This is a genomic window from Streptococcus orisratti DSM 15617 (assembly GCF_000380105.1).
GTDB lineage: Bacteria > Bacillota > Bacilli > Lactobacillales > Streptococcaceae > Streptococcus > Streptococcus orisratti.
On sequence record NZ_KB904526.1, the window covers coordinates 1 to 57671 of the forward strand.

Consider the following 57671-nt stretch of genomic DNA (forward strand, 5'->3'; position numbering starts at 1 on the left):
GATAGTTCTTTAATTTTTCTCTATCAATTTTTCTTGGTTTGGTTCCCTTAACTTGGTGATGAAGGTCGCCAGTAGTCTCCATTAATTTTAGCCATTGATAGATGGTGTTGCGTGAAATATCGAAAACAACAGATGCTTCAGTAATACTGCCGGTTTTCTCACAGTATGCGAGAACTTTTTTACGAAAATCTAATGAATATGCCATAAATACATTATATCACAAAATGTACTGTTTTTGTTTCATTTTACTATACTAAGAAGAGTGAAAACATACAGAGATTGCTAGTCAATTTATGCATGTTTCCACTCTTTTTGTAACTATTCAGTTTATATAATACAAACTGAAAGACTACAATTCTGTTCGGTTTTCAATGGCACGCAACAACGTGACCTCATCAGCGTATTCAATGTCAGAACCAACAGCTAAACCGCGCGCTAGGCGGGTAACCTTAATACCTGCTGGTTTAAGAACACGAGAAATGTACATGGAGGTCGCTTCCCCATCAGCGGTTGCATTAGTCGCTACAATGACTTCACTCACTTCGCTATCCATAAGTCTGGTAATCAAAGTTTTAAGATTGATGTCATCTGGGCTAACACCATTCATCGGTGAAATAAGTCCATGAAGAACATGGTAAAGTCCATGATATTCTTGAATTTTTTCCATAGCGGAGACATCCTTAGAGTCTTCTACTACTAAGATGACGCTTCGATCACGACTCTCATCAGTACAGATATTGCAGGGGTCATCATCCGTAAGGTTACCGCAAATAGAACAGTAAGTTAATTCACGTTTGGCAGCTAAGAGATTTTTAGCAAAGTCATTAACATCTTCATCAGACATGCCAATAGTATAGAAAGCAAGGCGAGTCGCCGTTTTGATGCCAATACCTGGCAACTTTGTAAAGCTTTCAATCAACTTAGCAATCGGAGTAGGATACAGCAAATAATTCTCCTTTCAAGAAACTAGGTAAAAAGTCCGAACTCACGTTTTATTTTTGAAGTTCGTTTCATTTTCAAACTCAAACTATCGCCCAGACAGTTGAGCCCTACAGGTTGGGAGTAGATAAATCAGCACGCTAAAGCATTTTAGCTCATACTCATAAACACAAAAACGATAAGAACCCTTGTTGTTTGTTGTGTTTGTTGTGCTCTCTCCCGTTCTAAACTGTTTTATTGATTAACATAAGATTGCATATAGAGGTCAATAATATCTTTAGCAATCAATTGGTTTGAGTAGTTTTCATAACTTGTTAAATGTGGAATGATGACCGCTACCGCAATCTTAGAATCGCTACTAGTAGAGTAATCATAGGCCAGCACACTTGAATTGACCGTCGTAACAATGTCTCCATTGCTAGCTTTAGCATAGGTTTCCGCCGTACCAGTTTTACCTGCAATGGTAACTGATGAACCACGCATTTTGGTTCCGGTCGCATAACCACTTGAGCTATTGACTACTTGATAAAAACCTTGTTGGAGCACTGCCATGTCGTCCGAAGAGATATTGATTTGATTTAAAACCTTAGTATCTATGGATTTTGACAAGGTTCCCACTCCACCTGAATCATCTGCATCATAAATTCCTTCAACAAGGTGGGGCGCCACTCGATTTCCGCCATTAGCAACTGTTGCAGCATATTGAGCCAACTGTAGAACGGTGTAAGAATCGTACTGACCAAAGGCTTCAGTCAAGACATTGGACGCAGTATAATCTGATGAAGTCAAACCAATAGACTCACCACTAACATCTAATCCAGTATCTACACCTAGACCATATTCTGCAAAAGTAGCTCTAAGTTTTTCCATAGCTTCCTGCATACCACTTGTCATTAGTGCCATGCCTGAGTAGTATTCCTGTCCCATCATTTTAAGAGCAATTTGAACCATATAAGTATTTGATGAATATTCTAAGGCTTGTGCTGCTGTGATATTGGTTGAATTGCTTCCCGTAAACCAAGATTTAATTGGGGCAGAACCTGCTAGATTAATTGACTGGTCAGCCAGAACTTGATTTCCTGAGATAACTCCTGACTCCCATCCAGCCGATATGGTCGCAGCCTTAACAACAGATCCTGGAACAAAGACATCCGTTATCGTCCCTAGAGCATCTGGACTAGCCGTTGTCTCTCCTGTTTCATGGGATAGCCCCGCCATAGCCAAAACACCACCAGTTTGAGGATTAAGGGCAACAACATAAGCACCTTCAGAGTAAGTAGCAAAACCAGCATCAAGGTCAGCCTGATAATATTTACTTAAAATATCTTCAACTGCTGTTTGAAAATTAGAATTAATCGTCAACTTGAGATTCTTACCGGATTTTCCTTCAGTTGTCACCTGATCTGAGACAATCTTTCCTTTTTTATCAGTTGTAATTTTACGTATCGTATGAGTTCCTTGAAGATATTCCTCATAGGACTTTTCCAAATAAGAGGTCCCAACACGATCATTCAAGGCGTAGCCCTTTTTAAGATAATCTTCTGCTTCTTCTTTTGGCAAACCTGCTTCCTCGGATGACACAGTTCCGATAATGGAAGCAATGGAGGTATTGACCTTTTCGCGTTCCCAATTTGTGGATACTGAAATTCCAGATAGCTTGGATTGATTAGCCACGATGTAAGCAATTTGGTCTTCAGTTAAATCTGCTGTTTTTAAATTAACCGAATTAAAAACAGATACCGAATTCATTTGATTAAAGAGATAGACCTGCTTTAATTCTTCATCTGAGTAAGCAATTTGATCATCTGTAACTGCCTCAACCGCGTTGGCATAAATGGTGGCTTCTGTCAGTTTATTGCCGTAATTATCATATTTTTTCTTATCTGGTAAATTTTTAACCACTTGTGCATAGACAGATTGGTCAGCTAAATAATAATCTTTCTTAGCCCTAGTTGTCACTTTTGTTTCGGTTAAAGTGACAAGTGTGGATAACTTTTGTGCCAAATCTTTCATGTCTTCAGCTGTTGTCGTATTGCTGCGCGTGAAAACCAACACTTGCTTTATCTCATTAGCTACCAGCACATTACCTGCAGAATCATAGATTTGACCTCGAGGTTGAGACTGTTTCACCGTATAGGTATTGGTAGCAGATAATTTTTTATCATAGAAACTCTTGTCCGCAAGCTGCATCTGTGCCAAACGTAAAACGAGAAAGGTAAAGAGACAGACAATCACAAAAAAGAGAAGGTTAATTCGGCGAGGAATACTGGCCTCCTTCTTGATAATTTTAAATGATTTTTTTGGTTTTTTTGTCACTTTGCTGTCTCCCGTTTTTGAAAAGCTATGCTTTCTATTTTATCACAAAATAAAAAAAAAGAGCGTGACTGACTAAGAAAAGTTTCACCTTTTTTTCTACGTCATCACGTTCAATCTCAAAATCATTTTTTATGCCCGTAAGCCAAATAGTAGAATAAACTTACAAAACCTGCACCACCAATAATATTTCCAAGATAGACTAGGACAAAATTTTGAATAAAGTCCAACCAAGTTGCCTGTCCTTCAAAAATGGCTGCTGGAATGATGAAAGCATTTGCCACACTATGCTGAAATCCCAAAGCAACAAAAGTCATAACAGGAAACCAAGTCCCAAGTAATTTCCCAGTCGCATCTTCAGCCCCATAGCAAAGCCACAAAGCTAGTCCAACAAACCAGTTACAGCCAATACCGGATACAAAGCTTTGTAAAGGACTCGCTGCTAGTTTGGCATGAGCTACTTCAACTGTTTCATCCAAATAAATCCCTGAACTAGTCAAGCCTAAAAAATGACCAAACACAAAGGCAACAAATAAAGCACCCAAAATGTTAAAAAGGGTAATAACTGCCCAGTTAGCTAACAAGTCTTTACCAGATACTTTTTTTCCAAAAAAGGCTGCTGACACTGCCATCATATTACCAGTGATCAACTCACCACCAGCCATCAAAATGACAATCAACCCAATAGGAAAAACACAAGCACCAATAAAGCTAGAAAGTGGTCCCAAAACCTCCATGCCACTTGCAGCTACACGAACATAAAGCAAATAGCCTAGACTAATCATTGCCCCTCCGATAAAGCCCAAAATGGCTCTTGCGAGAAAGGTTTTTTCAATTTTATGCTCTCCAATATGGATTGTTGTCTCTAAAATAGCTTCAGGTGATTTCATGCTTTCCTCCTATTGTTACATTTGTCACAAACATAACCATTATATCAAGAAATAGCAAAATTACAAGCGTTTTCACAGAAATAATTTAAAACCCACCAAAATCTTTTCAAATATGACATTGAGAGTTTTTATGATTAAGACGGAATACCAAGAATTTCTTTAATATCTTGGATAGTCATGCTGGCCCTGCTTTCATTACCATCAAGAACTGTAGTCACAAGGTTTTTCTTACTTTCCTGAAGATCTAAAATTTTCTCTTCAATAGTCCCTCTTGTAATCAAGCGATAGACTTCAACATTTTCTTTTTGACCAATTCGATGTGCGCGGCTGATAGCTTGCATTTCCACCGCTGGATTCCACCAGAGATCAATCAAAACAACGGTATCCGCTCCCGTCAGGTTGAGCCCCACACCACCTGCCTTCAGTGAAATGAGAAAAGTATCCTTAGAGCCATTGTTGAAGGCTCGAGTCATCTCTTGACGTTCACTGGCTGGTGTTGACCCTGTAATTTTATAAGAAGTCAATCCCAAATCCGCCAATTCCCGCTCTGCGATGTCCAACATACCACGAAATTGTGAGAAGATTAGAGCTCTGTGGCCATTTTCCTTTATCTGAGTTAAAAGATTACGCAGACTGGCAACCTTGCCACTTTCTCCATCATAATCCATAAATAAGCTTGGGGTATCACAAATCTGGCGTAGACGAGTAATGCCCGATAAGATTTCAATCTTATGACGATTAATATCGTCATCCGAAGACTCACGAATACGATCTTGCATTTGACGAAGTTGAGCTAGGTAGATAGCCTTCTGACTATCTGCCAATTCATTAGAGTAAGTCACTTCAATCAAGTCTGGTAATTCAGGCAGGACATCCTCTTTCTTACGCCTCATAATGAAAGGTTTGATGTAGCGAGCAACTTGCTTGGCATCTAGCTTGAGAAAAGCTTTTTTGGCTGGTAAAAGCCCAGGTAGGACGATCTGGAAGATAGACCAAATTTCCAAAAGTTTATTTTCAATAGGGGTACCTGACAAAGCAAAGCAATTTTTAACCTCAAAAGCACGCAGATATTGTGCAATCTTGGTCTGAGTATTTTTCATGACTTGAGCTTCATCCAAAATGAGATAATCAAATTGAGATTGCTGATAGGTTTCAAAGTCTTGTCGGAAGGAAGCATAACTGGTAATAGTAATTTGATGTTTTTGCGCAATAATCTCATCTCTAACAGGCTTAAGGCCATAGGCCACTACCACATCTAATTGAGGTGCAAACTTCTTAAACTCGTCTTGCCAATTGTAAATAAGGCTGGATGGGGACAAAATCAGAATGCGACTGTCGACCTCAATTTTACTAGATAGAAAAGCAATGGTTTGCAATGTCTTACCAAGTCCCATGTCATCGGCTAAAATACCACCAAAACCATAATTATCAAGCATAGACAACCAACGAACACCAGTGTATTGATAATCGCGAAGTTCAGCCTTGATAGTCATCTCTTCCAATGGAAAGGACTCTGGATGTCGTAAATCGTAGGCTAGCGCTTCAAATTCTTTTGAAAACTGAACCGATGGACTATCTTTAAAAAGTTCTGACAATTGGAAGGCCGCTAAACCATCCAATTGAAGATGGCCTTTGGTCGTTTTTTTAGCTCTGAGACTTTGTAAAACTGAGCTAACTTTTAGGGTTTCCTCATCAAATAAAACGAGCTTTCCACTACGACTGACAAAATAAGGATTGTTTTTAAAAAGCGCTGTTAAAGCTTCATCAACGTCAACTTCAAAAATTTCAGAGAAGTCAAAAGAAATGTCTAAAAGCCCTGCATTAGAGGAAACCCGAACTTGTGGTCGCTCTGATAAACGTAATTCCTCTAGCTCATCTGACAGATAAACTTGTCCCAAACGTCCAAAACGTTCCAAAGTCTGAGTAAAGAAAGAATAAAGTTCCTGAGGTTCAAGCGGTGGACGTGTACTTGAAAAACTAGCTGCAAAACCCAGTTGAGTAATAAATTTAAAAATACGTTCTTCATGCTTGAAATGACTTGCAAAAGGCAGGTTATCCAACTCCGTTTTATTTCTGACAAGAATACCATTGCCATAATCAAAGGTTATATTGAGAAGAATACCTTGATTAAAAGCCAAATCAAAATTAAAACGCACCGTAAAATCACGAATATCAAAACTTTTTGGTGCTTTGACCTGACCAATTTCCTTAAAATCCAAAAGACTGGCTGCTAGTTTGCCCTGATCATCCAAATCAAATTTGACATGTTTCTTCAAATCTGCCTCAATCGGCAAGGTTTTAATGGCAGAGACAATCTTATTTTGCTTGGCATTCAGATGATAAAAAGTATCTTGATGAAGTAAATAGGCATCATTATAAAAGCGATGGACAGATTTTTCGCTAATAATTAATTCAATGAACTGGCGGTGAACCATAACTTCAAAGTCAAAAAGTGCATCGTCACCCTCTAATTCCTTAAAATAAAGATGATGGTAGTCTTGAATATGACCTTCAAAGGTAAACTCATATAATTCCTCAAACAGACGAACTCCTTCCTCAAAAAATCCTACTGGCAAGGAAAGATGACGACCTCTATTTGGTAATAGATAATCTAAATCTAGACGATCGTTGTCCGGGATAAGACGCCAGAGAAAATGAATTACTTCTTGGCTGGCTTGATCAAATTGGAGCAGAGATAAGGGTTCGAAGTAATTTTTTCCGATTTGATAACAAGTTTCCTTCCTCACCGTTGATAAAAAAGCTGAAATATCTCGCACAATGTAACTACGATCATCAGGTAAACGATTAATTTTCAGAGTCCATAAATAATCTGACGAGTACGGATTTCTTTCACCAACAACAGATAGACGGTATTTAGTTGTATCATCTTCATTGACCACCAAACCATCCAAAAAGACACTCCCAAAATAATATTGTAACTTCACACTCTTCTGAGAATCTGTTTGGGGCCGTAGATCTCCCACTAACTCACGCCCTTGTTCGTCGTTTTTCAAAAAGCACTCCAATGCTGCAATGTGTTCACAGTAAGGCTTTTTCTTGAAAAAGTCACAGCTACAAAAGACATTATTATCATCATCTAGTGAGTAATCCACTTCATAAGTGCCTACACGCGCATGAAGCAGACCTGCATCATCGTTTTCAATCTTTACTTGCCCTTGTTCATAAAGAGCGACACCTTGACTTCGAATACGTCCGGGAATCATTCTTGTCATTGTATTACCACCTTTATCTTATCCCACTATTATAACAAAAATAGCAAAGCTTGGCTGAATAAAATCGTTGAATCACTTACTTCTTGTCAAAATTGTTAAACTTGACATCGTCAAGAAAAATTGAAACACACTATCAATTTCCATGAATAAAGTATTTTTATCTAGCAATATGCCCGGTAACAAAAAGGGTCCTAGCAATATCAATGCTGAACCCTTTTTTATTATTTACAAGCAACTGCATTCGGTACGCCAATGTTTAAGCTTTACTTTTAACCAGCTACTTAGAACTTGTCCACGCAGAATTAGTAAGAAAGTAGCTAGCTGTAACATGTCTTAAACGAATCATCAGATCCATAATAAGTAAAAGTAATACATTTTACCCACAGTACTAAAACCTTTAGAAGCTACTGTACTTAAAAGGCTTAATTTGAACATTTCAAAAGTTTAAGGGTGATTTGCCGTTTTTCCGGGCTAATGAGATTTTCTAAATGTTTAAAAAGCGCCATGAGCCAGCTAAAAGCGAGAAGAAAGGCAGACATTTCAAAAGCTGTTAAGGAAAGATAGTGAATCCCCTGAAAAGCGAACTCCAATATCACAAGTACCCCACCAATAACGTAAGATGTTAAGATAAAATCCCTACTAACTTTTGGTAATAGCCATCTAATCCCTATAATCAGAGCTAACAAAATGTAGACTAGATAGCCTGCCAGACGTGTATGAATAAGGTGAGAAGCGGCATCATTTGAAAAATAACCAACAGCCCCCAAATCTAACCCCAATAATGTTAAAAGAACTCTCAAAATCATCAACCTCTTATTATGACCAAACTTTTGGCTGAGAGCCACAAAAAGATAATCAACCAAAGCAATCAAGATAAGCGCAGATAACATCAAAGTTAGATTAAACTGCCAACTATTCTGAGCCTCTTTAGTTCCCAGAAAACTCAGATTTACTTGCCACCATTGCTTTGAACTATTGGTCGCCATAGATAAGAGTACTCCTGACAACATAATCAGAGTAAAAAGACTGGTCAGCCAGCTTGCTCTTAGCAGCTCTGCTATTCTACTCCAAAAACTACTTACCGTGTAAATCATGATAGCAAATAGCAAAGCAGAAGTATTCAGGTCAAAAGAAGCGCCACGGAAGAGCTGATTCACCAACCAAGAAAATCCTAATAATAAGACCGCTAGAATAATGCTAAAGGCCATGGTGATAACGGGAAACATGCGCCAAAAAAGCCGTGATTTGAGGCCATCTAGAAAAATTCGCCGATTAAGGATAAAGTTGATTGTGAAAAATCCCATACCGAAGAGGACGCCGAAAAGAACTAAAAAGCCCGTAATCGAATAATCTCCCGCTAATAAGACTTGTCTAGTTTGCTGCCAAAGATGAAAACCATAAAAAAAGGCAGTTGCTATCAAAGTTCCCACTAAATAACCCCGGTTAGGAATAGCTCGTACTTGTCGTTCTTCCTCCTTGAGTAAAGTTAATCTTTCTGCATCTAGGGTAACTGTCACACTATCCTTTCCATCCAAATCAAGCTGCTCAATAATTTCAGGACTAAGTTCTAGAGATAACATTTTATTTGTCATTCTTCCTCCTTTTCCAGTTCTTTAATTATAATATGGCAAGACAAAAATGTAAAATCAAGTCATCATCATAGCAACTCCATAAACACGTATTGGTAATCTGGACAAATTGATAATATTTTAGCATTTTCCAACTCTCTTTTACAATTCCAATTTTTCCTTTTTCTACAACCGATGACACCTTCGACTAGTAATCCAAAAAACGAAGCTAGATTTCCTAACTTCGTTTTGTCAACCAACCGTTTTTCTGGGCAATATTGACAGCATCCAGACGATTTTTAGCATTGAGTTTGGTCAGAATAGCAGACATATAGTTGCGGATGGTCCCGTTAGACAAGAAAAGCTGGTTTGCAATTTCTTGATTGGTGAGACCTTGTGACACATGTTCCAGCACCGCCATTTCCTGCTTGCTCAGTGGATTGCTTTGCCCAACCAAGGTCTCCATGAGTTCAGGTGAGTATTCTTTTTTGCCCGAAAGCACTGCATGGATGGTGACCATTAACTCGTCTATTGAGCGATCCTTAAGCACATAGGCATCCACTCCAGCCTTGACAGCCCTTTGAAAATAGCCTGCACGCTTAAAAGTAGTCACAATGATAACTTTGATGTCCTGATGTGCACGAATCCACTCCAACACATCAAGACCTGACTGCTTAGGCATTTCCACATCCAAGATAGCCACGTCCACTTTCTCTATCTGCAAAATGCCGATAGCTTCGGCTCCATCCTTGGCCTGTAAAATCTCGTCAACGTCATCTTCCATGAGTAAGAGCTGGCAGAGCGCATCACGCAGCATAGACTGGTCTTCTGCAATCAATAATTTCATGCTTTCCCTCCTTCTTCCAAGGTCACTTCAATGACTGTAGGGTGCTGACTGGATAGGATAACTACCTCTCCCTTGACCAGATGTAACCTTTCTCTAACAGAATGCAGCTCATGCCCAGTCAGCTTGGCAAAACCGATACCATCATCCTCTACCCTAACCTTAAGCCCTTCCGAATGCGTTAAACTAATCTGACAGTGATTGGCTTGGGCATGTTTGACGATGTTGGTGGTTAATTCCTGTAAAATCATGGTCAGGCTAGATTGGATGACTGGCGATAGGGCATTCAATTCCAGCTGATTGTCCACAGTTAGTTCAATATCCGACAAAGCAAACATATCGGTGATATTATCCAGCTCCTCAGTAACTGTACGGAATTTGAGGTTATTGATAAGCTCACGGACTTCTTTCATGGAATCCTTACTAATCTGATTGAGTTCTTCTAGCTGCTGCTGCACAGCCTCATACTGGCCTTTTTTCATTTGTTTGAGTGCCAACTCTGTCTTCAAACTCATCATAGCAAAGGTATGCCCTAACGTATCGTGCAAATCACGGCCAATCCGATTGCGTTCATTTTCTGCAGTGAGGAGGTTAATCTCCTTATTCTTCTGATAAATTTCCTTTTGAATTTTATCTTCCATGTAATTTTGCCGCTGAAAATAATGCATAGCCACGACAAAAATTGGAATTAGAATAGACATAATCCGACTAGCTAGGTTATCTGCAAATAGCAATCCCATGAACGTTACCGATAATAAGCCAATCATGTAAGATAGCATACGGTAAGACCATAGGTCATCCCCAAATCGCCAGACCAAAAGGTTGCTGAGAAAGAAGAAAAACCACACCATGCCTCCTTCAAGAAAACACATGCTGACAATGTAAGCTAGCATATAGAACCACAAACAAGCAATCGTTTTGGAATACTGGTTGCGAATATGAATAATTAAAATATAAGCTATCATAAAGCAGATAGATGGTCCCAATGTCCACATGGGATAACCAAACCAAATTGTACCCGCTAAGGGAAACACCATGAAGACCAATCCTACATAATAGAGCCCATCCGTTCGTTGAAAAGGTCGAAACATCATTTTACCTCAAGTTTTTTTCCAATGACTACAGCAATTACTAGAACTATAATAGCATATCCCATTAAAATTAGCAGGGACTTGATGGAAAAATCACCCTTGAAGTAAGAAATTAAGAGATTGTTGAGATGATAAGTTGGTGTAAGCTTGGCTAGCTTTTGCATAAAGTCAGGGAAGCTTGACACTGGCATCCAAAGTCCGCCCAAAACTGCCAAGCCCATGTAGAAGATATTGGCAACAAGGGAGAGACTTTGGGCTGACTTGATATGAGCAAAAAGAGCGCCAAAAGGCATAAAACAGATTGCTCCTACAAATAAAAGACTTGCGCTGGTAAGCCATTCTCCGGCAGACATATCAACTCCTTTGACAAAGTATCCTACCGCAAAAACAACCAAAATCGCCAATATAAAATGAACAAGAATAGCCAAAATTTTACTAAGGTAGTACTGCCAAATAGGGATAGGACTGTGTTGGATATTTCTAAGACGGTTGCCATTTCGGTCTTCTTGAAAAGCATAGGGTAAGGAAAAGAAGGCAAAGCTAAGACTAGAAAAAGCTGTCATTTGTATCATATACTGACGTATCCAATAACTCACTTGCTCCTTGGGCATGCTGTCTTCATTAGCCCAAATGCTAGTAAATAACAGAAAAAACGCAAGAGGCATCCCTATTCCCATAATTAAGTTAGATAGGGAACGTTTATTGATGAGGTATTCTTGATGTAAAATAGCTTTAAACGTTTTCATGGTCTTCCTCCTTTGCCATATCAAAGATAGTATTTAGCAGTGTGCGGTTGGTCATTTCAATGTCTTCAATAGGACATTGAGCTGCGGCAAGTGCATTCCAAACTACTTGAGGCTGTTTGGTCGTAAAGGTGAGCGTATCTGTCTTAACAACCAAGTCACCTATTACCTGTTCTTTAACCACTGACAAATAGTCCGCAGGCAAAGTGAAGACCTTTTCCTTTTCTTCAGAACGTAGGAGATAAGGTGTCGTGTCGCGCAGCAATTTTCCTTCATGCAAGACTAAAATTCTGTCCGCTGTATGTTCTACTTCTTCAATATAATGACTAGAATAAATAATGGTCTTGCCTGCTTTTTTCAGCTCAGCAATAATTTCCCAAAAACGCTTTCGTGTACTGGTATCCATACCCGCCGTTGGCTCGTCCAAGATAAGAATATCAGGTTGACCCACCAAGACTTGAACAAAAGCCAAAAGCCGTCTTTGACCGCCAGATAATTTTTCAGCAAATTGATTTTTCTGCTGTTCTGTAAATTGTAGCAAATCATCAATTTCCTTATCAGACAGAGGAGTGGGATAGATTGCCTTTTGAAAGTCTAAAAGCTCTGAAACTTTCATCTTCTGCTCGGTCTGATTTTCCTGAAAAAGAATGCCAACCTTTTCTTTCAGACTTGGATGAGACGCTAACTTCTCGAACACTTCTACTGTCCCTGAAGTTGGGACATAATCCCCCAACAAGCAGTTCATTAAGGTTGTCTTACCAGCACCATTTGGACCAATTAGAGCGAGGCAGTCACCCTCCTTAACCTCAAATGAAATGTCTTGCAAGATTTGTTTCGATTTAAACTGCTTTGAGAGATTCACAACCTTGATAACTGTGTGTGTCATTTGTCTTTCTCCTTTCTGCCTTGAAAATAGGGAAATGTAACATAAAATACCATCATGTCAATGCCCATAAGTGTGTACACATGCCAAAGCGATACGCCTGCAAAATAATCTGTAGTCAGTGCTAATACTCCAATAAAAAAGGAGATACAGATAAAAGTAACCAATAATGTCAATGATTTCATCTTGTCCTCCTAATCCAACAACTCTTTTAGAAGAGATTTTACCATTCCAATAAGGACAGATAGAGAAATCAATCCCCCTATCAAATAGCCCATCCATGAAAAGAGAACTTCCGCATTGAATGTTTCAAAAATATCTGTAAAGAGACTCAGACCAGCAAAGACAGAGGCGATAATTCCGTATATCATCACAGAGGTTTTATGTTTCATCGGCTAGCACTCCTTTTCTTTATATTGTTATTCTACTGAAAAAGAGCTGTACTTTTTAGCCCAAAATGTCATGACATGATATGACTTTTGTCATGGATTCAAAACCGATAGGTTTTTACGCTCACTTTTTCGTGTTTTAGTATTACCTACAGATCTCTTCCCTACACTAATACTCTTCGAAAATCAAAATTATCCGTTGTCAACTTGCCTTGATGAACTCAAGTTCTATCGTCGGCTTCGTTTCCTAGGCTACTTTTGATTTTCATAAAATATAAAATGAAAACACACTTTAAGAATTAAACTTGGCGTTTAATCTTAAAGTGTGTCTTTTTTATTATCAGAGTTTAAGATAAACCTTGCTAATTCTCCATCATGCCCGCTTGGAGTTGGTACATCTTGTAGTATGTACCCTGTTTGGCAAGTAAGTCCTCGTGACACCCTGACTCGATAATCTTGCCCTTGTCCAGGACATAGATACAGTTGGCATCTTGGATGGTTGACAGGCGGTGGGCAATGGCAATGGTCGTTCGCCCTTGACGCATTTTGGCTAGAGAGTTTTGCACGATTTGCTCGGTTTCGGAGTCAATATTAGCTGTCGCTTCATCTAAAATCAGGATCTTAGGCTGAGTAGCAATGGTTCTAGCAAAAGCCAAAAGTTGCCGTTGACCAGTTGAAAAACTTGATCCACGCTCTGATACGGGTGTCTGATATTTCTCAGGCAATTTCTGGATAAACTGATCAGCATCAACAAATTCAGCCGCTGCCTGGACCTCCTCATCTGAGAGTTTTTGATACATGCGAATATTTGAAGCAATAGTCCCGTGATAGAGGAATGGATCTTGCAAAACAAGTCCGATGTTTTGACGCAATTCGTCTTGAGCATACTGTCGAATATCCCGACCGTCTAAAAGCACTTGACCAGACTGAAATTCATAGAAGCGCATCAACACATTGATAATGGAAGATTTCCCAGAACCCGTCGCCCCAACAAATGCAATGGTTTCTCCCTTTTTAACCTTGAAAGAAATCTTATCCAAAATCTGCTTTTTGCCATCGTAAGAAAAACTAACGTCTCTAAACTCAATGGTTCCCTCTTGAACTTTCGCACTGCTATTTCCTTGAGAAGGCTCATAGGTCAGCTCATCAATCAGGTCAAAGACACGACCTGCAGAAACCATAGAAGTTTGCAAGGTTGAGAAATTTTGGGTGACCTCAATCAGTGGGTCAAAAAGTCGATTCACATACTGAATAAAGGCATACATAAGACCGGCCGAAATACCAAGCTTCATCCCACGAAAACCAAAGTAAGCCATCAAAATAGCGTAAGCCAATAGCTTCAGCAAGGACATGGCTGGACGCAAGAACAGAGAATCAAGCGCCATAGAACGATTAGCATACTGGTAGTGCTCTTGATTGATGATCTCAAATTCATTTTTTAGCCTTTCTTCCTGCCTAAATGCCTGAACAATACGAATGCCTTCAATACTCTCAGCCAGCTTGGCATTGATATCTGATAATAAAGAGCGTGTTTTGGCAATGACCTGAACAGACTTTTTACGATAGATATTCACCAAAATAAAAATGAAAGGCAGAAAAAGAGCAATCCATCCGGTCAATCCAGCATTTAGGCGCAGCATGGTTAACAGGGTCACTGTAAAAATGAAAATCGCTGAAATAAAGCTAGATAAAATACCTGAAAACATTTCACTGATAGCTTCAGTATCATTAGTGATGCGGGAAACAATAGAGCCCGCAGGCGTCTTATCAAAATAAGACATACCAAGTTTTTCCATATTAGCAAAGGCATCGCGGCGAATATCTCGAACGATACTGTAGGAAACGCGAGCAAAAAAGAGATTTCCCAGATATTGAATAATTGTTTGAAGGACATACATAAGGTAATAACCTACCAAAATCAGCATAGCTGTCTGATTCATCTGTGTTAAAAAGTGGTCAATAAAATAAGAAGCTACCAGCGGAATCAGGCTCTTGACAATAGTGGTCAGCAGTAAAAGCCCCAGAGCCAGCGCTGTCAGCCATTTATAGGATTTTAGGTAGGACATGAGCCGTTTGAAGACACGCCATTGATTACTGTTATTCTTCATTCTCGTCCTCCATTTCTAACTGCTGTGATTCATAAGTCTCTGCATACCAGCCATTCTGAGTCAGTAAGTCTTCGTGGCGCCCACGTTCAATAATCTGTCCATCCTGCAAAACCAAAATGAGATCTGCATGCACCACTGCCGACAACCGATGTGCCGTGATGATGGTGGTCTTGTCTTGACGCGTTTTCTTGAGATTTTCAATTATGGCATACTCGGTCTTGGCATCCACCGCTGACAGACTATCATCTAAAATCAAAATTTCAGGATCAAGGATCATAGCACGACTCATGGCAAGACGTTGCTTTTGGCCTCCAGATAAACTAACCCCTTTTTCACCAATCAAGGTGTCAAAACCCTCTGGCATAGCCATGATATCATCATAAACTTGTGATAGTTTTGTTGCCTCTACTACTTCGTCCAAGGGCAGTTCGGGATTGCCAAAACGGACATTTTCTAAAATACTAGTGGCAAAGAGAAATTGATCCTGCGGTACATAGCCAATTAGGCTGCGCAGATCAGATAGTTTATAATCCTTAATATCATGACCATTAATCTTAATGGAACCATGATTTAAATCATACTCACGCAACAAGAGTTTCAGCAAAGTTGTTTTTCCAGATCCTGTCTGACCGACCACCCCCAGAGTTTGTCCCTTTTCGAGTCCAAAATGAATTTGAGATAAAGTTGGTTCGTTTTCATACTGAAATGACTTGATGTCATAATCCAAACGACCATTTGTAATACTAGACAGGGGATTTTGAGCTTCCTGTACATCTGATTCCTGCTCCAAAAGCGCATTGATTCGCTCGTAAGATACCGTACCACGCTGCATCATGTTGACAAGAAAACCAACAGCCATCAATGGCCAGACTAGCATATCCAAATAAGTAATGAAGGTAACCAAACTCCCCACAGTAACACTTTCAATCGAAACCATGAAAGCCCCCACCAAAAGAGTTAATAGATAGGAAGCACCAACAAAAAGCAAGACTAAGGGATCCCACAAGGTGTCGTATTTCATGGTGACCATGTTTTTTGAAAATGTCATATCATTGGTTTCTTGGAAAGAGTGAAGCTCATCAGCCTGATAGCCAAAAGACTTGGTAACTTTAATCCCTGACACCGATTCCTGAACCTTATTATTCAATTCTGAAAAGGCTGCTTGAGAATCATTAAAAGCCTTGTGCGTCTTTCTACCTAAACGGCTAGTCGCAAGAGCCATAAAGGGCAGAGGTATGATGGCAATCAAAGTCATTTGCCAAGAGATAGTAAAAAACATGGTTGCTAAGGTAACTAAGGCTGTGATAGAAGCATCAACAGCTGACATTACCCCTCCTCCAGCCAGTCGTGTCAAGGCATTGATATCATTGGTAGCATGTGCCATAAGGTCACCTGTCCGATATTTTTGATAAAATGAAGGAGACATTTTTGTAAAATGCTCAAAGAGGCGATAACGAATCAGTTGTCCTAAATGATAAGAAGTTCCCAGAATATACATGCGCCAAATGTAGCGCAGGAGATACATCCCAATAGCTGACAGAACCAACCAGAGTAGGCTCCACAACAAATCAACTTGGCTGAGAGTGCCGCTCGTGATGCCATCGATTACATTTCCCATGATTTTTGGTGGAATAAGATTGAGCACAGCAACCAAACTCAGTGCTATAATCCCAATCAAGTAACGACGTTTTTCCAGTTTGAAAAACCACCATAAATTTTTGATAATGGACATAACTATCCCTTTCTGTGATAACATGAGAAAAACCACTCTTGAAAAGAAAGAGGGGTTTCCATTCTACTACCATTATACTCCTTGAAGCAGACTCCAAGTCAAGCCATCAGCTCACATATTGACAAGTAAAATTTACTCAACTTTAAGAACCTGTATTCACAAGTGAAGTGCTTTTATATAAGAGATCGTTTTTTGCTAATCAAGGCAGTTTTTTGAAAGAATACTGACTATATATTGAAAAAAACTAAGAATGAGTAGCTCAAAAACTCGCCTTAGATAGAAGTACTGAACTGTAAATACAGGTTCTAACTATTTTGACACTTACTTCTGCAAGTATTTTGTCAATACTTTTTTCAGCCAATTGTAACAAAGGAAAGCCACAGCTCCACCCAATGTATTGGTCCAGAGATCGTCAATTTCAAAGACGCGGTTAGCATTAAAGAGAAGATCAAGGACAACCTGTGTGCACTCAATGAAGAGACTAAGACAAAAAGCTAGGTTTAAAATGCTTTTCCAAGAACGCAGTTTAGGTAAAAGCGCCAACATTCCCAAAAGTAAAGGAAAAAGGAGGAAGATATTCACCAAATTTTGTCCGATAACGACAATCAATTCCAGAGGGGTCCTCAATTCACTCAGACTAACTAGACTATTAAAAGGTACTAGCAAGACAACCACTCGTCCGAAATATTGGATATTTGGGGTATCAACACCATCTATAGTATGCTGGGGACCAAAGCACATGTAGCAAATGGCTAACACATAAAGCCCTACCAGAGTCCAAGTAACCTTACGCCCAAGTTCAGTTAATTCTGCTTTTTCATTCAGAAAAAGTTGCATTATTTGTTCTCTCCACTGAGCGTTTTTTGTCGGTCACGTTTCATGGTATTTGAACGCAATTGTCCACAAGCCGCATCAATGTCTGTTCCGTGTTCTTGGCGCACTACACAGTTAACACCATTTTTCTTTAGCACATCGTAAAAAGCTGCTACACGCTCTTTCGTGGAACGACTATACTGGTCATGCTCAGACACAGGGTTGTAAGGAATAAGATTGATGTAAGACAATTTGCGGATATTTTTGGTCAAATCGGCAAGCTCTTGAGCATTCTCAGGATTGTCATTGACACCGTTAAGCATAATATACTCAAAAGTCACACGACGGTTGGTCGTTTCAATGTAGTACTCAATAGCCGCAAAGAGTTTTTCTAACGGGAAGGATCTGTTAATTTTCATGATACTTGAACGCAGTTCGTTGTTTGGTGCATGGAGGGAAACTGCCAAGTTAACTTGAACCCCTTCATTAGCGAAGTCACGGATTTTGTGAGCCAAACCTGAGGTTGACACGGTAATATGACGGGCACCGATAGCAAGGCCGTTGTCATCGTTGATAGTACGTAGGAATTTGAGCACATTCGTGTAGTTGTCAAAAGGCTCACCAATACCCATCACGACCACATGGCTGACGCGTTCACTATCACCACGATCATCAAGGTATTTTTGTACCAACATAATTTGGGCAGTGATTTCCCCATTATTAAGGTCACGTTGTTTTTTTATCAAGCCGCTAGCGCAGAAGGTACAACCAATGTTACAACCTACCTGAGTTGTCACACAGACAGACAGTCCATAGTGCTGGCGCATGAGAACAGTCTCAATCAGCATACCATCTGGTAATTCAAATAAATATTTGATAGTCCCATCCTTAGACTCCTGCACAATGCGCTGTTTTAAGGGATTGACACAAAAATTCTCATTCAGAACATCAATGAAATCCTTTGAAATGTTAGTCATTTCTTCAAAAGATTGAACACGTTTGCGGTAAAGCCAGTCCCAGATTTGTGTCGCGCGGAATTTTTTTTGGCCATGTGCTATAGCCCAATCAATCAATTCATCACGAGTCAAGCTATAAATAGATGGCTTATAGTTTGGCGTATCTTCAACTTTTTGACGGCTTTCCTTTTTTACTTCTGTACTAGTTTTTGTCATGATTTTTCCTTACTTTTTTTCTTTTTTACGAATGACGAAATGCTGTTTAGCAGCTTGAATTTCTCTTTGTTGCTGACGTCTCATCTCGCGTTCATCTCGCGCTTTGTTATCTTTTCGCTTCTGGGTACTGAAATGCTTCTTCGTTTTGCTCGTACTCGTCTTTGTTTCTTCTTTGGCTGGCTTAGCAGAATGTTTGCGTGACGACTTCCGACGTTTCGGCAAACGCTCCTCATCAAAGCTAATTTCCCTGGGCTCTGGATTTTCCAAAATAAAATAAGCACAACCAAAATTACAATACTCTTTGATGTAATCATCAAGGCGAGAAATACGGTTGGATTTTTTAACATCTCTGTTATCTTTGTAAAAACCTTTCAACCTCAATTGTTCATTGCCCCAATCCCCGACGATATAATCATATTTGAGTAGAATTTCAGAATAACGCTGACTAAAGACAGTTGCATTGAAGGCATCTTTGACATTTTCTAAAATCATAAACTCAATTCCATCACTCTTGACATAATTATCAAAAGAAATGAATTGTGGACCTGGAAACTTATTGTAATTATACATTTCAGGAGAGATTTCTTTTCTCATCTGGCTCCTCACTTTAGGTTAATTTTCATCTGTAATATCACCTCATTGGCGAAATCTACAATTTCTTCTGTAACCTTTTTATTGTACACTATTTTTTGATTTTTGTAAGCAAGAAAACCACATCAACCTCGCTGTACGCATGTAGCCAACACTAAACGTAAACTGAAAGATATAAGATCTGAGTCTATTTTCAAAGAGAAAGACTAAGAATGGTAAAATTTCCACTTTCAGCATCATTATAATATCATTTTTTCTTCATACATTTGTGACTCTATGACAAAAGATAAGAAAAAGTGAGTCAAGAATATATAAAAAGAAAGGGCGGAGATTATAACCCTTTCTTATCGCTTACTATCTTAAATTTTTTGTCCCTCTTATGTAACAAGTTGACGTTAAGCTCTCCTCGCCTTTGTTGACGAAAATTTCAATAGAATTTTTATCTATAAATACATCTATTAAGCTAGCTTTCACTGAAGCAGAACGATGTTTGGTTGACCACTCTTCTTCCCCACTAAATTGTATGATTAAGTGACTCCTGTCGAGGAAAACCTCTTCTCTCTCTGCATCATAGCCAAATTCAAGATAGTCTTCATTATTTCCAAGACGATAGGTACTTGTTCCAGTAATCGGTAACGATATTTTTCCGACAGATACTTCCTGTCCAATCGCCACAGTGGTGAATGCTTCCTCTACAGCTTGCGGTAAAGTTTGAAGAAGTTTGTCACCTGAATTTTTCAAAACTCGTGGCAAGGTCATAATTCCATACCACTTATGACCTAAGTCATTGGTTACAAGTGGACGTCCCCAGGTATGCATCCAGGCAATCATGACGCGTTCTCCTTCTGGACCTTGGGTTGTTTGAGCAGCATAGAAATCATGACCGTGGTCAATTTCCTTAAAGGAATCTGCCACAAAGACTTTCTTATCCCAGTCCACATGACCCGTCACAAAGATATTGGAATTGATATTAACAAAATCGTTGCCATCTTTTTGGTAACGCATAGGAGAGACAATCAGGTATTCTTGTCCGTCTACTTCAAAGTAATCAGGGCATTCCCAAACATGACCTTGGTGGACCTCACCTTTTAAGAAGATGGACTCAAATTGCCAATCCAACAAATCATCTGAACCCAATAGAACGATACAACCAACACCATCTTTGTGCTTTGTCGCTACTACGGAATAGTAACGACCATCTTTCTCGAAAATCTTTGGATCACGGAAATCATTAGCAATGACTTCATCTGGCAAGAGGTCTGCAGTTGCAACAGGATTTTGTTCAACTTTTTCAAAATGAATACCGTCTGTCGAATAGGCCATATTCTGTACCTGTCTGACAGAACCATCTTCATTGACGATATGCCCTGTGTACATGAGCCAGAGGGTATCGTCTTTAACAATAGCAGAACCCGAGAAACAGCCATCCTTATCATAGTCCTTATCTGGAGCAAGAGCAACTGGAAGGTGTTCCCAGTTGACCAAGTCCTTACTTTTGGCGTGTCCCCAATGAAGTGAGCCCCACACGCTATCATAGGGATTGTATTGATAGAAGAGATGGTATTCTCCTTTGAAATAAACAAATCCATTCGGGTCATTGATCCAACCAATTGGAGCTGAAAAATGCTTTTCTGGTTTGTATTCTAAATTGACCTCTGTGTGATGATTGTTAATGTAGGCATTTGCGCGTTCAACACTATGAGTATTTTTTTCCATATTATCTCCTATTCTTGTGATTTTTTATAATCATCATAGTAAGTCTGTTTGATTTTAACATAGTCATCTAGACCATATTTTTTCAACTCTGCCTTATAACTGTCCCATTCTTTGTCAATATTTCCCTTAGTTATCCATTCAGAACGTTTGCGAGATACATAATCCTTCATGTCAGCCTCAATTTGTGCTAGTTTATCCAAATCTTTTTCCTCCATAAAGACTTTTGGATAAATTTCCTCGTTATCCATATAAGGGACATAGTTTTCTTTCAAGATATCTAAACGCCATTTTGCATCATCAGGCATTGTTGTCACCTTTCCATAATAACTGTCTAGAATAGCGAGTGGACCCCCAACTTCCGTTTTTTGACGGATTTCAGTAGGTGCCTTTCCTTCTAAAGGAAGGTGCTTCAACATTTGATTAGTCTTATCAAATTCAAAAATATTCTGCTGTTTTTTATCCCCATATGTTCCCCAATTATTTTGCACCGATTGAAGAGGTGCGTATTGAGCGTCAATCCACTTGGCCGTTAGTTCAAGATTTTTATTGGCGCTTGTGATAACCATACGATCCCTTGAAAAGCCAATATTATTAGTCCTTGTAACATGTTTTCTCCCATCAGGACCTGCTAGGACAGGAAGGACATCATAGGTATCATTCGCACCGGTGATATTTGCTTTGTCCCAAGTAAAGTAAACACCGTAGAGTTGATCTCCCCCTTTTGAAACATAATTATTAAAATCTTGCTCAAAAGCCTCAGTGTCAATCAAACCTTTCTCATACAGACTACGCATAAATTTGACTCCTTCTTTGTAGGAATCATCATCTGCTGTAAAGTTTACGGTTCCATCATTTTCAACAACAATATGGTCATCGTTATCTCCCTCTCCATAAGCTCCGAAAAGAAGTTTAAAATCTTCATTCCCACCATCATTTATGAAAGAAATTGGAATTTCATCTGCTTTGCCATTACCGTTTGGATCTTGAGTCTTAAAAGCTTCTAGAACTTTAACCAAGTCGTCCATTGTTTGAGGCATTTCTAGGCCAAGTTTGTCAAGCCACTCTTTATTAATCCATGCCATGTCATTAACACTGTGAATTGATTCCTTGCCTTCCCCTAATTCTTCGATCCAAGGGAAGGAATAGATGTGTCCATCAGGTGCCGTAATCAAGGAACGATATTCTGGATTTTCATCTAAAATTTTCTTGAGATTTGGCATATATTTATCAATTAAATCTTCAACTGGAACAATAACCCCTTGTTTAGCCCAAGACATTAATTCGACATCCGAGGCGCCATCATTGTGAATAGCATCTGGTAAATCACCACTGGAGATATCCAGATTTCGTTTTTCTGCAAAATCTGATTGATAATTAGTCCAGTCAATGTGAACACCTGTTTCTTTTTCCAAACGCTTCAAAATCAATTTCTCATTAGGATTCTTAGGAGCCATCGTTGAAGTATTAGTCATAAACTTTAGAGTAACTTCTTTTTTTAGTGGAAATGTGATATTTTTCAACTCATAGTCTGGACTAGCAGTACTACTTTTAGAACTACAAGCAGTGAGCAAGAGGGCACTAGCCAAAACCAACATACTCTTCGTGATAGTATTTTTTTTCATAATAAACTCCTTTATCATATTATGATATTTTTATTGTTAAGATATTTTAGCTTAGAAGGGACAATCCATCTGCACTAGCTTCAACAGTCTAGAAAGAAAGCGAACCTAACAACGTCCGAATTTGATTGTCGAAAAGCCTTAACCTTTAAGAGAACCTGCCATAATCCCTTTATCAAAATATTTTTGAAAGAAGGGATACATTACAATAAGTGGTAAACTTGAAATGATGATGGTAGCATATTTTATCATTTCAGCCAATTTCTTCATTTCATTTATAGCTGCCTGAGCCCCAATCATATTTTGACCAACCTCATTTTGAATAAGAATATTTCTAAGCACTAATTGCAATGGTGCTAAATTAGGATCTTTAATGTAAATCATGGCATCAAAGTAAGAATTCCACTGTCCAACAAAGGCATATAAGAATAAAACAAACATGATTGGTTTAGCCAAAGGAAGCATAATTTTGATAAATATCTGAAAATCATTAGCACCATCAATGACTGCTGCTTCTACTAATTCATTGGGAATATTTTGAAAATAAGTCCTAGCTAATATGATATTCCAGACATTAACAGCTCCTGGTACAATGATAGCCCAGACAGTATTCAACATTCCCATCTGTTTTACTAAAAGGTAAGTAGGAACTAGGCCACCGCCAAAAAACATGGTAAAAATCAAGAAGTAATTAATCCAGCGACGTCCCACTAAATCTTTTTTGGACAAGGGATAAGCGGTCATTACTGAAATGGCAACTGTCAAAATAGCATAAGCCGTTGAATAGAACAGTGAATTTAAGAATCCCCTAAGGATAGAATCATCACTAAAAACTCTTTGGTAACCTTGAACTGTCCAATCATTCGGATTTAAGCTAATTCCTTTTGTTGCCAATACCTGAGGATCCATGAAAGATGCAATTAGAATGTATCCCATTGGGACGACTGTGATTAAAACAAGCAAAGCAATTAAAATTCGATTGACAATTAGGACACGTCTATCAAAGCTTGTAAACATTTTCGTATTCATTATAACCTCCTAAAGTCCTTCGCCATTATTCATACGTTCAACGATTTTATTTACTGAAAGGAGTAAAATCATATTGATAATAGAATTAAATAGGCCAACTGCCGTTGAATAAGAATAATCGCCCGATACCAAACCTACTTTATAGACATAAGTCGAAATAATTTCAGAAGCCGTTAGGTTAAGAGAGGTTTGCATCAAAAATGCCTTTTCATAACCAACATTCATAATACTTCCAGCCGCAAGAATGAATTGAATGACCATGATTGGTTTCAATGCTGGTAAGTCAATATGGCGGATGCGTTGAAAAATATTAGCACCATCTAGTTGGGCTGCTTCAATCAAAGAAGTATCTACATTAACTAAAGTTGCAGTATATAGAGTTGAAGCCCAACCCATACCTTGCCAAATACCACTGAAAATATAGAGTGGCCTAAAAAATTTTGGATCCGTCATAAAGCTAGCCTTGATTCCAAAAACTGATAATAGGCTATTAACAGGCCCTTCTACAGAGAAGAATAGGAAGAGCATCCCGACAATAACAATTACTGAAATAAAATTTGGAGCATATAAAATCAGCTGTACACGTTTTTTAACTTTATCACTCATCAGCTGATTAAGCATTATAGCCAATATAATAGGTGGAAAAAATCCAAGTAAAAGACCATAAACACTCAATTTCAAGGTGTTAGAAAGCAACAATCTAAAATTAGGTGATGAAAGGAATTGTTGAAATTCCTGAAAACCTACCCATGGACTCTTAAGAATCCCTAGAAGGGGATTGTAATCTTTAAAAGCGATGAGTACACCATACATAGGAATGTACTTGAAAATAAATGTTAAAAGTAGACCTGGAACCAACAACAGCAAGAGTAACTTCTGTCGTTTGATTCTAACCCATAAACTTGGCTCCGTGACAATTTTTTTCATGTCTCCTCCTTTTTGAAACGTTTCATTTTTAAAGTTATTATTTAGGGTAAAGTAGCATTCACTAGGAGAATAGCTCATTACCCTTTATTTTTTGAAACGTTTCATTTTTTGCTTTTAAAAAAAAGTAAAATCACTTACCTACACAAGTATAATAACATTGATAGCGTTTTCTGTCAATATAAATTTTTACTTTTTTCATTTTTTGTTGTCGGACCTTCAATATAAGTTATTGGTAAAGTTACCTGTAACTTGTATGGCTGATTAGCAATGATACTCATTAAAATTCGAACAGCCTCTTTTGCCATCTCTTTTAATGGTTGTTTCATAGTGGTAACTGGGTACTCTCTCTCCTCTGCCTGACGAATTCCATCGTAACCAATAACTTGTACATCTTCTGGCGTTCTTTTCCCCAGTTTTTCTAGTATGCGAATAACATCTAAAGCTGTGAAATCATTGATTGCAAAAACACCATCTATCGTTGGATATTTTTCCAAAAACTCCCTAAGCTGAATCTGAAAATCACCCGAGTTCTCTTCAAAATCAAAGATATGATAAGTTTGTTTTTGTGATTTTAGATATGCCTCAAAATAGTAACGACGATTTTTCGTTTCATTAACAGTATCATTGTGTCCACCAACAAAAGCAAATTCTTTACATCCCTTCTCAATTAATTTCTTCGCCGCTAATTCTGCACCTGACTTATTATCAGATGTTACACAAGGAATATTTTTATCAGTATAGGTTCGATCAATACTAACAAAAGGGATATTAGTTGCCAGATAATCTTCAATCGGGCTATAGGTAATTGCTATAATCCCATCAACTTTATTTTCTTGAAGCATCTTGATATATTCAATCTCTCCCTTACCACCTGCAATGTTACATAATAACAATTTATAATTAAGGCGACTCAGTTCCCTTTCAACGTAGAAAGCAAACTCTGAAAAAAAAGGATGCCAGATAGTAGGAACGATTATAGCAACTGTTTCTGTTTTATTTTTTTTCATCCCTCGAGCATAAGCATCTGGAATATAATTTAATTCCTCAATAGCTTGATTAACTTTTTTCAAAGTCACTTCTTTAATTCCATGTTCATGATTTATCACACGAGAAACCGTACCAACACTTACTCCAGCTAAAGTGGCAACATCTTTCATCGTTACCGATGTCCTATTGTTTTTCATTTCATTCCTCCATTATTTGTTCTATTCTATCATGATTTGAAATCGTTTTCTAGTATCTTGAAAATTTTTTTGGAAAAATTATCTCATGCTATTCTCTTCACCTCAAGTCCTCTCCTCGCTTATAGGTTCTCATTTTCAAAATAAAACTGATAATTTCCTGTACTAACCAAAGCAAAATACAACAGAGTGACCAGAGCAATAATGATAACCATTTCATTTTTGCAGTCTGATAGATACCATTGCCATCAACCGATCGAATGTAGATTAAAAAAGCACCATCTAAATAAATCATGAGCAAGGCGAGTCGCAATCCTATAAGTAAACGTTTTTTCCAAGTCATTCTAACCACCTTTTAGATTACTTCATTTTCACTATATAGATTAACAAGGAAAGCTTAAGAAAAAATTAACCAGAAAGTTATAAAACTTGCCAAAGAAGTTTCTCTGGCAAGTTTTCTTAATTTCCTGTTTTCTTTAAGTAGTCAATAGCCTCTTGAGCAGTCGTGACAGGAACAATTTTCATTTTTGTCCCAATTTTTTTAGCAGCAGCCAGTGCTTCTTGATAGTTTGTTTGAGCATCAGGATTTGCTTTTAGTGTTGCTTCATCCACTGGATTATTTGGAACAAAGAAAATTTCCGCACCAGATTCTGCTGCCGAAACCACTTTGAGTCCTGCACCACCGATATCTCCAACAGAACCATCTGCCTCAATCGTCCCTGTCCCAGCAATAATGCGACCCTTACGCAAATCAGTACCTACCAACTGGTCATAAATATCAAGGGTAAACATCAATCCTGCACTTGGACCACCCACGCCTTCTGTTGAAAAATCAATATTGACATCCGAATCAACCTCAGTATGATCTACTAGACCAATTCCGATACCATTCTTACCATTTTCTAGCTTGATAATTTTACCTTTAGCTTCTTTTTTCTTATCATCAGAGGTATATTGAACAGTCACTTTAGAGCCTAATTTCAAACTAGACACATATGCTATCAGTTCTTTTGAACTGCTGAAAGTCTTATCATTAACTCCAGTTACCGTATCAGCAATGTGTAAACTATCCTTAAAAGTAGAATCCTCGCTGATACTTAGGACATACACACCCTTGTAATCTAATTTTGCTTTTTCTCCAGCCAATTGCAAAGCTTGATAGGTTGCCGTATTTTGAGAACTTTGCATATAATAATCATTAATGCGTAGATAGTCTTCGTCACTAGTTCCACCGGTCATCTCTTCAGCACTAATAATTTCAGTAAAAGGCGTAGCCCAAGCATAAATAATCTGAGCAAGGGTAGCACGACTGACAGTCACTGCTACAAAATTATAAGAACCTTTTTCCTTATCCTCATCTTTGCCAACGGTTAACACACTGCGAATATCATAAGCTCCCCCAGGCGATTCCATATAATATGGTAAAGGGACAAAAAGGCTAAAAATGATAAAAACAACCAAGAGCGACAAGAGCCACCATTTAAAGCGATTTAAAAAGTGACCGATTTTTTTTAAAGGATGTTTTTTAATTGTCTTTGTTTCCAAATGTTTCCTCCACTTCTTTGACGACACTTTCAGGAACATACTTACTGATATCAGTCTTAAAATAAATAAGTTCGCGAACATGTGTTGAACTAACATACTTCCATTCTAACATGGTCATTAGGTAAACCGTCTCTAACTCGGGTGCTAATTCATGATTGTAAAAATCAAGACGAGCTTCCAAGTCAATATCCTCTGAACCGCGTAAGCCTCGAACCAGATGCGTCGCCCCAACTTGCTTAGCGACAGTAACCGCTAAAACATCATGCGCTGTTATAATCTGGACATTTTCCAAATCTGCCAAAGCCTCAGTCAACATCCGCTGACGCTGCTCAATGCTAAAAAGACCTTTTTTATCCTTATTGTAAAAAATTCCAACATATAGCATATCGAAAAGGCAACTAGCACGCTTGATGATATCCACATGCCCATTGGTCACCGGATCAAAGGATCCCGCAAAAAGTCCAATTGTCATACTTCGACCTTCTCTCTAGCCAGTCCAAGATAAACTAGCGCAGCAAATAGCGGAACCAGAGGTGTTCCAGAACTCCCCTTACCAAGCCAATTGAGCACAGCCAATATTGCGAAAAGACCCGATACCACCAAATAACCCTTGTTCCAAGTTACTGTCATAGCTGGTACATCTTCACCAGACTCCACTTTGAGACGACGCTTGCTAGCAACAACGCGAGCCGCACCTAGTTTAACGATGGCCGTTAGTAACACTAAAATCAACAAAAACCAATCACTATTACTTAACATAAACTGTCACCTTGCTAATTCCATAGACCTTCTGTTTCCAGATTCCAACGCTGGCAATCTCTTCAGGTAAGCCCACCGACTTATCTGTTTCACAGACAATCATCACATGATCCGAGAGGAGCCCACGCGCATCTAGCATCTCAATAGTTTTAACGATTTCTTCCTTGGCATAGGGTGGGTCTAACAGCACCAAGTCAAACTGACTCAAAAGCTGATCTAGCGCACGGTTGGCCTCCATCTTAAGAAGCTTAAACTGTCTCTCGCTTTTGGTCATCTTGATATTTTCTTGGATAATAGCTTGCGCACGCCGGTCACGCTCGACCAATACAGCTTCATCCATACCTCGTGAAATAGCCTCAATAGCTAGGCTACCGCTGCCAGAATACAAATCTAACACACGTCCCCCATCAAAGAATGGACCAATCATATTATAAATGGCCCCCTTAACCTTATCAGTTGTCGGACGCGTCGTCCTTCCCTCTAGCGTCTTCAGAGGACGCCCACCAAATTTACCTGCTACAACTCTCATAAAGACTATTATAGCAGAAATTGGAGAAGCTGAAAATGAAACATCATTTTTTCCGAAACAATAGCATGCAAAAAAGTACCCCCAATCATAAACGTCATTGAGAAAGCATTAGGAAAACGTTTACAAATTCATTGCAAATTGATATAATAATTTTATATTATTTCACTATTTAAAGTTTTTTAGAGGAGGATTATTATGAAAAAGGTGAAATGGTTTACTGGGTTAGTGCTAATATTAATGTCACTTCAATCCCCAACAATTAATTCAGTTATTCAGTCTACTTCTGTAACTAACCAACAAATTAGTGTTGTTTCCGCAACGACTCACTCCAACAAAAAGAGTGCTGTCAATAAAGCTAAAAAAGCAGTCAAAAATCTCGAAAACAATCCTACAAGAGACAATCTAAAAAATGCTAAGAAAAGCGTTAAGAAAGTCAAAGTTAAAAAGACTAAAACGCTCTTAAAAAAACGGATTGCCAAAGTTGAGCAAACCATCCTTATCACCGAAGCAAAGACAGCAGTTGACTACCTCGAAAAGAATCAAGTCCGTAGTAATATAAAAGAAGCTCATGATAAAGTAGCTGCTCTCAAGTCTAAGACTTTACAAAGCGAACTCAACAAGCGAATTGAGACTGTTTCCAGAGCTATTACTGCTGAGGAAGAGGCTATTGCTGCAGCAGAGACTGCCATCAAAAATCTTGAAAATAGCCAGATTCGTGATAACATAGCTGATGCTCAAACCAAGACTGATGCAGTCACTTCAACCACTGTTAAAGATGGATTTACCAAACGAATCAATGCTGTTGTTCAGGCTATTGAAACTAGGGAAGCAGAGAATGCGGCAGAAGCAGCCGTAAAAAATCTCGAAAATAATCAGGTTCGTGAAAATATCGCTGATGCACAAAATAAAGTTAATGCCGTAACAGACACAACCAAGAAGGATGCCTTCAATACACGTATTACCGCTGTCACCAACGCCATTGACACTCGTGAAGCTCAAGCACAGCAAGCAGCAGAACAACAGGCAGCAGCGGCGGCACAGCAACAAAATACTGGTGGGTATAAAAGAGACTCTCGGGGAAGATGGCATAGATCAAATGGTCAATATGCATCAAAAGCTGAAATTGCAGCCGCTGGTCTACCTTGGTAAAATATTAGCCCGACATAAATATCCAAAAAATCCCCGCGTTAATACGCGAGGACTTTTTTGAACTCTAGAAAACTATAAAAATAGTCCAGAAATCTCTGATTTCTTCTATTGTGCTACCATCACTCGTAGCTCTTGATCAATTTTCTCAGCTGTCTTACGCCCCTCACGGATCCCCCAAATAACAAGACTTGGTCCACGGCGTGCATCTCCAGCTACAAAGACTTGATTATTATTAGTTGAGTAATCATCATAAACACTTTGAACTCCAAATTGTTCAAATAATGATGTTTCAGCTCCAGTGAAGCCCATAGCAAGAAGAACAAGATCAGCCTTGATAACTTCTTCTGTTCCTTCAATCGGCTTAAACCCTGGACCAACTTTAACAGTTTTAGCAGCAATAACTTGCCCTCGATCAGCACCAATAAACTCAGTTGTTGAGGTTGCATAAACTGTCAGTTCTGTATCTTGAACATAGTCGGCTTCTTCTTGACCATAACCTGTACGCTTAACCATAGGATATTGTGGCCAAGGGTTAGTTGGCAATCGTTTTACTGGTGGTTCTGGAGTGATTTCCAATTGCTTGACACTAGCCGCTCCCAAACGGACAGCAGTTCCGATACAGTCATTACCAGTATCTCCGCCACCGATAACAAGAACGTGCTTACCTTCCAAGGTGCGACCAAGTTTTTTATTGCCTGAAGCAAGAACATTTTTTGTTGTCTCTGTTAAGAAATCAACAGCGAAACGAACACCACTAAGGTGACGGCCCGGAACTTCCAAATCACGAGGCACACTAGCACCAGTTGCTAAAATCACACGATCATATTGCTCCAAAAGTTCGTCAGCAGTAATATCGCGACCAATTTCAGTATTTGCGACAAAGTTAACTCCCAACTTAGACATGACATCAATACGACGTTGAACAATCTCCTTATCCAATTTCATATTTGGGATACCGTACATGAGAAGACCACCAAATCGGTCACTACGCTCATAAACAGTCACACTATGACCAAGTTTATTAAGTCTCCATGCTGCCGATAAGCCAGCCGGACCTGAACCAACCACAGCAATTTTAAAGCCTGTACGCTGAGAAGGACGACCCGATTCTTCGACCCAACCATTTTCAAAAGCAGTATCAATGATAAAACGTTCATTGTCATGAATGGTAACACCTGAGCCATTTAATCCTTCTGTACACCCTTTTTCACATGGTGCAGGACAGACACGACCTGTCATCTCAGGAAGTGGGTTGGTACGGCTCAATCGCTCAAAGGCACGCTTGAAGTCTCCTTTGTAAACCAAATCATTCCACTCAGGAATCAGGTTGTCGTTAGGGCATCCTGATACGGCTCGGCCTCCACCATAAAAGGCACCTGAATGGCAGAAAGGAATTCCACAAGCCATACAACGTGCAGCTTGCTTTTGACGTTCCTCTTCTGATAGTGGTGTTTGTAATTCTTCAAAGTCCAAAATGCGCTCGGCAACAGGACGGTAAGGATTGTCCTTACGTTCATATTTCAAAAATCCAAATGGGTCTGCCATCTTATTTTCCTCCTGTTACTGTTGCGAGAAGCTCTTCTTTCTCGGCAGCTGTTTCCGCACCACCTGTAGCAATCTCAAAGGTACGTAGTTCAAGTTCATCACCTTCAAGACCACGATTGGCGAGAGCATGTTCAATATTGTTGATTTCATGGAATTCAGTTGGGTAAACCTTGATAAACTTACCAACTTCATTAGCCCAATTATCCAAAAGACGCTTAGCCTTGGCACTGCCTGTATATTCGTAATGTTTTTGAATCATATCAACAAGAACATCATCACCACGTGTTTCACCGACTTTGTAAAGGTCAACCATTTCAGTGTTAACTTTTTCAGCAAAATCACCATTAACATCATAGACGTAGGCAACACCACCAGACATACCAGCCGCAAAGTTTCGTCCTGTTGTTCCAAGGATAACCGCAACACCACCAGTCATGTATTCACAACCATGTGCACCAACACCTTCAACCACAACCTTGGCACCAGAGTTACGTACACAGAAACGCTCTCCCGCACGGCCAGCGAAGTAAGCTTCTCCATTGACTGCACCAAATAGTGATACGTTTCCAACAATAGGAGAATTTTCAATATCATAACCAGCATCATGTGGTGGTTTTACGATGAGACGGCCACCAGACATGGACTTGGCAATATAGTCATTAGCTTCTCCAATGAGAGTTAATTCCATCCCTTGTGTAATAAAGCTTGCAAATGATTGACCAGCAATACCAGTGTATTCATACTTGATGAGTCCTGGTTCAACAGTGTCATTACCATAACGTTCTGCCATCCATCCAGCCATACGGGCACCAACAGCACGTTGCACATTATTGATACTTTCCTTGATAGTCACGCTAGTTTCACTGTCAATAGCTGCCGCTGCAAAACCATCTAATTCCCTCCACTGACGTGGGTCAGCAAATGGGTCCTCTGTCTTGCGTTCAATTGGATAGGCTGTACCCAAAATACGAGAGAAATCTAGTGACTTCGCCTTTCCTTTTGGAATGAATTTAGCCTTGAGGATTTCAGAATGTCCAACCATTTCATCTACAGAGCGGAAACCAAGTTCTGCCATATATTCGCGCAGTTCTTCTGCCATAAAGAACATCATATTGATGACATGTTCAGGCTTACCAGCAAAATGCTTCCGCAAGTCAGGATTTTGAGTCGCAACACCAACTGGACAAGTGTTGAGCGAGCAAACTCGCATCATAACACAACCTACTGATACAAGAGCCAAACTAGCAAACGAATATTCTTCAGCTCCAAGAAGTGCCGCTACCGCTACATCACGGCCTGTCATAAGTTTACCATCTGTTTCAAGTGTCATACGTTGACGAAGACGGTTGAGTGACAGCGTTTGATGTGCTTCAGCCAGCCCCATTTCCCAAGGGAGACCAGCATCGCGAACAGAGTTACGAGGCGAAGCCCCTGTACCACCATCATATCCAGAGATAACAACCTTGTCAGCGCCAGCTTTCACACAACCCGTTGCAATGGTACCAACACCCGTGCTTGATACCAGTTTAACATTAATTTTAGCATAAGGATTGATAGCTTTGAGGTCATAAATCAGCTGTGCCAAATCTTCAATTGAATAAATATCATGGTGCGGTGGTGGGGAAATCAAGCGAACACCAGGCGTTGCACCACGGATTTCAGCAACCCAAGGGAATACTTTTTGTCCAGGAAGTTGACCACCTTCACCAGGTTTCGCACCCTGAGCCAACTTAATTTGTAGTTCTTCAGCAGACATGAGGTATTCAGCATTGACACCAAAACGACCAGATGCCACTTGTTTGATTTTAGAATTGAGATTACGACCATCAGGTTGAACTTTGAAACGATTTCGGTTTTCGCCACCTTCACCAGAGTTGGATTTAGCACCAATACGGTTCATGGCTTCTGCAATAGTTTCATGTGCCTCTTTTGATAGAGAACCAAAACTCATGGCACCAACCTTAAAGCGTTTGACTATACTTTCAGCTGGTTCAACTTCTGAAAGGTCAACTCTAGGACGGTTAGAATGAAATTCCCAAATAGAACGAAGCGTCGTTGGATGCTCAAGTGCTTCTTTATCCAGCTCAGTAGTATAAGTCTTGAAGAGGTTATAATCCCCTCTACGAACTGCTTGTTGGAAATTATAAATAGTCTGTGGATTGAAGAGATGATATTCACCATCCGCTTTAAATTGGTAACTGCCACCGCTCTGAAGATAGTCATCACGTCTTGCACCAAAGGCGTCCTCAATACGCTGCAGGTATTCTGCTTCGATTTGGTCAAGTGATAAACCGCCAATGCGAGTCACCGTTCCTGTAAAGTATTGGTTCACAACAGCATCAGACAGACCAACGGCTTCAAATAATTGGGCTCCCTTATAACCAAGAATGGTTGAGATTCCCATACGACTCATGACTTTTACGATACCTTTTTCTGCTGCTTTCCGATATTTTTCATATGCTGTTTCATCCTTGCCATAGTCTGCAAGTGTCGCATACGCACCATAAGGATGGATAGCCGCTGCGCCATAGCCAACCAAGGTCGCAAAGTGGTGAACTTCAGTCGCTTCAGCTGTATCAACAACAATTGAGAACTGGCTAGCTTTTCCTTTGACAACCATATAGTTATTCAAGCCAGATACAGCTAACAGGATTGGAATAGCAGACTGCCCCTCCTTGACACCACGGTCTGATAAAATGATGATTTTGCTACCGTTATCTACTGCTTTTTCTGCTGCTTTGAAAAGATTTTCCAGAGCACGTTGCAAACGATTTCGGCTAGGTTCAACTAAATCATAAACTGTTGATAATGTTGTCGAACTATAACGGACATCAGTCAACTGAGCCAGTTTGGCAAAATCCTGATTAGAGAGTACTGGGCTATCAATTTTGACCTTAACACAATTATCCGCACCATCTACAGTAAAATTCCCATCTCCTCCCAAATACACACTAGTGGATACTACGATTTTTTCACGAATAGCATCAATTGGCGGGTTCGTTACTTGGGCAAACTGTTGTTTGAAGAAAGTAAAGAGGGACTGATTTTTATTTGACAAAACAGCCAATGGGCTGTCAAATCCCATAGAAATGACAGGTTCCTCTCCTCTTTCAGCCATAGGAAGAATAACTGTACGAATCACTTCCTCTGTGTAACCATATGTTTTCCACAAGGTTGTGATGTTACCTACCTCTTCTTTAACTTCTACTGCTTCAAAATCATTGAGATGGGCGATATTTTCTTCAACCCATTTTTTATAAGGATATTGAGCTGAATAATAAGCCTTAACTTCCTCATTTTTCATGAGTTTACCAGAAGTCGTATCAATCAACATCATGTTACCAGGACCAAGCACACCTTTTTCAACAACACGACTTGGTTCTAAGTCAACAACACCTGATTCGGATGAACAAATCAAAAAGTTATCCTTAGTTAATGAATAACGACTTGGTCGGAGACCATTACGGTCAAGACGAGCACCAACCATATCTCCGTCTGTGAAAACAAGGGCAGCTGGTCCATCCCAAGGGGCCACGAAACTTGAAGCATATTCGTAGAAAGCCTTCAACTCGTCAGAAAGACCGGATTGCTCACCCCAGGCTTCTGGCACCATCATCAATAAACTTTGTGGAATATCACGTCCGTGACGATAAAGATATTCCAAGCAGTTTTCTAGTTTAGCTGAATCAGAATTTTCTTCATTATAAACTTCAATTTGATGGCTGTGCATCCAGTTTTCAGCACCACGTAGGGTATTAATTTCACCATTATGGGCTAAGAAACGAAATGGTTGTGCGCGGTCCCAAGATGGAAAAGTATTTGTTGAAAAGCGTGAATGTGTCAGAGCGATATGTGACTTGAATAACTCATCCGTCAAATCAGGATAAAAAAGCCCAACTTGAAACGCATGCAACATTCCCTTATAAACAATCGTTTTACTAGACAAAGAACAAATGAAAAATTCATCCGCTGAAAAACTCTTCTCTAGTTGACGACGCAAACGGAAGAGTTTATCTTCAAACGCTCGCCCAGCTTTAGTATCAGAAGGTTTACTAATAAACAATTGAACAAAACTAGGCATAATTTCTTGTGCAGCAGGACCGCAATTATCATAATTAAAAGGAACATCTCGCGTAAACAGAACACGATAACCTGCATTTTTAATTTCAGATTTAACAGCAGCTAAAAGACTGCTTTTTGCCTCAATATCTTGTGGAAGATAAAGCTGTGCAACAGCATAGTCTCCTTTTGATGGCAAAACCAGTCCGGCTTCGGTAGCCTTTGCTTGGAAAAATTCATCTGGCATAGCCAACAACATTCCTGCACCGTCACCAGTATCAGGTTCTGCGCCTGTCCCACCACGATGATTCATCCGCGTTAACATGGTCAGAGCATAGTCAATCAGAGTATGACTAGGCTCACCATCAAGCTGTGCAACAAATCCCATTCCACAGGCATCTGATTCAAATGATGGTTCCCAGAGAGTCGTCTGCTGAGCCTTCAAAGCATCTTCATTCATAGCTTTTTCTCCTCAATTTATAGAATAAATAGTCAAATTATTCAGAATTTTCATTTTGTATTATATCACAAGTTTCTTATTTAGAATAGTTATTATTATATATTTTTCGTTTTACTGAATAAAAATTAAAAGAGGTTGGGACAAAATGTACCCAACTTCTTGTAATTTTGTAATTTTACTTGCGAGGCACAGTGGTTACGGAGATTCTATCAACTTTAGTCAATATAAGATTTCCCCTGAATGATTCATTAGCATTAGGTACCAACGAAAATCTGCTGATTGGCGAGGATAGGCTCAAGTCCGACCTCACCTCTCAGAGTTTGTGTCAACATTCAACACAAAGGTTACTCAACCGTTCCACTCTCAAGGTTAAATTTTTTAGTAGAGGTTGAGGTAGTTATCAATTTCCCATTGTGAAACAAAGGCAGCATAACTTGACCATTCAATCTTCTTAGCTTCAACAAAGTTAGTAAAGATGTGTTCACCAAGTGCAGACTTAACAACTTCATCTTCTTGAAGAGCTTTAACCGCATTGTGAAGTGTTGAAGGAAGGTCTTTAATACCTGCAGCCTTACGTTCATCTTCTGTCATGACATAAATATTTGTTTCGACTGGAGCTGGCGCTTCAATTTTATTTTCAACACCATCAAGACCTGCTTCCAAAAGAACGGCAAGAGCAAGATAAGGATTAGCTGTTGGATCAACTGAGCGAAGTTAAAGGCGTGTCCCCATACCACGTGAAGCAGGAACGCGGATAAGTGGTGAACGGTTACGTCCAGCCCAAGCAATGTAAACTGGCGCTTCATAACCAGGAACCAAACGCTTGTATGAGTTTACAGTTGGATTCATGATTGCGGTATAGTTGTAAGCGTGTTTCATCAAACCGCCAAGGAAATCATAGGCAGTTTCTGACAATTGCATTCCTCGTGGGTCTTCTGGGTCAAAGAAAGCATTTTTACCATCTTTATCAAAAAGAGACATATTACAGTGCATACCTGAACCGTTAATACCGAATTTAGGTTTAGCCATAAATGTCGCATAAAGACCATGTTTACGAGCAATAGTCTTAACAACCAGTTTGAAGATTTGGATATTATCACAAGCTTTCAAAACATTAGCGTACTTAAAGTCGATTTCATGTTGACCTACTGCTACCTCGTGGTGACTAGCTTCAACTTCAAATCCCATTTGGGTCAAAACATTGACGATTTCACGACGTGTATTATCAGCCAAATCTGTAGGAGCAAGGTCAAAGTAACCACCTTGGTCGTTCACTTCAAGTGTAGGTTCACCTTTTTCATCCATTTTGAAAAGGAAGAATTCAGGTTCTGGACCAAGGTTGAATGATTTGAAACCAACTTCTTCCATATGATGCAATGCACGTTTTAGATTACCACGTGGATCTCCTGCAAAAGGTTCACCTTCAGCAGTATAAACATCACAAATCAAACCAGCAACAGCACCGTTTTCTCCACCCCAAGGAAAAACAGTCCAAGTATCAAGATCTGGGTACAAGAACATATCTGATTCATTGATGCGAACAAATCCTTCAATTGATGAGCCATCAAACATAGCTTTGTTTGATAAAACTTTTTCAAGTTGTTCATCAGTTGCTGGAATTTCAACATTTTTCAATGTTCCTGCGATGTCTGTAAACATCAAACGTAAGAAGGTAACATTTTTTTCTTTAATATCTTTTTTGATATCAGCAGCAGTAAGTGTCATGGTGTTCTCCTTTGTTAACAAAAATACCAATACACATGTGAAATGTGCAGAAATTGATGTTTTTTATAGGTTAAATCTTTGATTTATGATGAATTTTCTTTAAATCCATGAACATTATTCAAATAATTCAACTTATCTAGATTCATTATAATCTTATCAGAATATTTTGTCAAGTCTAAATGTTATAAAATGTAACATCATTTCCAAAAAAATAAAAGAACCAAGAAAACTTGATTCTTTTAAATAAGTATGCTTACAAAATGTTATCAAACGTTTCACGAACTTCTTTTGGCCAAACACTAGATTGTACTTCACCAATATGTTTCTTACGAAGCAAGAACATTGCCATACGAGATTGACCGATACCACCACCTATGGTAAGTGGGAATAGACCATTAAGAAGAGCCTTATGCCATTCTAATTGTAAACGATCTTCGTCACCTGTAATCTTGACTTGGCGTTTAAGCGCCTCCTCATCGACACGAATACCCATAGATGATAATTCAAACGCTGAACCAAGCGCTTCGTTCCAAACGATAATATCACCATTTAAACCATGATAACCATTTTCAGATTCTGAAGTCCAGTCATCATAGTCAGGTGCACGTCCATCGTGGCGTTCACCATCTGGCAAAATGCCACCAATACCGATAAGGAAAATAGCTCCAAATTCTTTAGCAGCAGCATTTTCACGTTCTTTTGGTGTCAAATCTGGATATTTTTCAACCAATTCTTCAGTGTGAATAAATGTAATCTTTTTAGGCAAAACAGCTTCAATATCAAAGCGTGCTTCAACTGCTAATTCTGTCAATCGAATAGCTTTATAAACTTGTTCAACTGTTTCTTTCAAATAAGTAATATCACGACGACCATTAGGAATTACTTTCTCCCAATCCCATTGATCCACATAAATAGAGTGGATGGGATCCAAATCCTCTTCGTCTGGTCGGAGAGCTTTCATGTGTACGAAAAGCCCTTCTCCTTCATTGAAGCCAAAACGTGCCAAAGTGTGACGTTTCCACTTAGCAAGTGAATGAACAACTTCAAATTCAGCATCTGGAATGCGTTTAACGTGCACTGAAACAGGATTTTCGATACCACTCAAATTATCTTGCATACCATCCCCGACCTGACTAAGAATAGGTCCTTGCACTTCAACAATTTCAAGTTTGTCAATCAAATATTGTGTAAAAGTATTCTTGACAAAAGAAATCTCCTGTTGCTGATGAATAAAGCTTTTCTTCATGTTTGCTCCTCCTTTAAAAATTAAGATAGGGCTATTATATACCTTTCAAAAGCAAAAGAAAACCCCTTTTTCAAAATTTTTGCAATTTTTCTGCCAATTTCGAACCTTTTATGTTATATAATCTAACATTTGTCCCAGTTTTTTATAAATCTCTTTTGTTCTGGTCTTTCCACATAACCCATTTTTTTATAAAATGCATGAGCGCCCCTTCTAGATATACCTGAATTAACACGGATACCTGAGATATTGGACCGCTGGGCCAACTTTTCTAATTTCGACAAAAGAGCTGCTCCAAAACCTTTCCCTTGATAATCTTGAGATACAGCTAGCGCCATTAGATTCCATAAAGGTTTAAAATACAGTGTTTCATAGAGCTGGGCATGCACATAACCGACCACGTGACCATTTTCTTCAGCTACCAAAATGGTGTGATTAGAGTCCTGTAAAAGCTTCTCAAGCTGAGCCTTAGTTGCTGACATATCACTATCATAGCCCAAACTATCACGGTTAATGGCATAGAGCGCTTGGACATCTGATAAACGAGCCGATCTAATCATTTAGGGTTTCCTCAACTTTCTCAATGAGTTCTTTGGTCATGCGACGCGGTCCACGGATATTACTGACACCCAGTTCTTCGAGAACGGATGCCGGAAATTTGCCATCATCAAACTGTCGAATAAGCTCAATGCGCATGAGTCTCTTGATGTCTGGATGGTTGCGGTAGCCGTTATTGTCCGTATCGGCTTCTAAGACTCGGCAGAGATAGCGGAGCATCCGACTAGGTGCAGTGATGTAAATGCCCACATAGTCTCCCTTCTTGATGGAGGCTTTTTGAGTCCAGTCAATAATTTTATTTTCCGTAAACTCTGCATCAATGTCATAATACTTAGGATTAGCAGGAATCAGCCAGAAATTTGGCCCTTGGCTGCGACCTAGTAGATTAGGAGCAGCTAGACTACGACTTTGGGTAACTAATTCCCAAAGTTCTTCATCTGATAAACTATCGTCAAGCACTACCGAAACCCAGCTCTTCTTGGACATGTGGTAACTAGGAAAAATGCCGTCTTTACTGAGTAAATTTGCTATTTCAGTTGGCTCAACCTTGAGATTAACCACTTCAACTTCCTGCTCTGCTATTGCCCCCGAAAATCCTAACTTTTCCAACTTAAGTGGAAAAATCAAGGCATACCACTTACCACCAACACGATAGGAAGCATACTGAGGATATTTCTCAAAAGGGTAATCGACGGGATCGCCCCACTCACTCGCAATCCAATCAGCTAGGCGGTTGGCCTGGTCGTTGGAAAATGGCAGAGCTTGACAGCAATTGCTAGCTATGCGCTCCAAAACATCCAGATAGGCCTCACGCACTTGGCCGACAAAGCTACCACTAGCACGCTCAACATAAAGAGCCAGATACTCTTCATTTAATTCCGAATCCATGACCTTACTAGCTATTTGCCCGTCAAATGTGACCTGTATCCGCACTTCAAAATCACCATTTAAAATAGTTTCATGGTAAGTGTAGCCATTCTCCGACTGAATAAAGCCAAAAGGCAACAGTTTTTCAAAACAAATTCGTTTTTTTGCAAATATAGAAGAACTCAAGTCACCCCCTCCTTTCTCTTATAGCCATTATAACAAAAAAGGAAGCCAGAATAGACTTCTTAACTTCCTTTTCTTTTTAAACGACATGGTAACGTTTCAGGAGTTTCTCAATATCTGTCCCTTCTGTCTTACGAAGGGCTTGCTTAAGAATAAATTTTTCGACAAAGTTCAGCTTCATATCAGTGATAGCCTTGCCATCACGCAGTGCAACTGTCGCATGAAGCAAGTCACGCACATCATAGGTGCTGCCCCAAACTTCTGGGACACCACGGTCAATGTCTAATAAGGTGTAAACAGCTTCCATACCTGTCCGAATAGAGTATTCTGTAGTAAAAATGGTATCACGCTGCGTTTCCGCAAATTGTCCTAAAAAGGCAAAGTTAAGAGCGCCATCAGGTACGACATTTGGGCGATCTCCTTTTTCACGCGGCATAAAGAATGCTGTTATGTAAGGCATCATACAAGGAACAGTTTTGGCACTGTGACGCGACAAATTATCAATTTCTGCTACTGGTACGCCCATATGATAAAGCCATTCGGCACAAATTTCCTGACCGGTGCAATCGCGCATTGTTTTTTTGATATAGTCGCCTTCCTTATCAGAAAATAGCCCATAAACCCAAACCACTAATTCATTTTTAGCTTGATTTCTGAACTGTGGTTGGCGGTTAACCGTCCAGCTCATCAGCCAACTTGAATCCTTGACAGTGACAATTCCACCTGTAACAACCTTACCTGAAAATGGGTCTCGCTTACAAATCTTTTGAATATAAGCTGGAATCTTATCATCAGTTGTGGTTACTGTGGCACTCATCCAGTTAGATTGTTCAGGGTCATAACAGAATTTGTCTGGATGACCAAAGCTAGCATCTTGTGCCGCAATCTTCCGCCACATATCCCAGCCACCACCTGGACGAATTTCCTTATTAAAGCTAGCAGGCTTATCTTGGCTGCCGTAACTTGAATTTTCAACACAGCCGCCATTGGTGATAAAGACCAAATCATTTTCAGTCAGGTCAATGCTATCTTCTTGCCCATCACGAATAACTTCAATCTTTTTAGCAACCTTCTTATCTTTTTGACAGTCAAAGAGGACATTGACCACCTTGGTATTGTAATGGAAAACAACGCCAAAAGATTCCAGATACTTAACCATCGGCAAAATCATAGATTCGTATTGATTGTAGCGGGTAAAGCGCAGAGCTGTGAAATCAGGCAAACCACTGATATGGTGAATAAAGCGTTTGATATAAAGCTTCATCTCCAGAGCAGAATGCCAATTTTCAAAAGCAAACATGGTCCGCCAATAAAGCCAGAAATTAGAGTCAAAAACTTCATCATCAAAAACTTCATTGATTCGTTTGTTATAAAGATCTTCATCAGGTGTGAAGAAGAGTTTCATAATTTCCATAGCCGCCTTGTCAGACAAGCCAAACTTCTTATCTGTATGTGCATCTTGACCTTGTTTTTCAGTAGCACGGCAGAGCGAATAGTTAGGGTCTGCTTTATTGAGCCAATAATATTCGTCCAAGACACTGACACCATCCGTTTCAATGGAAGGAATGGAGCGGAAAAGATCCCACATGCATTCAAAATGATTGTCCATCTCACGGCCGCCCCGCATGACATAACCGATATCACTGTATTGATAACCATCGCAGGCACCACCAGGAATCGGATCCTTTTCTAAGATATGGACTTGTTTACCAGGCATTTGCCCATCACGAACAAGAAAGCAAGCAGCTGAAAGAGCGGCTAAGCCAGAGCCTATGATATAGGCTGATTTGTGATCAACACCAGCTGGCTTTTGAGGACGAGCAAAAGCTTCATAATTACCACTAGAATAATACATCTTGATACCTCTCATCTTTTTTATTTATCTCTATTGTAAAAGCCTCCCTGCCTAAGAACAATAAACAAAAAAGCTTAAATGATAATTTTTTTATCATTTAAGCATATTTGATAAAAAGCAGAACTATCTCCCTTTAGTATCATAATGTTGCAGAGCAACTACGATATTACCATGCACTAAGATGGCCAGACGATTGACCAAGTCTTGAGGGTCTTCTCTCATGTCCTTTTTAATCCAATCCAACATGAGCCCGACTAGGGCATACTTGTAAAAGTCTGCTATAAAGTCCTTATCTTCAGTGCTGACGCGTAAACCAACTGCCTTTTCCTCAACCACATCAATCATGAGCTGATAGGTCAACTGATAGAGATAGGTTTCAATCTGCTCCCGACTCACCGAGTGATAAACATTAAGGATAAAAGGCTTATTTTCCCTGACTGCTTTAAAAATATCCAGCAACCCTTCCTCCCAGCTATCATAATGCCGATTTTCACCAAGAGCCTTTTGCGCATCTTCCTCACAAGACCACTCCACCAAATCATAAATATCCTTGAAGTGATAATAAAAAGTCATCCGACTAATCCCACAGTCATCCGTAATATCCTGAATGGTGATCTTGGGTAAAGGCTTTTGCAGCAACAGGTGCTTCAAAGACGCTTCCAAAGCTTTTTTCGTTATTTGTGCCATAGTTTCCTCTTTCAATACCTTTATTATACCAAAAAGTAAAGCCAAGCATAGTATTAGACTTGATTATAAGATGTAACTTTTACAATGCTAAGGAGCTATTCCATTTATCTGTTGATTAATACTCTTCGAAAATCAAAAATATCCGTTGTCAACTTGCCTTGATGAACTCAAGTTCTATCGTCGGCTTCGTTTCCTAGACTACTTTTGATTTTCATTGAGTATAAAAGTGCCATCTACTTGTAAAAGACCAATCATACCAATGTTGCCGATTGAATTTACTAAAATACTTCCTTTCGGTATATGCCTTGAAACATTCCAACCTAATTCAGTTAAACTTTCGCTTGCAAAAATCAAATTTTTTCCCTGTAATAAATCAGTTGGTTTGAAGAATGGATAATTGCCATTGTAATACTCTTCATATTTTTCGAAGGTGTATTACCCGTGACTACTTCTCCAATATTTTGTATAGATGGGGTACACCAATTGATTGGAACCTTCCCATAATAGGTGTTGTCATCAGTTAAAACGGGTTCAATTTCGACTAAGCCTTTCTTCTTGAGTTTCCCTTTCTCAAAGAACCGTTGCTTTTCTGCACGAATTTTTTTCCAATAAAACTGAAGCGGGTTCATCATTGGGGTCTTGTGGGACCAACTTTCCTTGCATAGCCACATCCAGAACTTTTTGTCGGAGTTATTCTGATAATTGTTGAAGTTCTACTTGGTTTTGATTGATGATATCTAGAAGATTGAAATAGTGTTGGATTTGTTTAGCGATTCGTCGTTGTTCAGAAATTGGTGGGATAGGGAATAGAAAATCTTCTAAAAATATTTTGGGAATCCTTTGTTGTCCAACAACACCAGTAAAATTATCACACTTAAACTTACATTTTCTTATTATTAGTGATGTATTCACAGAGTTTATGCCTTTAAACGGCAACCATCCAAAGAAAATACTAGAAAAATACTAGATTACAAATTTTGAGAAAAATTATTGACATAAGGATGAAAATAGGGTAAACTACTAAATGGTTCTGTGTGAACTGACCTAAGACAGCAGGGGAGCGGTGCTCATAAGATTCCTGCCGAGGCACAAAACGTCATTATGAAATAACGTCTTTGTACTTTCGTGTCTAGGTTTAGGTGCGATTTTTTTGTGCCTAGCCCAAAAATAAAAACGGAGGTAAAACTAATGAGTGAAGCAATTATTGCTAAAAAAGCTGAACAAGTTGAGCTCGTTGCTGAAAAAATGAAGGCAGCTGCAAGTATCGTCGTTGTTGATTCACGTGGTCTTACAGTTGAGCAAGATACAAATCTTCGTCGTTCACTTCGTGAAAGCGGTGTTGAGTTCAAAGTTATCAAAAACTCAATCTTGACTCGTGCAGCTGAAAAAGCAGGTCTTGACGATTTGAAAGAATTGTTTGTAGGCCCATCTGCAGTAGCATTTTCTAACGAAGATGTTATCGCACCAGCAAAAGTTCTTAGTGACTTTGCAAAAGATGCAGAAGCTCTTGAAATTAAAGGTGGTTCAGTAGACGGTAAATTCACTTCTGTTGAAGAAATTAACGCTCTTGCTAAATTGCCAAACAAAGAAGGTATGCTTTCTATGCTCCTTTCTGTACTTCAAGCGCCAGTTCGCAACGTTGCATATGCTGTCAAAGCTGTTGCAGAAAACAAAGAAGAAGGCGCAGCTTAATGCGTCAGCCCGTAGCAGCTTAATGCTATCTTATTAAACCTAATTTAAAACATATTTGGAGGAAATTACAATGGCATTGAACATTGAAAACATTATTGCTGAAATTAAAGAAGCTTCAATCCTTGAATTGAACGACCTTGTAAAAGCTATCGAAGAAGAATTTGGTGTAACTGCAGCTGCTCCTGTAGCTGTAGCTGGTGCAGCAGGCGGAGAAGAAGCTGCTGCTAAAGATTCATTCGACGTTGAATTGACTGCAGCTGGCGACAAAAAAGTTGGCGTTATCAAAGTTGTTCGTGAAATCACAGGTCTTGGTCTTAAAGAAGCTAAAGCTCTTGTTGATGGTGCACCAGAAGTTATCAAAGAAGGTGCATCTGCAGCTGAAGCTGAAGAAATCAAAGCTAAACTTGAAGAAGCTGGAGCTTCTGTTACTCTTAAATAATAGAGCGACTACTCAATTAGCCTAAAAACATGATTAAACCGCTATTCTTAGGAATAGCGGTTTTTATTTTTGTCGGTAGATTTCAAGTCCAAGTTAGCCATCGTTTACACTTCTCAAAGTAATCTCCTTATTACTGAGTTTAACATTAAAGACATCTACCTTATTCACTACTATTAACTTATGATAATTTACATCAAACCGATTCTTAATTATTTTTTAAAATTTTCTCGTTTTGTATTGACCTTCACTGACCAAAGGTGTATAATATCATCAGAAGATGGTTAGGAAAACCAATACAATCACCTTAAATACGACCTCTCTACCCATTTGTATAGACTAAGGTGTTTGTTCTTCAACGACATATAAATCAGATTATAATACTACTTGTGATCTATTTTTAGAAAAAGAGGTAACTAATTATGGCTAACAACAACTTTTATGGAAGAGATCCTTTTGGAAATATGGACGACATTTTCAACCAACTCATGGGAAATATGGGAGGCTACAATTCCGAAAATAAACGTTATTTGATTAACGGACGCGAAGTCACCCCTGAAGAATTTGCGCAATATCGTCAAACTGGTAAATTACCAGGTAATCCAGACATGCAACAAGCATCTGCTGCTACTGCTCCTAAAGAAGATGGTATTTTGGCAAAACTTGGTACCAACTTGACCGAACAAGCACGCCAAAATGAACTTGACCCAGTCATTGGACGCAACAAAGAAATCCAAGAAACTGCTGAAATCTTATCACGCCGTACGAAGAACAATCCTGTTCTTGTCGGTGATGCCGGCGTTGGTAAAACTGCGGTTGTTGAAGGTTTGGCGCAAGCTATTGTCAATGGTGATGTACCTGCGACGATTAAAAATAAAGAAATCATTTCAATTGATATTTCAGGGCTTGAAGCAGGTACGCAATACCGCGGTAGCTTTGAAGAAAATATTCAAAATTTGGTTAAGGAAGTCAAAGATGCAGGTAATATCATCCTCTTCTTTGATGAAATTCATCAAATTTTAGGTGCTGGCTCAACCGGTGGTGACTCTGGTTCCAAAGGCTTGGCTGACATTCTTAAACCTGCCCTTTCGCGTGGTGAATTAACTGTGATTGGTGCGACTACACAAGACGAATATCGTAACACCATTTTGAAAAATGCTGCGCTAGCACGTCGTTTCAATGAAGTTAAGGTTAATGCACCATCTGCACAGGACAGTTTTAATATCCTCATGGGTATTCGTGATTTGTACGAAAGGCACCACAACGTCATTTTGCCGGATGATGTCTTGAAAGCAGCTGTTGATTTCTCTATCCAATATATTCCACAGCGTAGCTTGCCAGACAAGGCTATTGATTTAATTGACATGACTGCTGCTCACTTAGCAGCTCAAAATAAGGTCACTGACATTAAGACTTTGGAAAAGGAAATTGCTGATCAAAAAGCTAAACAAGAGGCCGCTGCTGCTAAAGAGGATTACGAAACTGCACTCAATGCCAAAGTACGGATTGAAGAATTACAAAAACAAATTGATAACCACACAGAGGGTCAAAAAGTAACTGCTACGGTCAATGACGTGGCAGAATCCGTTGAACGTTTAACTGGTGTGCCTGTTTCCAATATGGGCGCAAGCGACATTGAGCGTTTGAAAGAAATGGCTAGTCGTTTAAAGGGTAAAGTCATCGGTCAAAACGAAGCTGTTGAAGCAGTGTCACGCGCCATCCGTCGTAACCGTGCTGGTTTTGATGAGGGTAACCGCCCAATCGGTAGCTTTCTTTTCGTGGGTCCAACAGGAGTTGGTAAGACCGAATTGGCTAAACAATTAGCACTTGATATGTTTGGTTCCAAAGATTCTATCATTCGTCTGGATATGTCGGAATACAGCGACCGCACTGCCGTTTCTAAATTAATTGGTACTACCGCTGGTTATGTTGGCTACGATGATAATAACAATACTCTTACAGAACGTGTTCGCCGCAACCCTTACTCAATCGTGCTTTTAGATGAAATTGAAAAGGCAGACCCTCAAGTCATCACACTTCTGCTTCAAGTCTTGGATGATGGTCGTCTAACCGATGGTCAAGGTAACACGATTAACTTCAAAAATACGGTTATCATTGCTACATCTAATGCTGGATTTGGTAACGAAGCTTTAACTGGTCAAGATGATAAGGATAAGAAAATCATGGATCGTATCGCTCCTTACTTCCGTCCAGAATTTCTCAATCGTTTCAACGGTATCATCGAATTCTCTCATTTGACTAAGGAAGACTTGAATGAAATTGTCGACCTGATGTTAGATGAAGTCAGCAAGACAATTGCTAAGAAAGGTATTGATCTTGAAGTCACAGACACTGCCAAAGCCCACTTGATTGAACTAGGGTATGATGAAGCGATGGGGGTTCGTCCACTGCGTCGTGTTATCGAACAAGAAATTCGCGATAAAATCACTGACTTCTATCTTGATCACACAGATGTTAAACATCTTAAAGCTGATATTACAGACAATGTCATGGTTATTTCTGAAAAGCAAAATTAATATATACACAGTAGAATTGATGTTTATCAGAACTTGACACCAAGACAATTTCCCTTAATGATACAAAAAAACTGATTCTCAGACGAGTATCAGTTTTTTTAAATTTTAATTATTGCTACACAAATTGGTATAAAGGGATAATAAGGTGACACCACTGACATATCATTTTGATTTTCTAAAACCATCAAATGATGTCAACTCTAATCACTTGTCCCCCTTCTTAGTTGAAGCGATAAGATTTGCTTAGCACTGCTATTTTTCTACCTAGAACACCAGACGTAAGACCGCTACGGCTGCAACTCCTATGAGAACTGCCAACATGACATTTTTGCTTTTTGCAACAACTAGAAATGTTGGAGCTACTGCTACCAGTTCAATCCACTTAATTTGAGGGAGATGCCCTTTTTCAACTGTAAAAATACTAGATAAAATCAAAGCGAAAATAATGGTTATTGGTAGATAACCTAAAAATTTAATAACCTTTGGAGGTAATTCAGCAAAGCGCACAAGTATATAAGGAAAGACCCTTGGAATCCATGTAACCAACATCGATATGACAATGGCCGCTATAACATATGAACTAATCATCAAGCAAAACCCCCACAAAGCATCCTAAGAGTGTCGCAACCAACACCGCTAGAGCACTCGATATGATGACACTAAGTAAAATATAAGAAAGAAAAACCGTCACTAAAATCCAAGTAATTTTCTGCCATTTAACCCGCCGAACCATACCTTCCAACTGACTAGAGAATATAGCCACAAACATAGCGATTAATGCAAAATCTATCCCAAAGGAATCTGGATTAGGAATGAGACCTCCTAAAACACAACCAATTATAGAAGCAGTTGCCCATGTGAAATAACCTGCAAAATTATTCCCATACATCCAGATGACTGAAATATCTTTATGACGAATATGCTCCCCTAGTAAAATACCATAACTTTCGTCTGTCATGAAACTTCCAATCAGTAACTGCTGTCCTATGCTTGCCTTTGGAAAAATCGTTGAGGTGTGCAAATTCATCAAAAAATGCCTCAGGTTGATTAAAAAAATGGTAAGTCCAATGGAAGGTAACGAAGCCTTTGCCAAAATAAGACCACAAAGAGCAAATTGACCAGAACCAGAATAAACAATAATGCTCATCAAACCAATTTCCAGCGGTGTCAGACCAGACTTTGCTCCCACAATTCCCAAAGCCATTCCTATCGATATATATCCAAAAACCGTTGGTGTAGCTGCCTTGACACCATCCCAAAATCCTTTTTCCTGCATAGTTCCTCCTTGAATTACCAGAATTTTCCTATATTATAACATAAGTTTAGTACTGCCTACCACTCATTTAAATAGGAGATTCTTTTGTTGTTTTTCTAAATGATGGAGTAACAATCCAAAAATTTACCCACTTATTATGTACTGATGCCCTAGATTCGTTGACGATTAAAGAAACTTTTTTAATAGCGGAAACAATAATAAACAAATAACTATGAAATATTGATAGCTAGTAATCATTCTTCCACTGTTTCAAATGCCAAACTTGGCTTGGCATTTAAGTCAAGGCTTGCAAAGTGTTTTTTTTCATATTCAATTGCAGCTGCAAGTGCAATCATCCCCGCATTGTCTCCACAGAGCCGCAAAGGAGGAATAACGACAGTAGTCTCTGTGATTTCTTCTGCCAATCGTTCACGTAAACCACGATTAGCAGCCACACCTCCAGCTACAACTAATGTCTTAACAGCATAACTTTTAAGTGCCTTTTTAGTTTTGGACATAAGAATATCTAGCACAGCTGCTTGAAAAGAGGCACACAAATCTTCTTTGACAAGTTTTTTACCTTTTTGTTGGGCATTGTGGCTCAGGTTAATAAAAGCTGATTTGAGTCCAGAAAATGAAAATTCCAGATTATCCTCTTTCATCATAGCACGAGGAAAATCATAGACGTCCCGTCCCTTATGTGCTAACTCATCAATTTCTCGGCCTGCTGGATAGGTCAATCCCATGACACGACCAACCTTATCATAAGCTTCGCCAACTGCGTCATCACGAGTCTCTCCCACAATTTTATAATTGCCAGGTTCAGAGACATAAACTAATTCTGTATGACCTCCAGATACTAAAAGCGCTAAAAGTGGATACTCCAACTTCTGAACTTGGCGTGCAGCCATTAAGTGGCCAGCCATGTGATTGACAGGAACCAAAGGAAGTTGATTTGCCCAAGCAAAAGCTTTCGCGGCAGCCATTCCCACTAAAAGTGCTCCAACCAAACCAGGACCATAAGTTACCGCCACAGCATCCAGTTGACTTGCTTCAATCCCTGCTTCCAGCAAAGCATCTTCAATACAAAGTGTAATAACCTCAACATGATGACGACTAGCTACCTCAGGAACAACTCCTCCAAAGCGCTTATGACTCTCCACTTGGCTAGCAATAATGTTACTCAGCAGTTCTTTGTCATTCTTTAAAACAGCGACACTTGTTTCATCACATGAACTTTCCACTGCCAATATATATCTGTCCTTCATTTACTCGATTCCCTCACGTTTCATGATAATGGCATCTTCAACTGGATCATGGTAGTAATTTTTCCGATGTCCGATTGCATTAAAGCCATTTTTTTGGTACAAGGCTTGTGCAGCATTGTTGGATGCTCTCACCTCAAGAAAAATCGGAAAATCAACCTCATTGAGGAAAGCCATGAGCTGCGCTCCCAGACCTTGTCCCTGATAGCTTTTTTTTACCGCTATATTCGTGATTTCCAACTCTCCTACTAACTGCTGTACCGATATAAAACCAACAACTTGCGTCTCAACTTCTACAAAAAAATAATCAACGTTGCTTTGTTGCATGTCTGCTAAAATCTGTTTTTCTGACCAAGGTGATTTGGCATAAACATCTGACAAAATATCATAGACAGCTACAACATTTTCTTCCAATGTCCGCATATCATACCCGTTTAACATAGTCAGCCTGTGAATCTTCATGATGGTCTTTCAACCAATTTTCTTCAGCCTCAACTCGTTTAAGATAGTTTGGAACAAAGGCATTCACATCTACCGCAGGTAAAGTTTGACCTAGTTTGCCAATTTCGTATGCTGATGGTAATGTTTGGATAACTGTTGCCTGCGGAAGGTGTTCTTCAATTTGAGTTCGAAAACTTTCCACTTCTCCAACAAAGGTCACTTTTTCTTGGAGTTTCAAACTTTCTAGAACATCCGTAAGAGCTAAATGTCTGTCTGGTTCAACCGCTCTGCCATTGTCATAAAAACCAGCATAAACATTATTGCGTCTAGCATCTATAATAGGAACGACCAATCCGGATTTTTTAGCAGGTGCTGCGAGAGCATAGAGACTTGATACTCCGACCAAATCAATCTTGAGGCTGTAAGCAAGAGTCTTGGCTGTTGCTACTGCGATGCGGAGCCCTGTATAAGAACCTGGACCCTGAGCAACCACAATGCGCTGCAAATCACTAGGCTGCATATCAACTGAGTGCATTAAAAAATCAATAGTGGGCATGAGGCTGATACTATGATTCTTTTTTATATTAAGCGTAACTTCTGCTAATAATTCTTCTCCATCTAAGATTGCAAGTGACAATGACTTACATGAAGTATCAAAGGCTAAAACTTTCATCTTGTTTCCTTCTGATTTGAAATTTCTTTTCCAATTATAACATAAAAAAACATCCGATACATGACTGATGTTCAATAAGACTCTAGAGTTAGACGAAAAAAGGTTTCTATGGTATAATTGAAATAATTGTAACGAATCAAAGTAAAATCTATTACTCATAAAATTTCATAAACGATGGCCGATTGAAATACGTTTAATCTGGCAGACTTTTTGTAGTTATGATTTTACTTGTCATAAAGAAAGGAATCCTATGATTTACAAAGTTTTTTATCAAGAAACAAAAACACGTAGCCCACGTCGTGAACAGACAAAAGCGCTCTATCTCGACATTGATGCCACTGATGAACTTGAGGGACGCATTAAGGCGCGTAAACTCGTTGAAGAAAAGACTGCCTACAACATTGAGTTTATTGAACTCCTCTCAGACAAACACCTCGAATATGAAAAAGAATCAGGTGTTTTCGCCCTAACGGAGTTATAATATGAGCAATATCAATCTTAAACCTGAAGAAGTTGGGGTTTATGCGATTGGTGGCCTTGGTGAAATCGGAAAAAATACCTATGGAATTGAATACAAAGATGAAATCATCATAGTTGATGCCGGTATCAAATTTCCAGAAGATGATTTGTTAGGTATTGACTATGTTATCCCTGACTATTCTTACATCGTTGAAAATCTTGACCGCGTGAAAGCTTTGGTTATTACTCACGGACACGAAGATCATATCGGCGGTATCCCATTTCTTCTGAAACAAGCCAATGTTCCCATCTATGCAGGACCACTTGCTCTTGCTCTAATCAAAGGCAAACTGGAAGAACACGGCCTCTTGCGTGAAGCTAAGCTATATGAAATCAATGCTAATACCGAGCTGACCTTCAAGAACCTCAGTGTTACTTTCTTCCGTACAACTCACTCTATTCCAGAACCCTTGGGAATTGTTATCCATACTCCTCAAGGTAAAGTTGTCTGCACAGGAGACTTCAAATTTGACTGGACCCCTGTTGGCGAGCCAGCTGACATTCATCGCATGGCTGCTCTGGGAGAAGAAGGTGTTCTTTGCTTACTCTCAGACTCAACCAATGCCGAAGTACCAACTTTTACAAATTCCGAAAAAGTTGTCGGTCAGTCTATTATGAAGATTATCGAAGGTATTCATGGACGTATTATCTTTGCTTCTTTCGCTTCCAATATCTTCCGCCTTCAACAGGCTGCTGAGGCTGCTGTTAAGACAGGCCGTAAGATTGCTGTTTTTGGACGTTCCATGGAAAAAGCCATCGTTAATGGAGTTGAACTCGGTTATATCAAGGTTCCAAAAGGCACCTTTATTGATGCCAGTGAATTGAAAAATTACCATGCGAGCGAAATTTTGATTATGTGTACTGGCTCTCAAGGAGAGTCGATGGCTGCCTTAGCTCGTATTGCTAACGGGACTCACCGTCAAGTTACCCTACAGCCCGGTGACACGGTTATCTTTTCATCAAGTCCAATTCCAGGTAATACAACCAGTGTCAACAAACTTATCAACACCATTCAAGAAGCTGGTGTTGAGGTTATTCATGGTAAGGTTAATAATATCCATACTTCTGGACACGGTGGTCAACAAGAACAAAAACTGATGCTTCGCCTCATGAAACCAAAATTCTTCATGCCTGTCCATGGGGAATACCGTATGCAAAAAGTCCACGCTGGTTTGGCTGTTGATACTGGTGTTCCTAAAGAAAATATCTTTATCATGGAAAATGGTGATGTTCTTGCGCTCACTAAGGATACCGCTCGTCGCGCTGGTCATTTCAATGCCCAAGATATCTACGTTGATGGCAATGGTATTGGTGACATAGGTGCCGCTGTCCTCCGCGATCGTCGTGATCTATCTGAAGATGGTGTCGTCTTAGCTGTAGCAACTGTTGACTTTGAGTCACAGATGATTTTGGCAGGACCTGACATCCTCAGTCGTGGCTTCATCTATATGCGTGAATCTGGAGATTTAATTCGTGAAAGCCAACGCATTCTTTTCAACGCTATTCGAATCGCCCTGAAAAACAAAGATGCCAGCATTCAAACAGTTAATGGTGCTATAGTCAACGCTTTGCGTCCTTTCCTCTACGAAAAGACAGAGCGAGAACCTATCATTATCCCAATGATACTGACCCCTGATAAATAAAAAAAGCAGGAGATAAGTTTTCTTATCTCACTGCTTTTTTATACTCAAAGCTGACTATTTTTATTGACTGCTAGCAAATCTTTGAGTGAAATGAGGAGTACGGCTGCAAAAATGAAAATCATTCCTAGAATATCAATGACGTAAAAAACTTCTTTCATCAAGAGAACTGTCAAAAGTACCGAAGCTATGGGCTCAACTGCAGCTAAAAGACTGCCTTTTACTGGACCAACAATACTAGTGCCTTTCAGAAAGGCTGTGTAAGCAAACACGGTCCCAACGCCTATCATCCCAACATAAGCTAAAAGATTATTTCCAATTCCTAAAGCAATATCGTACCGCCAAGCCTGTGTAAAAATTGGGAAAACAATTCCTCCCATGAGCATACCAAGACCAATAACTAAAATACTTCCCCACTCATGAATCAGTTTGACTGGAATGATGATGTAAGCCGCGTAAGTAACCGCTGAAAAGAGCCCCCAAAATAAACCAACCGGAGTGATAGCTAAATTACCTAACTGACCATGAGTAGCTATGATAAAAGTTCCCAAAACAGCTAGGATAATAGATAGCAATTCAACCATTGTCGGCGCTGTGCGATTTTTCAAACAAACCAAAACCAAAATTAAGATAGGGGTCACATACTGCAAGACCGTTGCCGTTCCAGCATTAGTATGCTGAATAGCTTGCAAATAGGCAAACTGATTGAGAACTAGCCCAAACAGGCTAAACAAGAATGTTCCTAGAAGAAGAGATCTATTTGTCAAAGCTTTTTGCAATTGGTTAGGCTGTTTAATTACGAGAATAGTAAGTAAGATGAGCCCTGCTATCAATAGCCTAAGACTAGTAAGGAGATTGATATGGACTCCATATGACATTAAATATTGTCCGCTAACTCCTGAAATTCCCCAAGCACAGCCCGCAATAATGACCAAGAGACTGCCTTTTAAATTTTTTGACATTTCGTTAAACTCCTTTTGTAAACTCCTTTCATTTTATCATACAAAATTTGCTTTGGAGAAAAAATCTTCATATTCTTTTTCCCAGAATAGTTGGAGCAATAATTTATATCAATCCAAGAAGCAAATGGACAACCAAACCTATTACTTTCAAAAGTATTTCTATAAGTAAATCCTAAAAAGTTTTTACGTACCAATCAGTTTAACGGTTCTCCACAAGTAACTAGCTCTATCATTTCGTTACCAAAATTGAGACGTCTATCACTAACATTAACTGGGGATGAGGCATCTCTTTCAAAAGGAGACATAACTACTCAAAAAGGCTCTACAATTTCTGAAGTTAATTTTCCAACTTTAGAAATTAAAGAGTCTTTCATTAAAACAATTCACTGTATGCCACACAAATTACTGCTAAGGATATTTATACTCTTCGAAAATCAAAATTATCCGTTGTCAACTTGCCTTGATGAACTCAAGTTCCATCGTCGGCTTCGTTTCCTAGGCTACTTTTGATTTTCATTGAGTATTAGTCGTTTTCTTTCAACTTCGCCAACTCTTGTGCTAAAAGTTTTAAGGCAACTTGCGGATTGGCTTGGCCTTTTGTTGCTTTCATAAGAAATCCTGTGAAGGCTTTGTCAGCATTACGTTTTCCAGACTTGAAGTCAGCGACAGCCGCTTCATTGTCTGCAAAGACTTGGTGAATAATTGGAATAAGCACATCAGGATCTGAGATTTGTACCAGACCAGCCTTTTCGACAAATTCACGGGCACCCCCACCATTTTTGGCCAAATGAACAAAAACTTTTTTAGCAATTTTAGAGGAGATGGTACCATCTTCGATAATGGCAATCATTTCAACCAAGTTTTCTGGTGTCAGCTGGATTTGATCCAAGGTCTTGCTCTCAGCATTTAAGAACTGCGCCACTTCTCCCTGCAACCAGTTAGAAACCTGTTTAGCATCACCTCCAAGGGCAACCGCTTTTTCAAAGAAATCAGACGTTACTTTTGTTGATGTCAACTGACCAGCATCATAGGCTGACAACCCAAGCTCTGAAATATAGCGGGCACGGCGGTCTTTCGGAAATTCTGGTAAACTAGTACGAACTTCTTCAATCCATTCACCAGACACTTCAAACAATGGCAAATCTGGCTCTGGGAAGTAACGGTAGTCAGCAGCGCCTTCCTTGACACGCATCAAAATAGTAGCCTTGTTTGCTTCATCATAGCGGCGAGTTTCTTGACGAATTTGCCCACCAGCACGCAGAATCTTTTCTTGACGTGCCACTTCATATTCAAGCCCTTTACGGACATTTGAGAAAGAATTGAGATTTTTCAGTTCAGTCTTAACACCAAATGCTTCTTGACCGTACGGACGAAGGGAAATGTTGGCATCAACACGCATAGACCCCTCTTCCATCTTGACATCAGAGATGCCTGTGTACTGGATGACTTCCTTAAGTGCGGTTAAGTAAGCATAGGCTTCTTCGGGACTGCGCATGTCAGCGTCAGATACAATTTCAATCAAAGGTACCCCTTGACGATTGAGGTCAACGTAAGAATAACCGTCGGTTCCGTGCGTATTTTTCCCAGCATCTTCTTCCAAATGAGCGCGTTCAATGCCAATTTTCTTAGTTGAACCATCTTCCAATTCAATTTCAATCCAGCCATCGTAGCCAATAGGCTCATCAAATTGTGAAATTTGGTAGGCTTTTGGATTATCAGGATAGAAATAATTCTTTCGGTCAAAGTGCATGTGCTGATGGATGTCCATATTAAGTGCCAACGCAGCTTTGATTCCCGCATCAATAACACCTTTGTTCATGACTGGTAGAACACCTGGAAAAGACCAATCAATAACGTTAGTATTAGCATTTTGATCATTACCGAAATGGGCTGATGTTGGTGAGAAAATTTTGGAATTAGTGTTCAACTCAACGTGAACTTCAAGTCCGATAATTGTTTCAAAGTTCATTATTTGTCACCTCCAAAAATCACTGGTTGTTGTTTGTGATGGTCTGTTGTTGCTTCAAAGGCAGCAGCAGCTTGATAAATGGTCTCCTCACTGTATTTTGGACCAATCAACTGCAAACCAACAGGCAAACCTTGAGCAAAGCCGGCAGGAATGGAAATCCCTGGCAAACCTGCCAAATTTACTGGGATGGTCAAGATATCTGCCAGATACATGGCAACAGGGTCATGATTTAAAGAGTCCAAGTCATAAGCAACACTAGGGGCGGTTGGTCCTAAGATTAAATCGTAATCCGCAAAAACATTTTCGAAGTCTTGGATAATCAGAGTACGCACAGCACCAGCCTTTTTGAAATAAGCATCGTAGTAACCCGATGACAAGCTGAAGGTTCCTAGCATGATACGACGTTTGACTTCATCACCAAATCCTTCGCTACGGGTATTAACATAGATGTCTTCAAGATTGCTGAAGTTTTCCGTACGGTAACCATAGCGGATACCATCAAAACGCTGTAAGTTTGAAGAAGCTTCTGATGAAGCGATAATGTAGTAAACTGCCACACCGTACTTGCTATGTGGAAGACTAATTTCTTCCACTGTTGCTCCTAATTTTTCAAAATGTTTCGCAGCATTAAGGATGGTTTCTTTCACCTCAGGGTCAATTCCTTCGCCCAGATATTCTTTCGGAAGTGCGATTCTCATCCCTTTGATGTCTTGACCAATTTTAGAAGTAAAATCAGCTACTTCGTTAATTGCTGATGTAGAATCTTTAGCATCATATCCTGAAATAACATTTAAAAGCTGTGCATTTTCCTTAACAGTTGGGGCAAATGGACCGATTTGATCTAATGAAGAACCAAAGGCAATCAGCCCAAAACGTGAAACTGTCCCATAGGTTGGTTTCAGCCCAACAACGCCATTAAAAGCAGCTGGCTGGCGAATTGAACCACCTGTATCTGACCCCAAGGAAAGACGTACTTGACCAGAGGCAACTGCTGTTGCAGAACCTCCTGATGAACCACCCGGAACTTTATTTTGATCCCAAGCATTCTTGGTTCTCTTAAAATATGATGTTTCGGTTGACCCACCCATGGCAAATTCATCCATGTTAGTCTTTCCGATAACAATCATATCCTTTCCATAAAGTTTTTCAACGGCCGTCGCATCAAAAATTGGTTCATAATTATAGAGCATTTTTGAAGCTGCTGTGGTCAAGATACCCTTGGTTGAGATATTGTCTTTGACAGCTAAAGGAATACCAGACATGACATTATCAACGTCAATGCCCTTTTCATCAATCGCTTTTGCCTGTGCCAGCGCAGCTTCTTCTGAAATCGTGAT

50 protein-coding genes, 1 pseudogene and 1 other annotated feature (1 of these 52 running past the window's edge) are annotated in these 57671 nt (G+C 39.4%); of the genes and pseudogenes, 6 read left to right on the top strand and 45 right to left on the bottom strand.

Annotated elements, in window-relative coordinates:
* The 27 genes from A3I7_RS0111465 to rsmD form a co-directional block, all read right to left on the bottom strand.
* Nucleotides 1–205 (bottom strand): IS630 transposase-related protein (locus tag A3I7_RS0111465; protein WP_018376707.1); only part of this gene is annotated, 205 nt, incomplete at its 3' end.
* Between the two features lie 144 nt (nucleotides 206–349).
* Entirely contained in the window at nucleotides 350–946 is a 597-nt protein-coding gene (recR, locus tag A3I7_RS0111470; protein ID WP_018376881.1) for a recombination mediator RecR, read from the bottom strand.
* Nucleotides 947–1173: 227 nt separating this feature from the next.
* The gene (gene pbp2b / locus A3I7_RS0111475) at nucleotides 1174–3255 is read right to left on the bottom strand and encodes a penicillin-binding protein PBP2B (RefSeq protein WP_018376882.1); all 2082 of its coding nucleotides are present in this window, start codon (nucleotides 3253–3255) and stop codon (nucleotides 1174–1176) included.
* 122 nt (nucleotides 3256–3377) lie between these two features.
* Entirely contained in the window at nucleotides 3378–4142 is a 765-nt protein-coding gene (locus tag A3I7_RS0111480) for a formate/nitrite transporter family protein (protein ID WP_018376883.1), read from the bottom strand.
* 134 nt (nucleotides 4143–4276) lie between these two features.
* Nucleotides 4277–7375, bottom strand: coding sequence for a pilus expression-regulating Snf2 family helicase (locus A3I7_RS0111485; protein ID WP_018376884.1), 3099 nt, complete (start codon nucleotides 7373–7375; stop codon nucleotides 4277–4279).
* Nucleotides 7376–7797: 422 nt separating this feature from the next.
* Complete coding sequence (locus tag A3I7_RS0111490) at nucleotides 7798–8967, bottom strand: hypothetical protein (RefSeq protein ID WP_018376885.1); 1170 nt, start codon at nucleotides 8965–8967, stop codon at nucleotides 7798–7800.
* Between the two features lie 214 nt (nucleotides 8968–9181).
* Nucleotides 9182–9790: a response regulator transcription factor gene (locus A3I7_RS0111495; protein WP_018376886.1), complete on the bottom strand. Its 609-nt coding sequence runs from the start codon at nucleotides 9788–9790 to the stop codon at nucleotides 9182–9184.
* Nucleotides 9787–10878, bottom strand: coding sequence for a sensor histidine kinase (locus A3I7_RS0111500; RefSeq protein WP_018376887.1), 1092 nt, complete (start codon nucleotides 10876–10878; stop codon nucleotides 9787–9789). Before A3I7_RS0111500 ends, A3I7_RS0111495 begins: the two co-directional genes overlap by 4 nt.
* Nucleotides 10878–11624, bottom strand: coding sequence for an ABC transporter permease (locus A3I7_RS0111505; RefSeq protein ID WP_018376888.1), 747 nt, complete (start codon nucleotides 11622–11624; stop codon nucleotides 10878–10880). Before A3I7_RS0111505 ends, A3I7_RS0111500 begins: the two co-directional genes overlap by 1 nt.
* Nucleotides 11611–12507, bottom strand: a complete 897-nt coding sequence (locus tag A3I7_RS0111510) for an ABC transporter ATP-binding protein (RefSeq protein WP_018376889.1) — start codon at nucleotides 12505–12507, stop codon at nucleotides 11611–11613. The genes A3I7_RS0111505 and A3I7_RS0111510 overlap by 14 nt, the downstream gene beginning before the upstream one ends.
* Nucleotides 12504–12689, bottom strand: coding sequence for a hypothetical protein (locus A3I7_RS0111515; RefSeq protein ID WP_018376890.1), 186 nt, complete (start codon nucleotides 12687–12689; stop codon nucleotides 12504–12506). The genes A3I7_RS0111510 and A3I7_RS0111515 overlap by 4 nt, the downstream gene beginning before the upstream one ends.
* Nucleotides 12690–12698: 9 nt before the next feature.
* Complete coding sequence (locus tag A3I7_RS0111520) at nucleotides 12699–12896, bottom strand: hypothetical protein (RefSeq protein WP_018376891.1); 198 nt, start codon at nucleotides 12894–12896, stop codon at nucleotides 12699–12701.
* Nucleotides 12897–13255: 359 nt separating this feature from the next.
* Nucleotides 13256–15001, bottom strand: coding sequence for an ABC transporter ATP-binding protein (locus A3I7_RS0111525; RefSeq protein ID WP_018376892.1), 1746 nt, complete (start codon nucleotides 14999–15001; stop codon nucleotides 13256–13258).
* Nucleotides 14991–16733: an ABC transporter ATP-binding protein gene (locus A3I7_RS0111530; RefSeq protein WP_018376893.1), complete on the bottom strand. Its 1743-nt coding sequence runs from the start codon at nucleotides 16731–16733 to the stop codon at nucleotides 14991–14993. The genes A3I7_RS0111525 and A3I7_RS0111530 overlap by 11 nt, the downstream gene beginning before the upstream one ends.
* 321 nt (nucleotides 16734–17054) lie before the next feature.
* Nucleotides 17055–17570 (bottom strand): VanZ family protein, encoded by a 516-nt coding sequence (locus A3I7_RS0111535; RefSeq protein ID WP_018376894.1) that lies wholly within the window; start codon nucleotides 17568–17570, stop codon nucleotides 17055–17057.
* Nucleotides 17570–18718 (bottom strand): dual-specificity RNA methyltransferase RlmN, encoded by a 1149-nt coding sequence (rlmN, locus tag A3I7_RS0111540; RefSeq protein WP_018376895.1) that lies wholly within the window; start codon nucleotides 18716–18718, stop codon nucleotides 17570–17572. The genes A3I7_RS0111535 and rlmN overlap by 1 nt, the downstream gene beginning before the upstream one ends.
* A 9-nt stretch (nucleotides 18719–18727) precedes the next feature.
* The gene (locus tag A3I7_RS0111545) at nucleotides 18728–19312 is read right to left on the bottom strand and encodes a YutD family protein (protein ID WP_018376896.1); all 585 of its coding nucleotides are present in this window, start codon (nucleotides 19310–19312) and stop codon (nucleotides 18728–18730) included.
* 351 nt (nucleotides 19313–19663) lie between these two features.
* Nucleotides 19664–21025, bottom strand: coding sequence for a glycoside hydrolase family 32 protein (locus A3I7_RS0111550; RefSeq protein WP_018376897.1), 1362 nt, complete (start codon nucleotides 21023–21025; stop codon nucleotides 19664–19666).
* 8 nt (nucleotides 21026–21033) lie between these two features.
* A complete protein-coding gene (locus A3I7_RS0111555; protein WP_018376898.1) occupies nucleotides 21034–22647 on the bottom strand; it encodes an ABC transporter substrate-binding protein in 1614 nt (537 codons plus the stop codon).
* Between the two features lie 138 nt (nucleotides 22648–22785).
* Nucleotides 22786–23673, bottom strand: coding sequence for a carbohydrate ABC transporter permease (locus A3I7_RS0111560; protein WP_018376899.1), 888 nt, complete (start codon nucleotides 23671–23673; stop codon nucleotides 22786–22788).
* 9 nt (nucleotides 23674–23682) lie between these two features.
* Entirely contained in the window at nucleotides 23683–24600 is a 918-nt protein-coding gene (locus A3I7_RS0111565) for an ABC transporter permease (RefSeq protein WP_018376900.1), read from the bottom strand.
* A 173-nt stretch (nucleotides 24601–24773) separates the two neighbouring features.
* A complete protein-coding gene (locus A3I7_RS0111570) occupies nucleotides 24774–25784 on the bottom strand; it encodes a LacI family DNA-binding transcriptional regulator (protein ID WP_018376901.1) in 1011 nt (336 codons plus the stop codon).
* A 97-nt stretch (nucleotides 25785–25881) separates the two neighbouring features.
* The gene (locus tag A3I7_RS0111575) at nucleotides 25882–26124 is read right to left on the bottom strand and encodes a DUF3923 family protein (protein ID WP_018376902.1); all 243 of its coding nucleotides are present in this window, start codon (nucleotides 26122–26124) and stop codon (nucleotides 25882–25884) included.
* A gap of 116 nt (nucleotides 26125–26240) precedes the next feature.
* A complete protein-coding gene (locus A3I7_RS0111580; RefSeq protein WP_083907265.1) occupies nucleotides 26241–27365 on the bottom strand; it encodes a SepM family pheromone-processing serine protease in 1125 nt (374 codons plus the stop codon).
* Entirely contained in the window at nucleotides 27307–27798 is a 492-nt protein-coding gene (gene coaD, locus A3I7_RS0111585) for a pantetheine-phosphate adenylyltransferase (RefSeq protein WP_018376904.1), read from the bottom strand. Before coaD ends, A3I7_RS0111580 begins: the two co-directional genes overlap by 59 nt.
* Complete coding sequence (locus tag A3I7_RS0111590; protein ID WP_018376905.1) at nucleotides 27795–28085, bottom strand: hypothetical protein; 291 nt, start codon at nucleotides 28083–28085, stop codon at nucleotides 27795–27797. Before A3I7_RS0111590 ends, coaD begins: the two co-directional genes overlap by 4 nt.
* Complete coding sequence (gene rsmD, locus A3I7_RS0111595) at nucleotides 28075–28614, bottom strand: 16S rRNA (guanine(966)-N(2))-methyltransferase RsmD (RefSeq protein WP_018376906.1); 540 nt, start codon at nucleotides 28612–28614, stop codon at nucleotides 28075–28077. Before rsmD ends, A3I7_RS0111590 begins: the two co-directional genes overlap by 11 nt.
* 195 nt (nucleotides 28615–28809) lie before the next feature.
* On the opposite strand from rsmD, the gene A3I7_RS12935 reads away from it, so the two are divergent.
* The gene (locus A3I7_RS12935; RefSeq protein ID WP_018376907.1) at nucleotides 28810–29763 is read left to right on the top strand and encodes a hypothetical protein; all 954 of its coding nucleotides are present in this window, start codon (nucleotides 28810–28812) and stop codon (nucleotides 29761–29763) included.
* Between the two features lie 105 nt (nucleotides 29764–29868).
* Here the strand turns inward: A3I7_RS12935 and A3I7_RS0111605 are convergent, their stop codons facing one another.
* From A3I7_RS0111605 to A3I7_RS14940, 10 genes and pseudogenes are all read right to left on the bottom strand, one after another.
* On the bottom strand, nucleotides 29869–31308 hold the full coding sequence (locus tag A3I7_RS0111605) for a glutamate synthase subunit beta (protein WP_018376908.1): 1440 nt from the start codon (nucleotides 31306–31308) through the stop codon (nucleotides 29869–29871).
* A gap of 1 nt (nucleotide 31309) precedes the next feature.
* Complete coding sequence (gltB, locus tag A3I7_RS0111610; protein WP_018376909.1) at nucleotides 31310–35827, bottom strand: glutamate synthase large subunit; 4518 nt, start codon at nucleotides 35825–35827, stop codon at nucleotides 31310–31312.
* A 378-nt stretch (nucleotides 35828–36205) separates the two neighbouring features.
* Nucleotides 36206–37552: pseudogene (gene glnA / locus A3I7_RS13310) on the bottom strand (type I glutamate--ammonia ligase).
* A 253-nt stretch (nucleotides 37553–37805) separates the two neighbouring features.
* Entirely contained in the window at nucleotides 37806–38798 is a 993-nt protein-coding gene (gene asnA / locus A3I7_RS0111620) for an aspartate--ammonia ligase (RefSeq protein ID WP_018376912.1), read from the bottom strand.
* A gap of 122 nt (nucleotides 38799–38920) precedes the next feature.
* Nucleotides 38921–39355 carry a GNAT family N-acetyltransferase gene (locus A3I7_RS0111625; protein ID WP_018376913.1) on the bottom strand — a complete coding sequence of 145 codons (435 nt, stop codon included), beginning with the start codon at nucleotides 39353–39355 and terminating at the stop codon, nucleotides 38921–38923.
* Nucleotides 39348–40406: an MmcQ/YjbR family DNA-binding protein gene (locus A3I7_RS0111630; RefSeq protein ID WP_018376914.1), complete on the bottom strand. Its 1059-nt coding sequence runs from the start codon at nucleotides 40404–40406 to the stop codon at nucleotides 39348–39350. The genes A3I7_RS0111625 and A3I7_RS0111630 overlap by 8 nt, the downstream gene beginning before the upstream one ends.
* Nucleotides 40407–40482: 76 nt before the next feature.
* On the bottom strand, nucleotides 40483–42258 hold the full coding sequence (locus tag A3I7_RS0111635) for an oleate hydratase (protein ID WP_018376915.1): 1776 nt from the start codon (nucleotides 42256–42258) through the stop codon (nucleotides 40483–40485).
* 123 nt (nucleotides 42259–42381) lie between these two features.
* Nucleotides 42382–42945, bottom strand: a complete 564-nt coding sequence (locus tag A3I7_RS0111640) for a TetR/AcrR family transcriptional regulator (protein WP_018376916.1) — start codon at nucleotides 42943–42945, stop codon at nucleotides 42382–42384.
* A 350-nt stretch (nucleotides 42946–43295) separates the two neighbouring features.
* Nucleotides 43296–43577, bottom strand: a complete 282-nt coding sequence (locus tag A3I7_RS13455; RefSeq protein WP_026217248.1) for a hypothetical protein — start codon at nucleotides 43575–43577, stop codon at nucleotides 43296–43298.
* Between the two features lie 58 nt (nucleotides 43578–43635).
* Nucleotides 43636–43857: a restriction endonuclease subunit S gene (locus A3I7_RS14940; protein ID WP_169333814.1), complete on the bottom strand. Its 222-nt coding sequence runs from the start codon at nucleotides 43855–43857 to the stop codon at nucleotides 43636–43638.
* Nucleotides 43858–43970: 113 nt separating this feature from the next.
* Nucleotides 43971–44105, top strand: a sequence feature (ribosomal protein L10 leader region).
* Between the two features lie 28 nt (nucleotides 44106–44133).
* On the opposite strand from A3I7_RS14940, the gene rplJ reads away from it, so the two are divergent.
* The 3 genes from rplJ to A3I7_RS0111665 all read left to right on the top strand — a co-directional run bounded on the left by rplJ (nucleotide 44134) and on the right by A3I7_RS0111665 (nucleotide 47610).
* Nucleotides 44134–44637: a 50S ribosomal protein L10 gene (gene rplJ, locus A3I7_RS0111655; protein WP_018376918.1), complete on the top strand. Its 504-nt coding sequence runs from the start codon at nucleotides 44134–44136 to the stop codon at nucleotides 44635–44637.
* A 70-nt stretch (nucleotides 44638–44707) separates the two neighbouring features.
* Nucleotides 44708–45076, top strand: a complete 369-nt coding sequence (gene rplL, locus A3I7_RS0111660; RefSeq protein ID WP_018376919.1) for a 50S ribosomal protein L7/L12 — start codon at nucleotides 44708–44710, stop codon at nucleotides 45074–45076.
* A 419-nt stretch (nucleotides 45077–45495) separates the two neighbouring features.
* Complete coding sequence (locus tag A3I7_RS0111665; RefSeq protein ID WP_018376920.1) at nucleotides 45496–47610, top strand: AAA family ATPase; 2115 nt, start codon at nucleotides 45496–45498, stop codon at nucleotides 47608–47610.
* Nucleotides 47611–47874: 264 nt separating this feature from the next.
* Here the strand turns inward: A3I7_RS0111665 and A3I7_RS0111670 are convergent, their stop codons facing one another.
* The 5 genes from A3I7_RS0111670 to tsaB form a co-directional block, all read right to left on the bottom strand.
* Nucleotides 47875–48198: an AzlD domain-containing protein gene (locus A3I7_RS0111670; protein ID WP_018376921.1), complete on the bottom strand. Its 324-nt coding sequence runs from the start codon at nucleotides 48196–48198 to the stop codon at nucleotides 47875–47877.
* The gene (locus A3I7_RS0111675) at nucleotides 48191–48886 is read right to left on the bottom strand and encodes an AzlC family ABC transporter permease (protein WP_018376922.1); all 696 of its coding nucleotides are present in this window, start codon (nucleotides 48884–48886) and stop codon (nucleotides 48191–48193) included. Before A3I7_RS0111675 ends, A3I7_RS0111670 begins: the two co-directional genes overlap by 8 nt.
* 233 nt (nucleotides 48887–49119) lie before the next feature.
* Nucleotides 49120–50133, bottom strand: coding sequence for a tRNA (adenosine(37)-N6)-threonylcarbamoyltransferase complex transferase subunit TsaD (gene tsaD / locus A3I7_RS0111680; RefSeq protein ID WP_018376923.1), 1014 nt, complete (start codon nucleotides 50131–50133; stop codon nucleotides 49120–49122).
* Complete coding sequence (gene rimI, locus A3I7_RS0111685) at nucleotides 50134–50553, bottom strand: ribosomal protein S18-alanine N-acetyltransferase (protein ID WP_026217249.1); 420 nt, start codon at nucleotides 50551–50553, stop codon at nucleotides 50134–50136.
* A gap of 1 nt (nucleotide 50554) precedes the next feature.
* Complete coding sequence (gene tsaB, locus A3I7_RS0111690; protein WP_018376925.1) at nucleotides 50555–51244, bottom strand: tRNA (adenosine(37)-N6)-threonylcarbamoyltransferase complex dimerization subunit type 1 TsaB; 690 nt, start codon at nucleotides 51242–51244, stop codon at nucleotides 50555–50557.
* Between the two features lie 250 nt (nucleotides 51245–51494).
* On the opposite strand from tsaB, the gene A3I7_RS0111695 reads away from it, so the two are divergent.
* Together A3I7_RS0111695 and rnjA are read left to right on the top strand one after the other, a co-directional pair.
* Nucleotides 51495–51725, top strand: coding sequence for a DNA-dependent RNA polymerase subunit epsilon (locus A3I7_RS0111695; RefSeq protein ID WP_018376926.1), 231 nt, complete (start codon nucleotides 51495–51497; stop codon nucleotides 51723–51725).
* 1 nt (nucleotide 51726) lies between these two features.
* The gene (gene rnjA / locus A3I7_RS0111700; RefSeq protein ID WP_018376927.1) at nucleotides 51727–53406 is read left to right on the top strand and encodes a ribonuclease J1; all 1680 of its coding nucleotides are present in this window, start codon (nucleotides 51727–51729) and stop codon (nucleotides 53404–53406) included.
* A 44-nt stretch (nucleotides 53407–53450) separates the two neighbouring features.
* Here rnjA and A3I7_RS0111705 read toward each other — a convergent pair whose 3' ends face one another.
* From A3I7_RS0111705 to gatA, 3 genes are all read right to left on the bottom strand, one after another.
* A complete protein-coding gene (locus A3I7_RS0111705; protein ID WP_018376928.1) occupies nucleotides 53451–54365 on the bottom strand; it encodes a DMT family transporter in 915 nt (304 codons plus the stop codon).
* 523 nt (nucleotides 54366–54888) lie between these two features.
* Nucleotides 54889–56334 (bottom strand): Asp-tRNA(Asn)/Glu-tRNA(Gln) amidotransferase subunit GatB, encoded by a 1446-nt coding sequence (gene gatB / locus A3I7_RS0111710; RefSeq protein WP_018376929.1) that lies wholly within the window; start codon nucleotides 56332–56334, stop codon nucleotides 54889–54891.
* Nucleotides 56334–57671, bottom strand: the 3' portion of a protein-coding gene (gene gatA, locus A3I7_RS0111715) for an Asp-tRNA(Asn)/Glu-tRNA(Gln) amidotransferase subunit GatA (protein ID WP_018376930.1). The gene runs 129 nt beyond the window's last position; only the last 1338 of its 1467 coding nucleotides appear in the window; its start codon lies off the right edge, out of view; it ends in the stop codon at nucleotides 56334–56336. Before gatA ends, gatB begins: the two co-directional genes overlap by 1 nt.

What these genes read in the sequence shown, in the direction of transcription:
- rplJ (WP_018376918.1), top strand. Translation starts at nt 44,134, where the DNA reads ATGAGTGAAGCAATTATTGCTAAAAAAGCTGAACAAGTTGAGCTCGTT.
- A3I7_RS0111670 (WP_018376921.1), bottom strand. Translation starts at nt 48,198, where the DNA reads ATGATTAGTTCATATGTTATAGCGGCCATTGTCATATCGATGTTGGTT.
- A3I7_RS0111665 (WP_018376920.1), top strand. Translation starts at nt 45,496, where the DNA reads ATGGCTAACAACAACTTTTATGGAAGAGATCCTTTTGGAAATATGGAC.
- A3I7_RS0111635 (WP_018376915.1), bottom strand. Translation starts at nt 42,258, where the DNA reads ATGTATTATTCTAGTGGTAATTATGAAGCTTTTGCTCGTCCTCAAAAG.
- A3I7_RS0111520 (WP_018376891.1), bottom strand. Translation starts at nt 12,896, where the DNA reads ATGAAACATAAAACCTCTGTGATGATATACGGAATTATCGCCTCTGTC.
- rsmD (WP_018376906.1), bottom strand. Translation starts at nt 28,614, where the DNA reads ATGAGAGTTGTAGCAGGTAAATTTGGTGGGCGTCCTCTGAAGACGCTA.
- A3I7_RS13455 (WP_026217248.1), bottom strand. Translation starts at nt 43,577, where the DNA reads ATGATGAACCCGCTTCAGTTTTATTGGAAAAAAATTCGTGCAGAAAAG.
- A3I7_RS0111640 (WP_018376916.1), bottom strand. Translation starts at nt 42,945, where the DNA reads ATGGCACAAATAACGAAAAAAGCTTTGGAAGCGTCTTTGAAGCACCTG.
- A3I7_RS12935 (WP_018376907.1), top strand. Translation starts at nt 28,810, where the DNA reads ATGAAAAAGGTGAAATGGTTTACTGGGTTAGTGCTAATATTAATGTCA.
- A3I7_RS0111590 (WP_018376905.1), bottom strand. Translation starts at nt 28,085, where the DNA reads ATGTTAAGTAATAGTGATTGGTTTTTGTTGATTTTAGTGTTACTAACG.
- A3I7_RS0111485 (WP_018376884.1), bottom strand. Translation starts at nt 7,375, where the DNA reads ATGACAAGAATGATTCCCGGACGTATTCGAAGTCAAGGTGTCGCTCTT.
- A3I7_RS0111530 (WP_018376893.1), bottom strand. Translation starts at nt 16,733, where the DNA reads ATGTCCATTATCAAAAATTTATGGTGGTTTTTCAAACTGGAAAAACGT.
- A3I7_RS0111495 (WP_018376886.1), bottom strand. Translation starts at nt 9,790, where the DNA reads ATGAAATTATTGATTGCAGAAGACCAGTCTATGCTGCGTGATGCGCTC.
- A3I7_RS0111625 (WP_018376913.1), bottom strand. Translation starts at nt 39,355, where the DNA reads ATGATTAGATCGGCTCGTTTATCAGATGTCCAAGCGCTCTATGCCATT.
- A3I7_RS0111500 (WP_018376887.1), bottom strand. Translation starts at nt 10,878, where the DNA reads ATGTTTCGACCTTTTCAACGAACGGATGGGCTCTATTATGTAGGATTG.
- A3I7_RS0111555 (WP_018376898.1), bottom strand. Translation starts at nt 22,647, where the DNA reads ATGAAAAAAAATACTATCACGAAGAGTATGTTGGTTTTGGCTAGTGCC.
- rlmN (WP_018376895.1), bottom strand. Translation starts at nt 18,718, where the DNA reads ATGACAAAAACTAGTACAGAAGTAAAAAAGGAAAGCCGTCAAAAAGTT.
- A3I7_RS0111490 (WP_018376885.1), bottom strand. Translation starts at nt 8,967, where the DNA reads ATGACAAATAAAATGTTATCTCTAGAACTTAGTCCTGAAATTATTGAG.
- A3I7_RS0111525 (WP_018376892.1), bottom strand. Translation starts at nt 15,001, where the DNA reads ATGAAGAATAACAGTAATCAATGGCGTGTCTTCAAACGGCTCATGTCC.
- tsaD (WP_018376923.1), bottom strand. Translation starts at nt 50,133, where the DNA reads ATGAAGGACAGATATATATTGGCAGTGGAAAGTTCATGTGATGAAACA.
- A3I7_RS0111510 (WP_018376889.1), bottom strand. Translation starts at nt 12,507, where the DNA reads ATGACACACACAGTTATCAAGGTTGTGAATCTCTCAAAGCAGTTTAAA.
- coaD (WP_018376904.1), bottom strand. Translation starts at nt 27,798, where the DNA reads ATGACAATTGGACTTTTTGCGGGATCCTTTGATCCGGTGACCAATGGG.
- asnA (WP_018376912.1), bottom strand. Translation starts at nt 38,798, where the DNA reads ATGAAGAAAAGCTTTATTCATCAGCAACAGGAGATTTCTTTTGTCAAG.
- A3I7_RS0111480 (WP_018376883.1), bottom strand. Translation starts at nt 4,142, where the DNA reads ATGAAATCACCTGAAGCTATTTTAGAGACAACAATCCATATTGGAGAG.
- A3I7_RS0111705 (WP_018376928.1), bottom strand. Translation starts at nt 54,365, where the DNA reads ATGTCAAAAAATTTAAAAGGCAGTCTCTTGGTCATTATTGCGGGCTGT.
- A3I7_RS0111675 (WP_018376922.1), bottom strand. Translation starts at nt 48,886, where the DNA reads ATGCAGGAAAAAGGATTTTGGGATGGTGTCAAGGCAGCTACACCAACG.
- A3I7_RS0111550 (WP_018376897.1), bottom strand. Translation starts at nt 21,025, where the DNA reads ATGGAAAAAAATACTCATAGTGTTGAACGCGCAAATGCCTACATTAAC.
- gatB (WP_018376929.1), bottom strand. Translation starts at nt 56,334, where the DNA reads ATGAACTTTGAAACAATTATCGGACTTGAAGTTCACGTTGAGTTGAAC.
- gltB (WP_018376909.1), bottom strand. Translation starts at nt 35,827, where the DNA reads ATGAATGAAGATGCTTTGAAGGCTCAGCAGACGACTCTCTGGGAACCA.
- A3I7_RS0111570 (WP_018376901.1), bottom strand. Translation starts at nt 25,784, where the DNA reads ATGAAAAACAATAGGACATCGGTAACGATGAAAGATGTTGCCACTTTA.
- A3I7_RS0111605 (WP_018376908.1), bottom strand. Translation starts at nt 31,308, where the DNA reads ATGGCAGACCCATTTGGATTTTTGAAATATGAACGTAAGGACAATCCT.
- A3I7_RS0111695 (WP_018376926.1), top strand. Translation starts at nt 51,495, where the DNA reads ATGATTTACAAAGTTTTTTATCAAGAAACAAAAACACGTAGCCCACGT.
- A3I7_RS0111505 (WP_018376888.1), bottom strand. Translation starts at nt 11,624, where the DNA reads ATGAAAACGTTTAAAGCTATTTTACATCAAGAATACCTCATCAATAAA.
- A3I7_RS0111535 (WP_018376894.1), bottom strand. Translation starts at nt 17,570, where the DNA reads ATGCAACTTTTTCTGAATGAAAAAGCAGAATTAACTGAACTTGGGCGT.
- rimI (WP_026217249.1), bottom strand. Translation starts at nt 50,553, where the DNA reads ATGCGGACATTGGAAGAAAATGTTGTAGCTGTCTATGATATTTTGTCA.
- rplL (WP_018376919.1), top strand. Translation starts at nt 44,708, where the DNA reads ATGGCATTGAACATTGAAAACATTATTGCTGAAATTAAAGAAGCTTCA.
- A3I7_RS0111565 (WP_018376900.1), bottom strand. Translation starts at nt 24,600, where the DNA reads ATGAAAAAAATTGTCACGGAGCCAAGTTTATGGGTTAGAATCAAACGA.
- A3I7_RS0111575 (WP_018376902.1), bottom strand. Translation starts at nt 26,124, where the DNA reads ATGACTTGGAAAAAACGTTTACTTATAGGATTGCGACTCGCCTTGCTC.
- A3I7_RS0111580 (WP_083907265.1), bottom strand. Translation starts at nt 27,365, where the DNA reads ATGTTCCTGAAAGTGTCGTCAAAGAAGTGGAGGAAACATTTGGAAACA.
- A3I7_RS0111560 (WP_018376899.1), bottom strand. Translation starts at nt 23,673, where the DNA reads ATGAATACGAAAATGTTTACAAGCTTTGATAGACGTGTCCTAATTGTC.
- A3I7_RS0111515 (WP_018376890.1), bottom strand. Translation starts at nt 12,689, where the DNA reads ATGAAATCATTGACATTATTGGTTACTTTTATCTGTATCTCCTTTTTT.
- tsaB (WP_018376925.1), bottom strand. Translation starts at nt 51,244, where the DNA reads ATGAAAGTTTTAGCCTTTGATACTTCATGTAAGTCATTGTCACTTGCA.
- A3I7_RS0111545 (WP_018376896.1), bottom strand. Translation starts at nt 19,312, where the DNA reads ATGAGAAAAGAAATCTCTCCTGAAATGTATAATTACAATAAGTTTCCA.
- rnjA (WP_018376927.1), top strand. Translation starts at nt 51,727, where the DNA reads ATGAGCAATATCAATCTTAAACCTGAAGAAGTTGGGGTTTATGCGATT.